Annotated in this window: 49 protein-coding genes (1 of these 49 running past the window's edge); 16 read left to right on the top strand and 33 right to left on the bottom strand. The window is 67.5% G+C overall.

Going from position 1 to position 57,671, the window contains the following annotated elements; translation table 11 throughout:
• On the top strand, nt 1–14 hold the 3' portion of the coding sequence (locus ACV229_RS07890; RefSeq protein ID WP_448082553.1) for a LysR substrate-binding domain-containing protein. 895 nt of this gene lie to the left of the window's left edge; 14 of the gene's 909 nt are visible here — the last part of the coding sequence; its start codon lies off the left edge, out of view; the stop codon is at nt 12–14.
• 15 nt (nt 15–29) lie between these two features.
• Here the strand turns inward: ACV229_RS07890 and ACV229_RS07885 are convergent, their stop codons facing one another.
• From ACV229_RS07885 to ACV229_RS07845, 9 genes are all read right to left on the bottom strand, one after another.
• Complete coding sequence (locus tag ACV229_RS07885; protein ID WP_448082552.1) at nt 30–314, bottom strand: helix-turn-helix domain-containing protein; 285 nt, start codon at nt 312–314, stop codon at nt 30–32.
• 16 nt (nt 315–330) lie between these two features.
• Complete coding sequence (locus ACV229_RS07880; RefSeq protein WP_448082551.1) at nt 331–1,644, bottom strand: type II toxin-antitoxin system HipA family toxin; 1,314 nt, start codon at nt 1,642–1,644, stop codon at nt 331–333.
• A 120-nt stretch (nt 1,645–1,764) separates the two neighbouring features.
• A complete protein-coding gene (locus ACV229_RS07875) occupies nt 1,765–1,959 on the bottom strand; it encodes a YqaE/Pmp3 family membrane protein (RefSeq protein ID WP_448082550.1) in 195 nt (64 codons plus the stop codon).
• A 174-nt stretch (nt 1,960–2,133) separates the two neighbouring features.
• Nucleotides 2,134–3,333: a porin gene (locus ACV229_RS07870; protein WP_448082549.1), complete on the bottom strand. Its 1,200-nt coding sequence runs from the start codon at nt 3,331–3,333 to the stop codon at nt 2,134–2,136.
• A gap of 78 nt (nt 3,334–3,411) precedes the next feature.
• The gene (locus ACV229_RS07865) at nt 3,412–3,867 is read right to left on the bottom strand and encodes a TIGR00725 family protein (RefSeq protein ID WP_448082697.1); all 456 of its coding nucleotides are present in this window, start codon (nt 3,865–3,867) and stop codon (nt 3,412–3,414) included.
• Between the two features lie 70 nt (nt 3,868–3,937).
• On the bottom strand, nt 3,938–4,768 hold the full coding sequence (locus ACV229_RS07860; protein ID WP_448082548.1) for an ABC transporter permease: 831 nt from the start codon (nt 4,766–4,768) through the stop codon (nt 3,938–3,940).
• Between the two features lie 10 nt (nt 4,769–4,778).
• A complete protein-coding gene (locus tag ACV229_RS07855; protein ID WP_448082696.1) occupies nt 4,779–5,867 on the bottom strand; it encodes an extracellular solute-binding protein in 1,089 nt (362 codons plus the stop codon).
• Nucleotides 5,868–5,903: 36 nt separating this feature from the next.
• On the bottom strand, nt 5,904–6,935 hold the full coding sequence (locus tag ACV229_RS07850; RefSeq protein WP_448082547.1) for an ABC transporter ATP-binding protein: 1,032 nt from the start codon (nt 6,933–6,935) through the stop codon (nt 5,904–5,906).
• Between the two features lie 7 nt (nt 6,936–6,942).
• Entirely contained in the window at nt 6,943–7,794 is an 852-nt protein-coding gene (locus tag ACV229_RS07845) for an ABC transporter permease (protein ID WP_448082546.1), read from the bottom strand.
• Between the two features lie 163 nt (nt 7,795–7,957).
• Between ACV229_RS07845 and ACV229_RS07840 the strand changes: the two genes are divergently transcribed.
• Entirely contained in the window at nt 7,958–8,854 is an 897-nt protein-coding gene (locus ACV229_RS07840; RefSeq protein WP_448082545.1) for a LysR substrate-binding domain-containing protein, read from the top strand.
• Nucleotides 8,855–9,202: 348 nt separating this feature from the next.
• On the opposite strand, the gene ACV229_RS07835 is transcribed toward ACV229_RS07840, so the two are convergent.
• Nucleotides 9,203–10,873 carry an alkaline phosphatase family protein gene (locus ACV229_RS07835; protein ID WP_448082544.1) on the bottom strand — a complete coding sequence of 557 codons (1,671 nt, stop codon included), beginning with the start codon at nt 10,871–10,873 and terminating at the stop codon, nt 9,203–9,205.
• A gap of 336 nt (nt 10,874–11,209) precedes the next feature.
• Between ACV229_RS07835 and ACV229_RS07830 the strand changes: the two genes are divergently transcribed.
• Complete coding sequence (locus ACV229_RS07830; protein ID WP_448079237.1) at nt 11,210–11,428, top strand: hypothetical protein; 219 nt, start codon at nt 11,210–11,212, stop codon at nt 11,426–11,428.
• 70 nt (nt 11,429–11,498) lie between these two features.
• Here ACV229_RS07830 and ACV229_RS07825 read toward each other — a convergent pair whose 3' ends face one another.
• From ACV229_RS07825 to ACV229_RS07810, 4 genes are all read right to left on the bottom strand, one after another.
• A complete protein-coding gene (locus ACV229_RS07825) occupies nt 11,499–15,326 on the bottom strand; it encodes a DUF748 domain-containing protein (RefSeq protein ID WP_448082543.1) in 3,828 nt (1,275 codons plus the stop codon).
• A gap of 147 nt (nt 15,327–15,473) precedes the next feature.
• On the bottom strand, nt 15,474–16,910 hold the full coding sequence (locus ACV229_RS07820; protein WP_448082542.1) for a DUF1254 domain-containing protein: 1,437 nt from the start codon (nt 16,908–16,910) through the stop codon (nt 15,474–15,476).
• Between the two features lie 356 nt (nt 16,911–17,266).
• Nucleotides 17,267–17,554 carry a DUF1330 domain-containing protein gene (locus ACV229_RS07815; protein ID WP_448082541.1) on the bottom strand — a complete coding sequence of 96 codons (288 nt, stop codon included), beginning with the start codon at nt 17,552–17,554 and terminating at the stop codon, nt 17,267–17,269.
• Nucleotides 17,555–17,632: 78 nt separating this feature from the next.
• Nucleotides 17,633–17,827 (bottom strand): hypothetical protein, encoded by a 195-nt coding sequence (locus tag ACV229_RS07810; RefSeq protein WP_448082540.1) that lies wholly within the window; start codon nt 17,825–17,827, stop codon nt 17,633–17,635.
• Nucleotides 17,828–17,887: 60 nt separating this feature from the next.
• Between ACV229_RS07810 and ACV229_RS07805 the strand changes: the two genes are divergently transcribed.
• Entirely contained in the window at nt 17,888–20,464 is a 2,577-nt protein-coding gene (locus ACV229_RS07805; protein WP_448082539.1) for a heavy metal translocating P-type ATPase, read from the top strand.
• Between the two features lie 267 nt (nt 20,465–20,731).
• On the opposite strand, the gene ACV229_RS07800 is transcribed toward ACV229_RS07805, so the two are convergent.
• The 3 genes from ACV229_RS07800 to ACV229_RS07790 form a co-directional block, all read right to left on the bottom strand.
• Complete coding sequence (locus tag ACV229_RS07800; protein ID WP_448082538.1) at nt 20,732–21,211, bottom strand: GNAT family N-acetyltransferase; 480 nt, start codon at nt 21,209–21,211, stop codon at nt 20,732–20,734.
• Nucleotides 21,212–21,352: 141 nt separating this feature from the next.
• Nucleotides 21,353–21,508 carry a hypothetical protein gene (locus tag ACV229_RS07795; protein ID WP_448082537.1) on the bottom strand — a complete coding sequence of 52 codons (156 nt, stop codon included), beginning with the start codon at nt 21,506–21,508 and terminating at the stop codon, nt 21,353–21,355.
• A 176-nt stretch (nt 21,509–21,684) separates the two neighbouring features.
• Nucleotides 21,685–23,028: a flagellar hook-length control protein FliK gene (locus ACV229_RS07790; RefSeq protein ID WP_448082536.1), complete on the bottom strand. Its 1,344-nt coding sequence runs from the start codon at nt 23,026–23,028 to the stop codon at nt 21,685–21,687.
• Nucleotides 23,029–23,512: 484 nt separating this feature from the next.
• On the opposite strand from ACV229_RS07790, the gene ACV229_RS07785 reads away from it, so the two are divergent.
• Nucleotides 23,513–24,622, top strand: coding sequence for an AGE family epimerase/isomerase (locus ACV229_RS07785; protein ID WP_448082535.1), 1,110 nt, complete (start codon nt 23,513–23,515; stop codon nt 24,620–24,622).
• On the opposite strand, the gene ACV229_RS07780 is transcribed toward ACV229_RS07785, so the two are convergent.
• Nucleotides 24,595–26,223, bottom strand: a complete 1,629-nt coding sequence (locus ACV229_RS07780) for a methyl-accepting chemotaxis protein (RefSeq protein WP_448082534.1) — start codon at nt 26,221–26,223, stop codon at nt 24,595–24,597. The two genes, ACV229_RS07785 and ACV229_RS07780, sit on opposite strands and share 28 nt — an antisense overlap.
• A gap of 402 nt (nt 26,224–26,625) precedes the next feature.
• On the opposite strand from ACV229_RS07780, the gene ACV229_RS07775 reads away from it, so the two are divergent.
• Entirely contained in the window at nt 26,626–27,069 is a 444-nt protein-coding gene (locus tag ACV229_RS07775; RefSeq protein WP_010090127.1) for a PaaI family thioesterase, read from the top strand.
• 73 nt (nt 27,070–27,142) lie between these two features.
• Here ACV229_RS07775 and ACV229_RS07770 read toward each other — a convergent pair whose 3' ends face one another.
• From ACV229_RS07770 to prpB, 7 genes are all read right to left on the bottom strand, one after another.
• Nucleotides 27,143–28,210 carry a CaiB/BaiF CoA transferase family protein gene (locus ACV229_RS07770; RefSeq protein WP_448082533.1) on the bottom strand — a complete coding sequence of 356 codons (1,068 nt, stop codon included), beginning with the start codon at nt 28,208–28,210 and terminating at the stop codon, nt 27,143–27,145.
• 228 nt (nt 28,211–28,438) lie between these two features.
• Nucleotides 28,439–29,236, bottom strand: coding sequence for a hypothetical protein (locus ACV229_RS07765; protein WP_448082532.1), 798 nt, complete (start codon nt 29,234–29,236; stop codon nt 28,439–28,441).
• A gap of 244 nt (nt 29,237–29,480) precedes the next feature.
• Nucleotides 29,481–29,930 (bottom strand): response regulator transcription factor, encoded by a 450-nt coding sequence (locus tag ACV229_RS07760; protein ID WP_448082531.1) that lies wholly within the window; start codon nt 29,928–29,930, stop codon nt 29,481–29,483.
• 407 nt (nt 29,931–30,337) lie between these two features.
• Nucleotides 30,338–31,528: a 2-methylaconitate cis-trans isomerase PrpF gene (gene prpF / locus ACV229_RS07755; RefSeq protein WP_448082530.1), complete on the bottom strand. Its 1,191-nt coding sequence runs from the start codon at nt 31,526–31,528 to the stop codon at nt 30,338–30,340.
• Between the two features lie 24 nt (nt 31,529–31,552).
• The gene (gene acnD / locus ACV229_RS07750) at nt 31,553–34,150 is read right to left on the bottom strand and encodes a Fe/S-dependent 2-methylisocitrate dehydratase AcnD (protein WP_448082695.1); all 2,598 of its coding nucleotides are present in this window, start codon (nt 34,148–34,150) and stop codon (nt 31,553–31,555) included.
• Between the two features lie 82 nt (nt 34,151–34,232).
• Nucleotides 34,233–35,405 (bottom strand): bifunctional 2-methylcitrate synthase/citrate synthase, encoded by a 1,173-nt coding sequence (gene prpC, locus ACV229_RS07745; protein ID WP_448082529.1) that lies wholly within the window; start codon nt 35,403–35,405, stop codon nt 34,233–34,235.
• A gap of 97 nt (nt 35,406–35,502) precedes the next feature.
• Complete coding sequence (prpB, locus tag ACV229_RS07740; RefSeq protein ID WP_448082528.1) at nt 35,503–36,396, bottom strand: methylisocitrate lyase; 894 nt, start codon at nt 36,394–36,396, stop codon at nt 35,503–35,505.
• A gap of 172 nt (nt 36,397–36,568) precedes the next feature.
• Here prpB and prpR point away from each other — a divergent pair, with 172 nt between their 5' ends.
• Nucleotides 36,569–38,569, top strand: coding sequence for a propionate catabolism operon regulatory protein PrpR (gene prpR, locus ACV229_RS07735; RefSeq protein ID WP_448082527.1), 2,001 nt, complete (start codon nt 36,569–36,571; stop codon nt 38,567–38,569).
• Nucleotides 38,570–38,585: 16 nt separating this feature from the next.
• Here the strand turns inward: prpR and ACV229_RS07730 are convergent, their stop codons facing one another.
• Nucleotides 38,586–39,227 (bottom strand): CGNR zinc finger domain-containing protein, encoded by a 642-nt coding sequence (locus ACV229_RS07730; protein ID WP_448082694.1) that lies wholly within the window; start codon nt 39,225–39,227, stop codon nt 38,586–38,588.
• A gap of 109 nt (nt 39,228–39,336) precedes the next feature.
• Here ACV229_RS07730 and ACV229_RS07725 point away from each other — a divergent pair, with 109 nt between their 5' ends.
• Nucleotides 39,337–39,720, top strand: coding sequence for a VOC family protein (locus tag ACV229_RS07725; protein ID WP_448082526.1), 384 nt, complete (start codon nt 39,337–39,339; stop codon nt 39,718–39,720).
• Nucleotides 39,721–39,934: 214 nt separating this feature from the next.
• Here ACV229_RS07725 and ACV229_RS07720 read toward each other — a convergent pair whose 3' ends face one another.
• Nucleotides 39,935–40,783: an ureidoglycolate lyase gene (locus ACV229_RS07720; RefSeq protein ID WP_448082525.1), complete on the bottom strand. Its 849-nt coding sequence runs from the start codon at nt 40,781–40,783 to the stop codon at nt 39,935–39,937.
• A gap of 573 nt (nt 40,784–41,356) precedes the next feature.
• Here ACV229_RS07720 and ACV229_RS07715 point away from each other — a divergent pair.
• Nucleotides 41,357–42,178, top strand: a complete 822-nt coding sequence (locus ACV229_RS07715; RefSeq protein WP_448082524.1) for an IclR family transcriptional regulator — start codon at nt 41,357–41,359, stop codon at nt 42,176–42,178.
• Between the two features lie 204 nt (nt 42,179–42,382).
• Entirely contained in the window at nt 42,383–42,934 is a 552-nt protein-coding gene (locus tag ACV229_RS07710) for a hypothetical protein (RefSeq protein WP_448082523.1), read from the top strand.
• A 526-nt stretch (nt 42,935–43,460) separates the two neighbouring features.
• On the opposite strand, the gene ACV229_RS07705 is transcribed toward ACV229_RS07710, so the two are convergent.
• The 5 genes from ACV229_RS07705 to ACV229_RS07685 all read right to left on the bottom strand — a co-directional run bounded on the left by ACV229_RS07705 (nt 43,461) and on the right by ACV229_RS07685 (nt 49,322).
• Nucleotides 43,461–45,833 (bottom strand): GNAT family N-acetyltransferase, encoded by a 2,373-nt coding sequence (locus ACV229_RS07705; RefSeq protein WP_448082522.1) that lies wholly within the window; start codon nt 45,831–45,833, stop codon nt 43,461–43,463.
• Nucleotides 45,834–46,441: 608 nt separating this feature from the next.
• Nucleotides 46,442–46,732, bottom strand: coding sequence for an H-NS histone family protein (locus ACV229_RS07700; RefSeq protein WP_448082521.1), 291 nt, complete (start codon nt 46,730–46,732; stop codon nt 46,442–46,444).
• A 104-nt stretch (nt 46,733–46,836) separates the two neighbouring features.
• Nucleotides 46,837–47,121, bottom strand: coding sequence for a hypothetical protein (locus ACV229_RS07695; RefSeq protein WP_448082520.1), 285 nt, complete (start codon nt 47,119–47,121; stop codon nt 46,837–46,839).
• Between the two features lie 61 nt (nt 47,122–47,182).
• Nucleotides 47,183–47,710, bottom strand: a complete 528-nt coding sequence (locus ACV229_RS07690; RefSeq protein WP_448082519.1) for a BON domain-containing protein — start codon at nt 47,708–47,710, stop codon at nt 47,183–47,185.
• 133 nt (nt 47,711–47,843) lie between these two features.
• Nucleotides 47,844–49,322 (bottom strand): sigma-54 interaction domain-containing protein, encoded by a 1,479-nt coding sequence (locus ACV229_RS07685; RefSeq protein WP_448082518.1) that lies wholly within the window; start codon nt 49,320–49,322, stop codon nt 47,844–47,846.
• A 321-nt stretch (nt 49,323–49,643) separates the two neighbouring features.
• Between ACV229_RS07685 and ACV229_RS07680 the strand changes: the two genes are divergently transcribed.
• Complete coding sequence (locus tag ACV229_RS07680; RefSeq protein ID WP_448082517.1) at nt 49,644–51,047, top strand: GntP family permease; 1,404 nt, start codon at nt 49,644–49,646, stop codon at nt 51,045–51,047.
• Nucleotides 51,048–51,162: 115 nt separating this feature from the next.
• On the opposite strand, the gene ACV229_RS07675 is transcribed toward ACV229_RS07680, so the two are convergent.
• On the bottom strand, nt 51,163–52,251 hold the full coding sequence (locus ACV229_RS07675) for a porin (RefSeq protein WP_448082516.1): 1,089 nt from the start codon (nt 52,249–52,251) through the stop codon (nt 51,163–51,165).
• Between the two features lie 341 nt (nt 52,252–52,592).
• Between ACV229_RS07675 and ACV229_RS07670 the strand changes: the two genes are divergently transcribed.
• The 5 genes from ACV229_RS07670 to ACV229_RS07650 are packed head-to-tail and all read left to right on the top strand — an operon-like array spanning nt 52,593 to nt 57,642.
• Nucleotides 52,593–53,144: a bacteriohemerythrin gene (locus ACV229_RS07670; RefSeq protein ID WP_448082515.1), complete on the top strand. Its 552-nt coding sequence runs from the start codon at nt 52,593–52,595 to the stop codon at nt 53,142–53,144.
• Nucleotides 53,145–53,178: 34 nt separating this feature from the next.
• Nucleotides 53,179–54,162: a PDR/VanB family oxidoreductase gene (locus tag ACV229_RS07665; protein ID WP_448082693.1), complete on the top strand. Its 984-nt coding sequence runs from the start codon at nt 53,179–53,181 to the stop codon at nt 54,160–54,162.
• Between the two features lie 45 nt (nt 54,163–54,207).
• A complete protein-coding gene (locus ACV229_RS07660; protein WP_448082514.1) occupies nt 54,208–55,509 on the top strand; it encodes a Rieske 2Fe-2S domain-containing protein in 1,302 nt (433 codons plus the stop codon).
• A 25-nt stretch (nt 55,510–55,534) separates the two neighbouring features.
• Complete coding sequence (locus ACV229_RS07655) at nt 55,535–56,803, top strand: Rieske 2Fe-2S domain-containing protein (RefSeq protein ID WP_448082513.1); 1,269 nt, start codon at nt 55,535–55,537, stop codon at nt 56,801–56,803.
• Nucleotides 56,804–56,853: 50 nt separating this feature from the next.
• Entirely contained in the window at nt 56,854–57,642 is a 789-nt protein-coding gene (locus ACV229_RS07650) for an SDR family NAD(P)-dependent oxidoreductase (RefSeq protein WP_448082512.1), read from the top strand.
• The last annotated feature ends 29 nt before the right edge of the window (nt 57,643–57,671 follow it).

The following is a 57,671-nucleotide window of genomic DNA, read 5'->3' as shown; positions in this document are numbered from 1 at the left end:
CGATTACGGTGTGACGAGGGCAGCGGCCTCTATGGTGACTCGCGCACGACCCCGAGCTTCAGCCCCAGCATGCCGAAGATCCGATTCATCGTCTGCACCGTGCCATCGCTGCGCCCCTGCTCGATATCCTGAATCGTTTTTGTGGATACGCCCGCGAGCTTCGCCATTTCCGCGCTCGTCAGCCGCATCGTGCGCTTGAGATGGCGCACGGATTCCTGCAGTGTCCATTCGGGATGCGAAATGACATCCTCGATCGCCTTCCGCCGAAGTGCCAGTTGATCCGGAAGCGACAGCGTGTTGTAGCGCTTGTCCATGGTGTCGTCGGCCGTATCAGAGTGCGGCCATTTCGTCGGCAAGCCGTGCAATGCCCGGCCGCAGATGCGCGTGCACATCGGCTTCCAGCCCGAAATCCGCACCATGGTCGGCCACGTTCCGCAGACGTGGCGCCATGTCGCGCAGCCGTGCCGCCAACGCGCCGCGATCGAGTGCACGATGGGTTTCGCCGGGCTGCGGCTCGCTCGCCCGGACGACCGTGTCGAGCACGCGCGTCCAATCCGGGCTGCCGCCGTCATTGTCTTGCCAGCGAATGCGTCTGGCGATGCCGTCAGGATGCAAGTACATCGGCGCGAAATCGTATAGCGGCGTAAGCGCGACGCGACCGTCGAAATCGCGCTGCAAGGCAGTATTTCGGGCGTGATTGTCCTTGTTGCCCAGTGCCAGATTCGCGACGTCGCGGCATAGATATTCGCTCACCTCGGCTTGCGGATCCGTGCATTCGCGCACGAGATGCCAGCACACCTCATCGTGAGTCGGCACGACGCCGAAACCGGCCTTGCCGGTCAATGACGCGATACTTTCCTGAGCGAGCCGGGCAACCCCCGACACACAGCGCACACGGTCGAAACGCGGGATAAAGAGGGATCGGCCGCGCAGCGTCAACGGCGCATGCACACGCAGGCCGAGAAATTGCGCGAGCGCCATGTATGGCGCCTCGTGGCGCAGAATCTGCGCAAGACGCTCATTCGTGCCGCGTCCGAACTTCACGACGTAATGCGCCATCGCTCGCTCGTCGGGCAGAGTGTGATCCAGGTAGAGGAGGCCGTCGTCGGCCCGAGTCAGCAGCAGCTTGGGCCATTCGCCCTGCACACCGGACGACCCGGCCACAAAGAAACCGTGTGCGGCAAGGTACTCGCTGAACGCATCGCCGCGCGTCGCAATCTCGTCATCCGTGAAACCTTGCAGCGGCCCACGCCGCTCGGCCAGCCACTGCGCGGCCTCTTTTACGCGAAGATTGCCGATCGAATTTCCAGCCCCTGCCAGCAACAATGGCCAGTCGGCGCCCTCTTCCGCCGTTTCCGGCAACCCGAGCCGGCGAAGCAGCTCAAGACGACCGAAACCCTGCGGCAACAAGTCGATCAGGAATACCGGCCAATGCGGCTGATCCAGCGGCTCGAGGCCGACCGGAAAGCGACAGGTCATCGCGTAAGCGTCCCTGGCTGACTGGTGTTCGACGGCCCATTCGATGTCGTATCCCGTATACGTGCGGCTACGCCAGCCCTCCCCGGTTTGCCCGAGCAGACTGACGACACCGACGTCGCGCCAGATGCCGTTGGCGTGGAGTTGAATGGTGCAAGACTGGTTCATTTCGGCAGAAATCTATACAAATCATGGCAATCTATCTGCATGAATTATATAGAATTCTTCCGAAATAGGATGACAGCAGAAAAGACGCCGGGAAATGCGCAGTTGCCAATCCGGTCCCGCTCAGCGGCGGCCGCCCAGCGCTTCCTCGATCTTGCGATCGGTCTTGTACTGGCTCAGCGCATAAACCGACCAGATCGCGGCCGGGATCCAGCCGATCAGCGTCAGTTGCAAGATCAGGCAGATGATCCCGGCGAACGGACGGCCGATCGTGAAGAACTGCAGCCACGGGACCAGCAAAGCGAGTATCAGGCGCATCGAAAACCTCTTGGTGCGTTGTTGAAGGAGCGTGCGCGGTCAATATGGCGCTGCGCCCCGTAGAAATCAAGCGCGCGCAGCGCCACCGCTCCCCTTCACCCGCTCGTCAAAAAAAACGGCCGTCGCATCGCACGACGGCCGTATCAAAGCGCTGGAGAAAATCCCGCGTTGCGATCAGAACGTATGCCGCACGCCAACCCGCACGAGCGTCTGCGTATTGCCCGCCGACGAAATGCCGTTACCGACGTCCCCGACCGACGCCGTCGCGTTGACGACGTTGCCGTACGGATCGAGCGTCTTGCCGCTCGCCTTCTGGTAGCCGACGAGACCGTACAGCGCGGTCCGCTTCGACAGGTAGTAGTACGTCGCCAGATTCGCCTGGTGATACTTCGGCGCCGCTTGCCCGTCGACCGAACTGCCGCGCGTGAAGTCGTACCCGGCCGCGACGCGCAGCGACGGCGACGCCTGCCACGACACGGTGCCGCCGACCGAGTTGTAGGTCGCGGTGCCGGCGAACGTCGAGAACGCACCGGCACGGTACTGCGTGTTGCTGTACGACAGGCCGAGCGTCACCGCGCCGATCTGGTAGGTCGACGCGGCCGCGACGATCTGCATGCTCTTCGACGACGCGAAGCCTTCGTTGATCGACGACGCGAACGTGCCGTCGTACGCGCCGGTCCATGCGCCGCCGTTCGCGCCGAATGCATTCGTCGCATACAGGTACGCGGCCCCGATCGCGAACGGCCCGTTCACGTACTGCCCGCCGACGCTCCACGTATTCTGGTTCTTCGCGCTGCCCGGCTGGCCGCCGAAGCCGTACAGCGCACCGAACGTGAAGCCGCCGAATTTCGGGCTCACGTACTTGACCGAGTTGTTCTCGCGCGATTGATTGTCGATGTTGTCGAGATCGCCCGGATGCGCGCCCATGCCGGTCAGGAACGAGCCGGGGCCGATCGTGCCGACGAAATCGACGATCGGATCGTACTGACGACCCATCGTCAACGTGCCGTAGCGCGTGCTCGACAGCCCCATCCACGCCTGGCGGCCGAACATCCGGCCACCCTGGCCGAGCTGCCCCGTGCCGATGTTGAAGCCGTTCTCGAGCTGGAATACCGCCGCGAGCCCGCCGCCGAGGTCTTCCTTGCCCTTCAGCCCCCAGCGGCTGCCGGACCACGTGCCGCTCGCGAAGCTGTAGCTCGATGCGCCGCGATACGCGACCGGCGAACCCAGCGAACCCTTGCTCGTCGCGACCCGCTGGTTGCTCGTGTACCCCAACCCTGCATCGACGATCCCGTAGAGCGTGACGGTGCTTTGCGCGTGCGCGACGGTGCAGAGACCGCCGGCGACGCACAATGCGAATGTGATCTTCTTCATGTAGAGGATTCCTATTTATTCAATCGATACAACCTGATACCACCCGATACGACACATCCCGTCAGGCGGGATGCCGACCTACGCCGACTCGGACAGCCATCGCGCGGCATGCGCGACGAGCGGGTCCGCTTCGTCGAAGCATTCGACGCCCGCTACCTGCGGCGCGTCGCAAATCGTGTACACAGGCTTGCCCCATTGCAGCCCGAGCGCGATTTCGGACAGCGTGCCGAGGCCGCCGCCGACCGCGATCAGGCACAGCGACGCGCGCGCGATCAGCGCGTTGCGCGTGATGCCGAGCCCGGTCGGCAACGCAACGCTCAGATAGGGATTCGCGTCCCGCGCGTCGTCCTCGGGCAGCAGCCCGATCGCGCATCCGCCTGCCGCATGCGCGCCGCGCGCGGCGGCCTCCATCACGCCCTGCTTGCCGCCGCCGACGAGCACGACGCCCGCCGCCGCGAGTCCGTGCGCGATCCGTTCGGCGACGTATAGCTGTTCGTCCGTCGCATCGCGCGGCCCGATCACGCCGACCGGCATCCGGTGCCGGCGCGCGCCGCGCTGCCGTTGCGCGAGCTGCTCGAGCGCGTCACGCGCTTTTTCCGACCATTCAATGACGCCGTTGCCGTACAAGGCCTTCCCCCAGTGCAAGAACGCAGGTGCAGAGCGCCGTCAGCACGATCGACAGCACGGCTGCCTGCGAGAAATCGGTTTGCCCGTCCGACAGCTTCAGGTACATCAGCAGCGGCAGGATGTTGATCTGTGTGCCGGCGAGCGCGAGCGCCGTGCCGTACGTGCCGAGCGCAATCGCGCTGACGAGGCACCACGCCGACGCGACCGACGGCCACAATTCGCGCCACGCGACGTCGAACCACGCACGCCACGGGTGCGCGCCGAGCGTCAGCGCGGCCTCGAGCGGGCGCCGGTCGAGATTCGCGAGCGCCGGATAGAGGATCAGCGCGACGCGCGGGATCAGGTAGTACGCGTAGGCGACGGCGAGCCCCGGCATCGTGTAGATCGCCCCGCCCACGACGGTCGGGTCCGCGCCGAGCGACGCGAGCAGCGTCGTCACGAAACCGGCGCGGCCGAACGCGAGGATGAACCCGTATGCGATCACGAGACCGGAGAACGCGAGCGGCACGCCGAGCAGCGCGAGCGACCAGCGCCGGCGCGCGGGCGGCTGCCCGGCCAGCGCATACGCGAGCGGCACGCCGACGCCGACGGACAGCGTGCCGGCGCAGACCGCGAGCGCCAGCGAACGCACGATCGCGTCGGCGACGAGCGGATCGCCGAACACCGCTGCGAACGCACGGCCGCCGTCGGTGAACGCCGCGCCGACGAGCGCGGCGAGCGGCAGCGCGAAGCACACCGCGAACAGCGCGGCGGCCGGCACCGCGCCGTAGCGGCGCATCGCGCCGCGCTCCAGGGACGAAACCCGCATCACGCGCCCCTTACTTGCCGAGTGTCGCCTGCGACCAGAGCTGGTCGACTTCGGCCTTGCGCGCCGCGGCCTTCGCGACGTCGAGCGGATGCACCTGCGGCGCGTTCGGCAGCTTCGCGGCAACGTCCTGCGCGACCGGCGTGCCGGGCACCGCCGGACGCACGTAGCCCTGCGCGAACAACGCCTGCCCGACGTCGCTCATCACGAGGTTGAGCCACAGTTGCGCAGCGGCCGGATTCGGGCCGTTCTTCACGAGGCTCATCGCGTACGGCGCCGATACGCTGCCGTCCTGCGGAATCACGACCTCCGCCGCGTCGCCCATGCCGTCCGTGTATTTCGCCTTGAGACCATCGTTCTCGTAGCCGATCAGGATCGGGATCTCGCCTTTCACGAACTTCGCGTACGGCGTCGTGCCCTCGACGCGCAGCACGTTGCCGGCGTTCTTCAGCTTGCCGAAGAATTCCGCGCCGGGCTTCGGATTGTCGACGCCGCCGCCGAACGCGTACGCGGCCGCGAATACGGCAACCTGTCCCTGCCCGGTCGAGCGCGGATCGAGATAGACGACCGCATTGCGATACTCGGGCTTCAGCAGGTCGGACCAGCGCTGCGGCACGTTCTTCACGAGCTTCTTGTTGACGAGGAACGCGATGTTCAGCGAGTGCACCGCGAACCAGCGGGCATCAGGCGCGCGAAACACCGTCGGCAGCTTGTCGAAATTGAGCGGCTTGAACGGCGCGACGACGTCCTTGCCCGCCGCGTCGAGCGCCGACGCCGCGAAGTAGTACGCGGTATCGGCCTGCGGCCGGCGTCGCGACTTGTCGAGCGCGACGACCGTCGCCGCCGAGCCGATGTCGTTGTACGTGATCTCGACCTTCGGATAGCGCTTGCGGAATTCGGCGAACAGCGCCTTCCAGTTCGCCCATTCCGGCCCCGTGTCGAACGACACGACGAGCCCTTCGTCGGCGGCCTTCTCGTACAGCGCATCCTCGCCGGGATACAGCGGCGCGGCATGGGCGAGCGCCGGCGCGAGCGTCGCGAGCGCGCAGAGCGCCAGCAAGCGGCGGCGCATCGCATGAAGGAAGTGGCGGCGTGCAGACATCATGAATCTCCGTTGAATGAATGGGGTCGCCCGCGCTTATGCGACAGGCAGCACGAGCAGGTGGCGCGGCTCGATCGCGATGCAGCGCGCGGGCAGTTCGCGCCCTTCGCCCAGCAGCGCGTCGGTGCCCCCCGCCGGCACGAAGTCGAAACGCTGCGTCGCGCCGAAATAGCGCACCTCGCCGACCCGGCCGTCGATGCGGTTCACCGCATACGCGGGCGGATCGGGCAGCACGTGTTCGGGCCGCACCAGCACGTCGACCGTGTCGCCCGGCCGGTGCGCACCCGTCTCCGCGCACAGCGTCGTGAAGCGCACGTCGACTGCGCCATGCGCGAGCACACGGCCGCGCAGCACCGTCGAATGACCGACGAAGCGGGCGACCTGCGCGGACGCCGGACGCTCGTACAGTTCGCGCGGCGCGCCGGCCTGCAGCACGCGTCCGCCGTCGACGATCGCGACGCGGTCGGCCATGCTGAGCGCCTCGTCCTGGTCGTGCGTGACGAGCAGCGTCGTCGCGCCGCACGCGCGCTGCAGCGCGCGGATCTCGTCGCGCAACTGATGACGAATGCCGGCGTCGAGCGCCGCGAGCGGTTCGTCGAGCAGCAGCAGCTTCGGTTCGACCACGAGCGCGCGGGCGAGCGCGACGCGCTGCTGCTGGCCGCCGGACAGCATCGCCGGGCTGCGGTCCGCCTGCGCCGCCAGGCCGACGCGCTCGAGCATCTCGAGCGCGCGGCGGCGCCGCGGCACGGCCGCGATCCCGCGCATCTTCAGCCCATAGCCGACGTTGTCGGCGACCGACAGGTTCGGGAACAACGCGTAGTGCTGGAACACCATCCCGACCTCGCGCCGCCACACCGGCACGCCGGCCATGTCGGCGCCGCCGATCGCGATGCGGCCGCGATAGCCGTCGAGCAGGCCGGCGGCCAGCCGCAGCAGCGTCGACTTGCCGGAGCCGCTTCTGCCCATCACGGCGAGCAGTTCGCCCTGCGTCGCGGACAGCGTGACCGCATCGACGCCGTGACGGGCGCCCGGATACTGGAACGTGATGTTTTCGAAATCGAGACTCATGACGGTTTCACTTCAAGCGTTGCACGGTGCCGACGGACGCGAGCGTCGCGAGCACGGCGAGGACGAGCAGCACGACGGTCGCCGCGCAGGCCATCCCCGACGCGCCGTAGAACGCCTGCAGCAGCACGATCGGGTAGTTGCGATAGCGGAAGCCCGCGATCAGGTTCGAGATCTGGAATTCGCCGATCGACAGCGCGGCCACCATCACGAGCCCGGAAAACAGGCTGTGCCGCAGGTTGGGCAGCACGATCGTGAAGAACTGGCGCAGCGGCGTCGCGCCGAGCGTCGCGGCGCACGCCTCGAGATGCGCGAGGCCCAGATGGCGCAGGTCGCTCAGCAGCGTCTGCAGCAGATACGGCAGCGTCAGCACCGCATGCGCGGCGATCATCAGCGGCAGCGTGCCGAGCCACGGCAGCGTGTCGCCGCTGAAGATCGCGATGTAGCCGAAGCCGAGCGTCAGCGCCGGCACCGCAATCGGCATCAGCATCACGATGCGCGTCGCGACGCCGCGGCCGGCCACTGCCCGGTGATGCAGCGCATACGCGAGCGGCAGCCCGAGCACCGCGTTGATCGCACAGCACGCCAGCGCGACGATGAAGCTCACGCCGAACGCGCGGGTGAAGCTGCGGTTCGCCGCGAGATCCGCGAACCAGTGCCCCGTGAAGCCCGTCGGCAGCAGCGTGTTCGTCCACGACTGGCCGACCGAGCCGACCAGCAGCAGCGCGATCGGCAGTACGAGGTAGAGACCGAACACGGCGACGAGCGCCTGAAGCAGCAGGCGGCCCGCAATCGCGCTCGGTCGTTTGTTACGACGAGTCGGAACACCAACGGCGACGGCCGGGGCGGATGACGGATGCATGGGAAAGCTCGCTGACGGAAACCGGAATGTGCCGCGCAACGCCCGCCGGACGGGGCCGGCGCGGGTTGTCGTGACAGACGCAGTGTGCGGATCCGACATGGCATCGTCATGAAAAAAACGTACAACCCCCGCATCGATCTGTGCGCGCAAGGAATAGCTCACCATGAAGCACCTGTTTCCGAACGTCGCGGAGCTGCACGCATTCGTGAGTTCCGCGAAGTATCTGAACTTCTCGTACGCAGCCCGCGAGCTCGGCCTGACGCCGAGCGCGGTCAGCCGCCAGATCGCGAATCTCGAGGCGCTGTTCGGCGTCAAGCTGTTCGTGCGCGAAGGGCGCAATCTGGTGCTGACACGGGCCGGACAGGTCTATCACGCACGGGTGGCCGGCCCGCTGCGCGAAATCGGCAACGCGTCGATCGAATTGCTGAGCGCCCGCGAGAACAGCGACCTGCTGACGATCGCGAGCGTGCCGACTTTCACGACGAAATGGCTCGTGCCGCGGCTCGCGCGCTTTCTCGCCGGCGCGCCGGACGTCACGCTGAGCTTTCGCCGCCATCTCGCGCACGGCGACGTGTTCCCGTTCGGGCTCGACGCGGCCATTCGCTACGGCGACGGCGCATGGGAAGGTGTCCGAAGCGACTATCTCGACGGACGAACCTTCGTGCCGGTATGCTCCGCGGAATTTGCCGCGCGGCACGCGTTGCGCGCGCCCGGCGACGCGGCGCTCGCGCCGCGGCTCGTGCACGAACAGGCGGAGATCGCGTGGTCGGTCTGGGCGGAGCGCCATCGTGCAGCGCAGATGAACGCGCTCGCGGGGCCGCGCTTCGAGCAGTATTCGGTGCTGATCCAGGCGGCGCAAGCCGGGCTCGGGCTCGCGCTCGTGCCGCGCTTCCTGATCGCCGACAATCTCGCGGCCGGCACGCTCGTCGAGCCGCTCGACGCGCCCGTCGACGTCGACGCGCAGGGGCATTACCTGTGCTACGCGCCGGAGCGCCTGGAGACGAGCGCCGCGTTGCGGCGCTTCAGGGAATGGATGCTGGACGAATGTTCGAAAGGGTGAGGCGGGGCCGGCATCGCCACTCGAAATAACGACGATCCGAAAGTCCAGGCAAGCGGCGCGCGACTGTGCGACTGTGCGACTGTGCGACTGTGCGACTGTGCGACTGTGCGACTGTGCGACTACGCGACTACGCGACTACGCGACTACGCGACTACGCGACTACGCGACTACGCGACTACGCGACTACGCGACTACGCGACTACGCGACTACGCCGTGAAGATGATGCCGGTGCTGTTCGCGAAGTAACCGCAGCGCCACTCATCGCCCGCAAAAAAAGCGCGGCGCCGTCGACCGCCCGGCGCCGCGCAGTACGCCTGCCGCGCGCGGGCGGCAGGCGGCTTTCCCGGTCAGTGATCGATGCCGAGTGCCGGCAGCACATGCGTGTGCTCGGCGACGACCGCATGCAGCAGGTCCGGATCCGCGCCGAGCAGGCCGAGGATCGTCGGCGCAACCTGCTTGGTGCCGACATAGTCGTTGACCGTGCGCGCGCGATGGATGCCCGGGTACGACACGAGCAGGCCGAGGTGGTTGTCATCCGGCGCGTTGCCGCCGTGCTCCTCGTCCTTCTTCGTGCTCGACGTATAGATCACGCCCGGGTTCGGCTGCACGATGATGTCCGGCGTGCGGCCGTTCGCCGGATCGCCAAAGCGCTCGGCCAGCGCCGCGCCGTACAGGATGTACGCCTGCGGGCCGTCCGCGCAGATCCCCGTCGCGGTGCAGCTGAGGTTCGCCTTCAGCGTCGTGACGACGGCCGTGCGCTGGCTGCGATCGCGCAGCCAGATCAGGCCGACGTCGTCGGTCTGCACGAAGCCCGTGTCGACGAGGCCCGTGCCGTCGTTCAGGTTGCCCGACGTGGTGGCGTTCTGGCCGAACTTGCCGTTCGGGTCGAGGTAGCTCTTCGATTCGAGCAGCGCCGTCAGCGTGTCGCCGTTCTTCACGAGCTTCGTGTGATCGGTCGGCGACTGGCCATGCTTCGCCGTGACGATCACGGCCGTCGAGCTATAGAGGTTGTGCTGCTTCAGTTCGTTGACGATCCGGCCGATCGAGTTGTCGATATACGTGATCGCGTTCGCGACCTGCCCGTTCGGCGTGAAGCTCGCATCCATGTAGCCGCCGCCCTTCACGACCGGCGCCTTCTGCGCGACGCTCAGCGTCTGGAAGTCCGCACCGAACAGCGTCGGCACCGGCGCGCTCTTGCCGGTCGAATCCAGGCCGTCGATCTGGTTGATCAGCGCATTCACGTGCAGGTTGTCGAAAATTGCGGTGTGCGAATAGACGTCCGTATAGTCCGTGCCCGTCGTCGCGTCGATCGAGTTGATCTCGGTGCGCATCAGATCGTCGACGCCCTTGCCCGACGGACCGTTCAGCCAGTCATAGCCCCATGCGTGCTTGTCGGCCCACGCGGTGTGCGCGTTCGGGATCGCGGCCTTCACGGCCTCGAACACGGTGTTCGTCTTCACGTAGTTGTGCGGATAGACCGGCACGCACTTGCCGCCGACGAGCGCGTTCGGGATCGCCTGCGGGTTGAACGCACCGCCGCCATTGAGGTTCACGAGCTTGCCGCCGTTCATCGCGTCGATGCCGGTCGTTTCGTCGAACACTACGTTCCAGCCCTGCTTGCCCGAGCACGTCGTGTCCGACGGCGCGTAAAGGTTGCGGTCGTACGACACGTCGTAGAACAGGCCGGCCGTCTTCGGCGAGCCGCCCGTCACGAGCGCTGCGAGGCCCGGGAACGAATCCGAGAGGCCCGGCGTATGCGCGTTCGTGTAGGTCACGCCGTTTTGCGCGAGCGTCGCCACGTTCGGGCACGTGTTCGCGCCGATGCAGCGCGCGAGGTCCTGCTCGTGCAGGCCGTCGATGCTGAGCAGCAGCACGTGCTTCACGACACGGCGGCCGTGCTCGCCGTCGTTCCCCTGCTTGTTCTCGTCCTGCTGCGCGTAGACACCTGCGCTCGCAAGCGCCAGCGCGCCCGCCACCACCATTGCCATCTTCCGCTGCTTACCGAAGAACGAAATCATCACCCCACCTCATCGATTGACGTTGAACTGCGAGTCCTGCGAACAGGCGCGTCAATATCGCCGAGCCGTGCGGCGGTCCCGTGAAGCGAGGCTTTCTGTTTTCTGTCAAACGTAACCAATCGCAAGTGACATCAGACGGTCGCAATGCGGTGGCCGCAGCGCTGCCTGCCTTGTGTGCAGCAGCGCACCGAACAGGCGCATGCGCGGCATTCGCGCACACACATACGCATGCACACGCAACGGCTGCACCGACACGCGGCATTCATCGTTTTTTTTCAGCTTGGCGCTTGACTATTGGCGTGTGATAAAGGGTTTTCCCTGACCCGGAGCACGAGAATGTCGACCCTGGAAGCCTTCCGGTTCGTGCTGGACGACGCACGCACGCCTGAAATCATTCGCCATCACGTCGTCGACGCGTTGCAGTACGCGCTGCGCAACTACGGCCAGGTCTTCACGGCCAAGGAAGTGGAATGGCTGACGCAGTGGGACGATCCGCGCCTGCCGCTCGCGGCGAGGAAGGAACTGGAGAAGCGCGAGCCCGTGCCCGCGCGCTGAACGTTCCGCTGCCGCGCCCGAACGGACGCGGCAGCGGAAGTGGAGGTGGAAGTGGAAGGGCTACGCGGGATTACTTCAGGCCGAAGTCGACGCGCGTCGTCGCGCCCTTGTCCTCGATGCCCTTCGCGTCGAGCTTCGGCGCGACGATGAACATCCGGCTCGAATCGATCTTCCCGTCGAGGTACTCACGCACCGACTGCGCACGGTCCTGCGCGAGCGCGCGCAGGCTGCCTTCGTCGACCGGCGCGTGCTCGGCCAGCGCCTTCTTCATGTCGTCGTCCGGCAGCGTCTTCTGCAGGCCGACCAGGTTGCGCGGCTTCTTGAAGTCGGCAGCCTTGTACGCGCGCGTGAGGTACGTGTGGTATTCGGCCGGCTCGACCTTCACCGAGCGCGGATCGACGCTCTCGCCCTGCCCGACGACGTCCTTCAGCTTCTGCTGCCGGACGAGCCGGTCGACATATTCGTCGCGCAGCCCCGGCGTGTCCTTGTCCGGATCGACGCGGCCGATCAGGTCGAGGCGGATCGACGACTTCTCGGTCAGCATCTTCACGACGGTATCGAGCTTCTTCTGCTGCGCGTCGCTCAGGTCGGACGAGCCCGGCGCGAACTCGACGTAGCCGAGCTCCTCGCCGCCGCTGCCGAACGCGTGCGCGAGCAGCGTGAACGGCGACGTGACCGCCTTCGCGACCAGGTTCAGCACCGCGCGCCAGATCAGCCCGCCGACGCTGAACTCCGGATTCGACAGCGAACCGGACACCGGCAGGTTCACGTCGATCTCGCCGCGCGAGTTCTTCAGCAGCGAGATCGCGAGCTTCACCGGCAGCTTCGTCGCGGTGTCGTTGTCGACGTGGTCGCCGAAGGTCAGCTGGTCGATGAAGATGTGGTTGTTCGCCGACAGCTGGTCGTTCGCGAGCTGGTAGTGCAGGTCGACGTTGAGCTTGCCCTTCGTGATCGGATAGCCCGCGTACTTCGCCGAATACGGCGTCAGGTTCGTCAGCTCGATGTCGTGCGCAGCCGCGGTCAGGTCGAGCGCCGGCTTCTCGATCAGCGGATTGACCGTGCCCTTGATCGAGATCGGACCGTTGGCCGCGAGGTTCGCGGTCACGTCGACCGGCGCGGACGTGGTCGAGTCCGTGCCGAACGCGCCGACCGTGCCCTTGATCGCGACGAGGTTCGCCGTGTAGTTCGGCTTGATGAAGTTGTCCGTGTAGTTCACGCGGCCGTTCTGCAGCACGAGCTCGCCGAAATGCAGCCGCACCGGGTTCTGCGGCGGCTGCGCGGCCTTGACGATCGCCGGCGCCGATGCGGGCGCCGGCGCGGACGCCTGCTGCACGACAGCGGCCGACGCGGCCTGGGGAGCTTGGGCAGCGGCCGGCGCCGACGCACCCTGCGGCGACAGCGGCACCGGCTCGCCCTTGCTCGTATCGCGCGTCAGCGACTGCGCGGGGCCGGTTTCCTTCGCGACGATGTCCTTCAGGTTCAGCCGCCCTTGCGAGTCGAGCAGCACGCGGCCGTAGAAGTTCGAGAACGTCACGCGCGCGGCGTCGACGTCGGTGCCCTTCTCGTCGTAGGTCGCCTTCAGGTTCGACAGCGCGAGCGAGCTCCATCCCGCGAACGGGCCGGACGTCACCTTGTCGAGCATCCGCACGTCGACGAGCGCCGCGTCGCCGCGATACGACGCGCGCATTGCGTCCTTCACCTGCGCGAACATCAGGTTGCCGTTCGCGTTGAGCAGCGCGCTCGCGATCGTCGCGTTCAGCGCACTGCCGAAATACGGCTCGAACGCGGCCGCGTCGAGGCGATTGCCGTTGATCTTCAGGCCGAGCTTCAGCGGCTGCGCGGTGACGTCGCCGGACACGTTCAGCGACCCCTTGCGGTTCAACGTCGCCTGCAGCTTCACCGGAAGCGGCTTCGTCAGGTCGTCGCTGAGTTTCTCCACCGACAGCTGCAGCGGCTTGATCGCGAGCTTCACCGGGCGCGGCGTCGACAGATCCGTGTAGTTCGCCGTCGCGTCCTTCACGTTCAGCGCGTCGATCTGGTAGTGCCACGACGGTGCGGCGGCCGCGGCCTTGCGCGCGACCGTGCGCGCGGGCAGCGCCTTCTGCGCGGGGCCCGCGAGCGCCGCGAGATCGATCTGGCCATCTTTCAGGCGCGTCACGTCGACCGCGAGTCCGCTCACGTCGACGCTCGCGATCTGCGCGGTGCGCGCGGCGACATCGACCTTCGCGATCTTCGCCTGCGCGTCGGGCAGCACGATCGCCGGCGCCTTCGCGTCCGGCGTCGCGATCTTCAGCGACTTCAGGCTGACCTCGCTGTCCGCGACCTGCGCGTCGAGCGGCGTCTTGCCCCAGTCGGCCTTCGCGTTGACCGTCGCGCCGAGCGTGCCGTCGAGCACGCGCGCGCGCGTCGCTTCGCCGAGGTACGGCTGCAGCGCGGGCAGCGCGAGCGCATCGACCGTCAGCTTCGCGTCGGCCTGCTTATCCGCCAGGCTGAACGCGCCTTCGGCCTTCACGTCGCCGCCGCGCGACAGCGTCGTCGACAGCGTGTACCTGGCCGGCGTCTTGCCCTGCACCGTCAAGCCGTCGAGCGTGGCCGCCAGTTGCGTGAGCGACATCGTGGTCGGCGTCGCGGGCACGCGGTCGTCGACGTTGATCGTGCCGCCGTCGATCGCGAAGTGGCGGATCGTCAGGTCGAGCGGCTGCGCTTTCGCTTCGGCCGCCGCATTGGCCTTCACTTCGGCCTTCGCTTCGCTCGCCGCTGCCGGCACGGCCACGCCGGATGCCGCGGGCGCACCCGATGCGGCCTTCGGCTCCGCCGCCGTCTTCGGCTCCGCCGGCTGCGCGGCGAGCTTCTCGACGTTCAGCACGCCCTGCCGGTCGCGCGCGAGATCGACGACCGGCTGGTCGAGGCGGATCTCGTCGAAATGCATCACATTGCGCAGCGGCTCGAGGCTGGCCGCCGCGACGTGCACGCCGCGCGCGGCGAACAGCGGCTCGGACGCCGCGCTCGTCACCTTCGCGTCGTTCAGGTCGACGGTGCCGGACACGCGCAGCGCCGGTTCCGCGCCGCTCATCACGAAGTTGACTGTCAGGTTGCTGCTGAGCAGGCCGCTCTGCACCGCGACTGGCAGCTTCGCCGGCACGTACGACATCAGCTTCGGCACATCGAGCCGGTCGAACTTCAGTTCGATGTCCGATTCGCGCGACTGCGCGAACGGCTTGGTCTTGCCGTCGAGCGCGATCGGGCTGCCGTCGAAGCGCGCGCGCAGCTTCGGCTCGACGAAGATGTCCGTCTTCGACGGCAGCGTCGCGATGTACGGGATGCCGAGCGTCCAGTTGTCGACGACGTGCTTCTCGTTCAGCAGGCGATCGTCGAAGTCGATCCGGCCGTCGTTGATCTGGATGTTCGACACCGAGAAATAGGTCGGCTTGCTTTCCGGCTTCGACGGCTTCGAGAACTTCTCGATCAGGTCGGTGAAGTTGAAGCGCTGCGCGTCGTAGCGGACGATCCGGAAGCGCGGCGAGTCGAGGCGGACCTCGTTGATGATCGGTGCGCCGCGAAACAGCGACGTCCACGACGGCCGCACGATGAGCTTGCCGATGTCGATGAAGTCGCCCTGCCCGCCGTGCTCGCCGAGATGGATGCCGTCGGCCTCGAGGTTCAGCGTGTAAGGATTCAGCGCGATGCGCTGGATCGTCGCGGGGCGGTCGAGCTGCTGGCTCAGCTGCTGCTCCGCAATGTGGCGGATCAGCGGCGGCGCGGCGAAGAACCCGAGCAGTCCGAATAAAACGAGGAAGGTCAGCACGCCGAGGCCGATGCGCCGGGTCCGGCGCGCGCGCACGACGCCGCCGAGGGCGTGAAGAGTCGAGTTTACGGTTTCTTTGTCTTGGCTTGCCATGCTCGATAGCCTGGGAACGACGGCCGTGCGATCCGGAACTCCGGTTCGCACGGTCCGACTATCTCGAAAGTATAGGCTGAGGGAATGACGGAACGCTGATTGGGCGCCGCCGCGTTCGCCCTTCGGACAGCCGCGGCGGCGGCGCGTTCACTTGCGCACGACGACGGGCGGCATCCACGAGCCGTCGCTCGCCTGCGGCTTCGGCGCGTACAGCCGCAACGCGAGCGCGAAATCCGCGCGCGGCGCCGGCAGCCAGTTCGCCGCATGCGCGCCGCCCGGCGACGCGGCCGACACGACGACGTCGATCGAGCCGTCGCGGTTGCGCCGCAGCCGGTCGCGGTCGCCGAGCGAACGGCGCGCGGCGCCGACGTCCGGCAGCGCGCCGTCCGTCGTGTACGGCGTGAGCGTCCAGAATGCGCGCACCGGCGGCAGCGCGCCCGGCGCGAAATGCAGCGTGTAGCGGTTCGCGCCGTTCAGCGGATGGCCGTCGCTGTCGACGCGCACGACCGCGAGCGTCTCGTCGTCGCGCGTCGCGGTGCCGAACTGGGTGTAGGCCGCATACGCGCGCAGCGCGTAATCCTGGCCGTACTTGCCGGCCGTATCGCCGATCCAGCTCCAGCCGTTCGCGTTCAGCAGGTTCGGCGGCGGCGCCGCGAGGCGCGCCCGCGCTTCGGCGACGCCGGCCGTCGCGGCCATGAGGCGGTCGCCCGTCCACAGCACGGGGTAGCCGGCCGACACGCCGATGTCGTCGAGCAGTTGTTGCGCGTGCGCGTCGTCGGCGGGCGCCGGGTTGTCCTGCAGCGCCTGCGCGAAGCGCGTGAAATACGCCTTCGGGGCGAGCGCGGCGACCTGCTCGGCCGGCGTGCCGCCGCTCGCCGCCTCGGCGGGCGCACTGCCGGCATGAACCGCGACGGACGCGCCGCGCGCGGCGCCCGTATACACCGACAGCGGCACCACGCGGATCCCGCGCTGCAGTTTCTTGACGACGGTGAGATCGCGGCCGCCGCTCGTCTGCAGGCGCACCTCGAGCCACGCGTTGCGCGACGGCACGTCGACGCGCGTCACGCCCTTCGGCAGCGTGCCCTGCCAGTCCTTCGCGGCGAAGGCAATCGTTTGCGACCGCGCGCCGCCGCGCGGGCCTTGCGCGACCGCGCCTGACGACCACAGCACGTTGGTCCACATGTCGAGCGCGCGGGCGTCCCAGTAGCGGCCGCGGGTATCCGGCAGCGTCACGAGCACCGGCTCGGCGCCGACGTCGAGCCAGCCGGTCGAGTCGAGCGTATCGACGCCCGGCAGCGGCGGATTGACCGCGCCGACGGGCGGCAGGGCCTGCGCGTGGCGCAGCGTGTTGAGCGGTGCCTGACCCGGTTGCGCACCGTCGCCGCCCGTGGCGGCTTCCTTCGCGACGTCCATCAGCACGAGCGGATACGCATAGATATAGGAGTCGGCCACTTCGGCGCGCATCCAGCCGGTCTTGCGCTGGATCGCGTCCGGTTGAGACGCGCATCCGGCCAGGAGCGCCGCAATGGCGAGCGACGCGCACACGCGCCGCAGGGAAACAGTTCCTCGTGGATTTCTTGTCATTGATAGCTGGCCGTTTGTCATTCTTTAAAAATCAATGCGTTGCGCAACTCGCAAGCGGCAAGGCCGTGGCCAGGCACGATCGATCCCCACTGCCTGGACCTCGCCAGGCTGCCGGGTCGCGGCAGCGGGCATTGATGTCCGGCCGCTATCATAGCGCCTCAGGGGAACCCCCAATATGCCGAATAAAGGTCATCGCAGCGGTCGGGAAGATGAAAGGTTCGGCGCGATCGGGATGCGCGCGGATCGGCCGCGAACATCGCGCCGGCACCGCCGACGTGAAAACGCCCGGCTTCCTGACGGGGCCGGGCGTTCGCTTGTTCCAGATTCAGGCCCGCCGCGCGCGGGCCAAGCTTCGGTCACACACCTTCGACCAGCACCGCGCGATAGCGCGCACCCTTGAAGCGATGCTGGACGACGGTCTGGTATTCAGCGCCGTGATACCACGCGTGCGCCGCCTCCTTCGACGGAAACTCGACGATCACGACACCCTCCGGGCCTTCGCCCTCGAGCGTCTCCTGCGGGCCGTACGCGGCGAGCACCTTCACCGGATGGCCGGCAAGCGTCGGGCCGACATCTCTGAAGTAGGTGTCGAGTTCCTGCTGATCCTGCGTGCTTTCACGGGTGAAGACGATGTACGTCGCCATGCTTGCGCTCCTGATGCGGTTCGAGGGTAGCCCGGCCTGTCGCGTGACCGCCGGGCCGCGTAGGGTTGCCCCGGAAGCTTACAGGTGTTCGCTGAAAAGCGTTGCCACCCAGGCCAGCGCTACTCCGACCGGCTCCGACTTGCCGTACAGGTCGTCGTGCGGCCAGCCCTCGGCCACCGGCAGTTCCTGCTTCCTCGACGCGACACGGCCATGGATTTCCGGGCCATCCTGTGTATACAGCGTCACATCGTCGCGGCCGCTTGACCTTACCATTATGGGAATGTTGAAACTGGCGATGTATGCGGCTCGGGCCGCGCTTTTGGGGAACCCGACATGACAGAACCGCTCGCCTCGGTAACGGCCACGCTCGAACTCGACATCGACGGAATGACTTGCGCGTCGTGCGTCGCGCGGGTCGAGAAGGCGCTCGCCAAGGTGCCCGGCGTGACGCGCGCGTCCGTCAATCTGGCAACCGAACGGGCGACGGTCGATGCCGACGCCGATGTCACGGCTGCCCGGCTCGTCGAGGCGGTAATGCAAGCCGGTTACAGTGCAACGCCGGTTATCGATCCGGATCCGGCCGCCGGGGCCGCAGCCACCGCAGCCACCGCAGCCACCGCAGCCACCGCAGCCACCGCAGCCACCGCAGCCACCGCAGCCACCAATATTGAACTCGACATCGGCGGCATGACCTGCGCATCCTGCGCCGGCCGCGTCGAAAAGGCGCTCGCCGCCGTTCCCGGCGTCACCCACGCGTCGGTCAATCTCGCGACCGAACGCGCGTCGGTGCAGGGCGCCTCCGCGATCGATCCGGCCACGCTGGTCGCCGCCGTCACGACCGCCGGCTATCAAGCGTCGCTTGCCGCCGCCCCGCAAACGGGCGCCGCTGCCGCTGCAACCGGCGCGGCCGCCGGCGCCGCCGTACCGTCGCCCGACGACCGCAAGCGCCGCGAAGCGATCCGCGAACGCAACCTGGTCATCGCCGCCGCGCTGCTGAGCGCGCCGCTCGTCGCGCCGATGTTCGTCGCGCCGTTCGGCGTCGAGGCGATGCTGAACGGCTGGCTCCAGCTCGTGCTCGCGTCGATCGTCCAGTTCGGCTTCGGCGCCCGCTTCTATCGCGCGGCGTGGCACGCGGTCAAGGCGCGCGCCGGCAACATGGACCTCCTCGTCGCGCTCGGCACGTCCGCCGCGTACGGCCTGAGCCTGTGGATGCTGCTGCGCGACCCCGCGCATCCGGGCCACCTGTATTTCGAGGCGTCGGCCGTCATCGTCACGCTGGTGCGCTTCGGCAAGTGGCTCGAGGCGCGCGCGAAGCGCCAGACCACCGAAGCGATCCGCGCGCTGAACGCGTTGCGGCCCGACCGTGCGCGGATCGTCGAGCATGGCGTCGAGCGCGATGTGCCGCTCGCGCAGGTGCGCGTCGGCACGACCGTCAGCATCCGGCCCGGCGAACGCGTGCCGGTGGACGGCCGGATCGTCGCGGGCCGTTCGCACATCGACGAATCGCTGATCACCGGCGAAAGCCTGCCCGTCGCGAAGGACGGCGGCGATCCGGTGACGGCCGGGTCGATCAACGGCGAAGGCGCGCTCGTCGTCGAGACCACTGCGATCGGCGCGGAGACGACGCTCGCGCGGATCATCCGCCTCGTCGAATCCGCGCAGGCGGAGAAAGCGCCGATCCAGCGGCTCGTCGATCGCGTCAGCGCGGTGTTCGTGCCGGCGATCCTCGGCATCGCGGCGCTGACGCTGATCGGCTGGCTGATCGCCGGCGCGGGCGCGGAAACCGCGATCCTCAACGCGGTCGCGGTGCTCGTGATCGCGTGCCCGTGCGCGCTCGGCCTCGCGACGCCGGCCGCGATCATGGCCGGCACCGGCGTCGCGGCGCGCCACGGCGTGCTGATCAAGGACGCGCAGGCGCTGGAACTCGCGCAGCGCGCGACCGTGATCGCATTCGACAAGACCGGCACGCTGACGGAAGGCAAGCCGTCCGTGACCGCGTTCGACGCGATCGGCGTGCCGCGCGACGAAGCGCTCGCGCTCGCCGCGGCGGTGCAGCGTCACAGCGACCACCCGCTCGCGCGCGCCGTCGTCGCCGCGCATCACGCGGACGTCGCTGCGCACGGCGGCGCGACGGCGGCGCCCGTCGCGACCGACGCGCGCGCGGTCGCCGGACGCGGCGTCGAGGCACGTGTCGACGGCCGGCTGCTGGCGCTCGGCAGCACGCGCTGGCGCGACGAACTGGGCATCGCGGTGCCGCCCGCAATCGACGCGCGCGCGGCCGAGCTCGAGCGCGCGGGCAACACGATCTCGTGGCTGATGCGCGCCGACGCGCAGCACACGCCGATTGCGCTGATCGCGTTCGGCGACACCGTGAAGCCGGGCGCCCGCGACGCGATCGCGGCGCTCGCCGCGCGCGGCGTCGCGAGCGCGCTGGTGACCGGCGACAACCGCGGCAGCGCGGCGGCGGTCGCGGCGTCGCTCGGCATCGACGAGGTCCACGCACAGGTGCTGCCGGACGACAAGGCGCGCGTCGTCGCGGAACTGAAGCGTACGCACGGCGGCATCGTCGCGATGGTCGGCGACGGGATCAACGACGCGCCCGCGCTTGCCGCAGCCGACGTCGGCATCGCGATGGCGACCGGCACCGACGTCGCGATGCACACCGCCGGCATCACGCTGATGCGCGGCGATCCGGCGCTCGTCGCCGACGCGATCGACATCTCGAAGCGCACGTACCGCAAGATCCAGCAGAACCTGTTCTGGGCGTTCGTCTACAACCTGATCGGCGTGCCGCTCGCGGCACTCGGCTGGCTGGACCCGGTGATCGCAGGCGCGGCGATGGCGTTCTCCAGCGTGAGCGTCGTCACGAACGCGCTGCTGCTGCGGCGCTGGAAAGGACACGCACGGTGAGCGGCAGGCCGGATGCCGGCGCGCGCCGACGCTAGCGGCAAGCCGCGCGCAGTCTCGCGCTCGACGATGCGCGTGCGGCAGCGGCGCGACCGCTCAAGCGCGCGGATCGCGGGATCACGGCCGGATGGAGGGAATAAAGGAAAGAAAGGCCGGGCGCGGTGGCGACTGCCTGTTGCACGCCAACGCAGGACTTGCGCTGTGCTCGGGCCTGACTGCATGCGCTCGCCGGTTCGTTTCGCGCAGGCGGACGGATTCCGGCAGCGGGTGCTAATCGAGGACGACGGGCTTGATCAGCGTCGTCGTGATCGGCACGAAGCCGGACGCGCGATAGAGCGCCCGCGCGGCCGCATTGTGGTTGAACACCGACAGCCCGATCTCGGCGACGCCGTGCCGGCGCGCGTCGGCCTCGAGCGCATCGAGCACACGCGTCGCCCAGCCCTGGCGGCGCCGGGCCGGCACGATTTCGAGGTCGTAGATGAACAGCGTGCGATTCGGGCCTTCGGTCACGATCGCGTACCAGAGATCGCCGATCGGATCGCCGCTGGCGTCATCGACGAGTGACACGAGTGTCTGGCCGGCGGTCAGCAGGCCGTCCGGCAGCAGCGTGTCGAAGCAGGCCCGGGCGCGCGCGGCGGCTTCGTCGGAAGCGTTCTGCCCGGATGACACGAGGTCGCGCGCGTAGCCGTCGATGGCCCGCGTGCGGTACGCGCGAAATTCGCCGGCCGTCATCGGCCGCATCTGCAACATGACCCGGTCGCCGTGTGAGGGAACGGATTTCCAGTGTAGCGGGACGGCCGCGCGTGCGCGCAGCGAGGCGGCGGAAATGCGGATGCACGGCATGCGCCGCGCGGGCGGATCAACGGATCAACGGATCAACGGATCAACGGATCAACGACGGTACAGGCAAATCGGCACGAGGTGCGACCGGCGCACGCGCTCGGCTTCGGCACGGCGTGCGGCGTACGAGTATTCCGCATCGAGCGGCATGTGCGGCGAAACGAACAGGTCGTCGATCTTTTGCAGCAGGGCGAGGATGAAGCTCATCTGAGACTCCTGACAGAGTGGACTAGGGTTTTCCCGTAGATGAATGCCATTCTAAGGGTTTTCCCTAGATTCTGCCAGTGCGCCGCAGCAATTTGCCGCAACCGATGCGCCAGCCACTGCGTAGCAGATGCTCGGATTGCCGCTACGACGCGGCTTTTCAGGTGGGGTCGGAACGCCTAGCGGCCGCGTCGAACGTGCTTCACGCTCGGTGTCTGGCGGTTCATGCTGCGCGCGAGACGGTCGACCTGCGCAAGCAGCGCCTCGTTGTGCTGTTCGAGCGTCATCAGCGTTGCCTGCTGGTTCGAGAGATCGGCGACCAGACGGTCGTTCCGCTGCTGCTGCGCGATGGCGTCCCGTTTCAGTCCGGCAATCTGGATCGTCTGCAGCACCAGCGCGACCAGCCCCGCCAGCACGACGACAGCCAGCGCGAGCAACAGGCGGTTCACGCGGCGCATTTCGCGATCGGCCGCGCGTGTCAGCGCGGCCGTTTCCGTCTGCAATGCGGCGATGCGGTCCGACAGCGGGCGCACAAGCGCGTCGGCGTCGAGCGATGGGGAAACGCCGGGCGGTTCGGTACGGTCCGATGACGGTTTCGTAACGAACGCGGCCGCCGATGCGACCGGTTGCGGTGCCGGCGACGCAGCGGGCGTGGCCGGCTGCGCGGAATCGCCAGCGCTCGCGACGTCCTGCTCGGCGGACTTCGACGCCGCGTGCGAGCCGGTCGGCACGACAGGCGCGGCCGGATCGATCGATTGCGATGCCGCGTTGGCAGCGCGCGGCTTGTCGTTGTCCCGCGCGGCTTCGGTCGATGCTGCGCCGACGGCTGCGACATCGGTCGCCGTGGACACGACCGGTGCGGTTTCGCTCCGCGCAGTTTCAGCCTGTGCGGCCTCGTTCTGCCCGGCCTCGGTCTTCGCGGCTTTGGTCTGTGCGGCTTTGGTTCCTGCGCCTTCGGGCTTCACGCCTTCCGGCTTCACTCGTTCTGTCTGGGTGACTTCGGATTGCGCGCCTTCGATCTGTGCGTGGCCGGTCTGCTGCGCGCCTCCGATCGGTGCGCCTTCGATCTGCTCGGTTTCGATCTGCTCGGTTTCGGTCTGCTCGGCTTCGGTCCGCGCGGCCTTGATCGGTGCAGCGTCGATCGGCGCCTGCCCGGCCGGCGTAATCCCTGCCGCCAATTCGACCGCCCGGCCATCGGCCTCGGACCCGCCCCCCGCTTTCTCCATCACAAGATCAACGGCAACCACGCCTTCCCTGTCCGCCCCCGCCAGCGCCGCAGACGTGCCCGCTTCGACCGCGATGCCTGTCGCACCAGCCTCCGCCGCCGGCACATCAAAGCCGTCAAGCGTCGTCTGCCCGTCGCCGTGCGCGTCGGCGACCGTCACGGCTTCGGCCGCCGGCACCTCCCGCGCCGTGCCCGGCACACGTTCGCGGACCTCGATCACCGGATCGCCGAACAGGTCGAGCGTGCGCTCGTCGCGCTGCGCGTCGGCCGCCTGCGCGTCGTCACCCGGCTGCGCCACCGCGTGCGCGGGCGCACGATCGGCCGCTGCGGCGGTGCGTCGACGGGATTTGGAGGGGGAACGGCTGGAACGGGAGCGAGGCGTAGCGACAGATTCGGTCATGGAGATCGGGATGCGGCAGGCCCCGCAACCGCGGGACCAGAACGTCGAACGGAATCAGTGACCGCGCATTGTCGCATGACCGGTCGCCTATTCAACGCCTGGCTGGCCATTCCCGTCGTCGAAGCGCGTAATGACGAACTGCGAGCGAACTGCGGGCAAACTACGGCCGAACAGCGGCCGAGCCGCGGCCCGGCAACGCACGCGGCTTGTTGCGGATCGCCCGATATTCGCAGCCGGGTTGAGCCGCATCAAGCGCGCCACGTTGCCGGGCATCGGAATTCTTTCCTTTATGTTGTGCCGGCTCGGAATGTTTTATCCTTGGCCCCGGCCGCGCGCATCCGACGCGCGCCGACACGAATCGATTCACGCGCCCAACCCCGACATGTCCGTCTCCGACTCCGCTTCCGCCCAGGCCGCCCAATTGCGCCACCATTTCGCGCACGTCGTCTTGCCGATCTGGCGGGGTTCCGGGTTCGACCGCGCAACGCAACTGCCGTTCGAAGCCGTCGATCAGGCAACCCACGCGCCGCTGCCGGTCGCGCGCTATCGCGCGATGGCGTGCGCGCGCCAGCTGTTCGTGTTTGCGCAAGCGGGCGACGCCGACCATGCGGCGACGCTGTTCGACGCACTGTGTCGGCGCTTTCGCGATGCGCGCCACGGCGGCTGGCACTACAGCATCGACGCCGCCGGCGCGCCGCTCGACACGACGAAGGACCTGTACACGCATGCGTTCATCGTGTTCGCCTGCGCCGCCCATTACGCGGCATCGGGCGAGCGCGCCGCGCGCACGGTCGCCGAAGAGACCGCCGCGCTGATCCAGGACCGCTTCGCGCCGCGGCGCGGTGAAGCGCTGCTCGATGCCGCGCGCCACGCCGACTTCTCGTCATCGGGAAGCGGCCCGCTGCAGAATCCGCTGATGCACCTGACCGAAGCGTGGCTCGCCGCGGCCGACGCGTTCGGCGACACCGCGTTCGACGATGCGCTCGCGCGCACCGCGCTGGCGGTCGAGCGCACGTTCGTCGACACGGCGACCGGCTGCATCGCCGAATTGCCGCTCGGCGCAGCCGACAACCGCTTCGAGCCGGGGCACCAGTTCGAATGGTTCTATCTGGTCGATGCGGCCGGCGCGCGCGTCGCGCAAACGGGATTGCGCGACGCGCTCGCGCGGGCATTCGAGTTCGCCGAACGGCACGGCGTCGATGCGCAGACGGGCGCCGTCAGCGCCGCGCTCGACGCGCAGGGCGCGTGCCTCGACGGCACGCAGCGGATCTGGGCGCAGACCGAGTATCTGCGCGCGCTCGCGACGCACGGCGGCACGCCGGCGTCCGCGCCGCTCGCGGCGCAGATCGCGCGCTTCGCCGCGCGCTTCCTGCATCCGCGCGGCTGGTTCGAGTGCAAGACGGCCGATGGGCAGGTGTCGCGCGCCGACATGCCGTCGACGACACCCTACCACCTCGCGACCGCTTACGCGGCGCTGCCCGCCGACGCGTAATCGTCGGCGGCGAACGACGGCGCCGCGCGTTCGCCATGCTCGCCGCGCACGGCGCGCGCGTTGCCGAGCTCGAACACCGACACCGCCTGCATCAGGTGCGCGGTCTGGTCGTTCAGCGACGCGGCCGCCGCCGCGACTTCCTCCACAAGCGCCGCATTCTGCTGGGTCAGCTGGTCCATCTGCGTGACGGCCTGATTGACCTGCTCGATCCCGACGCTCTGCTCGACCGATGCGGCCGTGATCTCGGCCATCGTCTGCACGACGCGCGAGATCGACGTCGACACCGTCCGCATCGCGTCGCCCGCACGCTCGACGAGCGCCGCGCCGCCGTTGATCTGTGCGACCGAATCCTCGATCAGCGTCTTGATCTCCTTCGCCGACTGCGCGCTGCGCTGCGCGAGCGAACGCACCTCGCCCGCGACGACCGCGAAGCCGCGGCCCTGTTCGCCCGCGCGCGCCGCCTCGACCGCTGCGTTCAGCGCGAGGATGTTGGTCTGGAATGCGATCCCGTCGATCACCGAGATGATTTCCGCGATGCGGCCGGAGCTCTGCGCGATCCCGCGCATTTTCTCGATCACGCTGTCGACGACTCCGCCGCCGTGGCTCGTCGCCTGCAGCGCCTCGTCGGCCAGCACGCTCGCCGCGCGGGCGCTGTCGGTGTTCTGGCGCACGGTTGCAGTCAGTTCCTCCATGCTCGCGGCGGTTTCCTCGAGCGACGCGGCCTGCGTGCCGGTGCGCTCGGACAGGTCGGCGTTGCCGCTCGCGATCTCGCCGGCGCCGAGGTGGATCGCGTCGGACGCGTGGCGCACGGTGCGCACGGTCTCCACGAGGCTCGCCTGCATCGTCGCGAGCCCGCGCAGCATCCGGTCGATCTCGAACACGCCGCCCGCGCGCACCGCTTCGTCGAGCCGGCCCTGCGCGATCCGCTCGAAGTGACGGCCAGCCTCGTCGAGCGGCGCGACGACCGCGCGCCGCGCGGCCGCGTAGATCGCCGCGCTGCTCGCGAGCATCGCGGCCAGCAGCACGATGCCGACCCACTTGAACCAGCTCATGCCCGCGTCGATCGTGCCGAGCGCGGCGCGGCTCGACGCGCTGCCGTAGTCGACGAAGCGATGCAGTTCGGCGAGGTACGCGTCCTGGATGCCTTGTGTCGGCTGGTCGAGAAATGCCTGGATGTTGTCGGCGTCGAGGAACTGCACGAGTTCCGCGAGCGCCGCATGGATCGCCTTGTAGCGTTCGGCGAGCGCCGCGATGCGCGCGCGGTTCGCATCGTCGACCGGCTGCGCGGCGGTCAGCGCGGTGAACGCCTTGTCCGCTTCGGCGAGCGAGTCGCTCGCATGGCGGATGATGTCTTCCGGCTTCGGGCCGCCGCGCACCATCCGCGTGCCGGCGCGCGACAGGTTGATGCGCGCGTCGAGCAGGCGCTCGGTCGCCTGGTTCGCGGCGCCGACCTGCGCGATCGCGACGCTCGACAGGTCGTCGACGCCGCTGCGCGTCGTCGTGAACGACCAGAAGCCGAGCGCTTCGACGGCGAGCAGGAAGAGGCAGAACACGGTCAACACGCCGAGCAGACCCGACGCGAGCTTGATTTTGCTGAACATGGAAATTCCTGGAGAGCGACGATGAGGCAATGCCTCGTCGTTAGCGGCATTTCTCGGGAAGACTTTAGGGACGCCCGGTCAGGGACGCCCGGTTAGGGACGCCCGGTTAGGGACGCCCGGTTAGGGACGCCCGGTCAGGGACGCCCGGTCAGGACAGCCTGTCAGTACGGCCGGCCAGGAAGCCCGGTCAGGGACGGCGGTCAGGGACGCACGATCAGGCCCGTCAGGCAGACCGGTCAGGCGCCGCTGAATCGCCTGCAAATGAGCATGAATGCACGCGGTCGACGCAATAATCGCGTCGCCGGATACCGCCGATCGCAAGAAACGCGGACGAATTTCCTTGCTTATCCGCGCCCCCCTTCCTAGAGTTCAGCGCAAGCGGCACTCATTGTGGGGAAGTCGATGACGGACATCGTGGATCACGCCCGCGGCGCATTGCGGGCGCAACCGTTCAGCATGCTGCTCGGCACGGAGCTGATGCATATCGGCGAGCACGAGGTGTCGCTGTGCCTGCCCGTGCGCGACGAATTGCGGCAGCAGCACGGCTACGTACACGGGGGCGTCATCAGCTACCTCGCCGACAACGCGCTGACGTTCGCGGGCGCGCTCGCGCTCGGGCCGCGCGTGATCACGGCCGAATACAAGATCAACTATCTGCGGCCGGCGGTGAACGGCACGCTCGTCGCGCGCGCGAAGCTCGTCTACGCGGGGCGGCAGCAGGCGACCTGCCAGTGTCACGTGTTCGTCATCGACGGCGATCACGAGCGGCTCGTCGCGATCGCGCAAGGGACGATCAACCGCGTCGGCGACGGCAAGGTTCCCGGCGCGCCGGAGGAAGCGGCGTAGGGCCTGTTCACGCGCAAGCGGACTTGCGCCGGCCCCCAGAAGGACGCTGCGCAATGAGCGCCGCGGACCTGCGCTAGCACCCGTCCGGACTTTCGCCGGCCAGCGGCGCAAAGCGCGGCGCGACGCCCGCGCGCACTGTGCCGTCCGCCTCGGTGCGATAGATCCCGCGAGCGACGTTATGCGGATGCTTGGCCGCATCGGCCACGCTCAGCACCGGCGCGAAGCATGCGTCGGTGCCTTCCAGCAGCGCGCGCCAGTGCGCGGACGGCTGTTGCGCGAACACGTCCGCGAAACGCGCCTTCAGCGCCGGCCAGCGCGCGCGGTCGTACTGGGACGCCGGATCGACGTCGGTGAGGCCGAGGCGTTCGACCAGCAGCGCATAGAACGGCGGTTCGAGCGCGCCGATCGTCACGCATGCGCCGTCCGCGCAGCGGTAGACGTCGTAGAACGGCGCGTCGTGAAAGAGGCTCGGCTGCGCGCCATCGAGCTGGCCGTTCGCGCGCGCCCACAACGCGAGCATGCCGAGCATCGCGACGATGTCGACGATCGCGCCGTCGACCACCCGCCCCGGCCCGCCCGCGCGCACGTCGAACAGCGCGCAGGCGATCCCGAACGCGAGCCCGAGCGCGCCGCCCGCATCGCCGACGACGGTCGGCGGCAGGCCGGGCTTGTCGCCGTCCGTGCCGCGCGGCGCGGACAGCGACAGCAGCCCCGTCAGCGCGACGTAGTTCAGGTCGTGCCCGGCGGCGGCCGCGAGCGGGCCTGTCTGGCCCCAGCCGGTCATCCGGCCGTACACGAGCCGCGGGTTATGCGGTGCGCAGTCCGCCGGCCCAAGCCCGAGGCGCTCCATCACGCCGGGCCGCAGCCCTTCGATCAGCGCGTCGGCGCGTGCGATCAGCGCGAGCGCGTCGTCGCGCCCGGCCGGCGATTTCAGGTCGAGCGGCACGACCGTCTTGCCCTCGCGCAGCAGGTCGCCGTCGCGGCTTTGCAGCGCGTCTGGCGCGCTCGTGCGGCCGGCCGGACGCGCGATCAGCGTGACCCGCGCGCCCATCCCGGCGAGGATCCAGCCCGCGAGCGGGCCGGGGCCGAGACCTTCGAATTCGACGACGTGGACGCCGGCGAGCGGCGCATTGAGTGACATATCGACCTCGCTGGAACGTAATCAGGATGGGCAATCGGACATGCCGGACGCCGCGGAAAACGACAGCCGCGCCGCACGGGCGAAAGAGCGAAAGGGCCGGCGTGATTCCGCCGGCCCTTTCGTTCAGGGTATCACCCACGACTGGTCGCGATACAGCTGGTTCGCAGTAGAAACATCGGAAAGGTCGATCTCGACGACCGGCTTGTCACCCTTCCGTACCCCGACGCGTTACGGCGTTCTCCATTGCCCTCCTTCGTAAACACGTGCCGTCGAGTTGGTGGTCGTGAGGTCGACTTCGATGCTGCGCGACCGCGCCTTCGAGAAAATGGTCGACGTCTCGATGTTCTGCTCGAACCAGACGAGCACCCTCTCGATCGGGGTGAACGACGCCTCGCCCGACACCAGGACTTCAGGCGCCGCGTAGATCGGCGTGCTGATGGTTTCGCCGCCGACACCGGTGCTCAGCTGGCAGATGCCGGGATGGATTTCGCCGTAGTCGTTCAACATGTTGATCGCAGTCACCTCGCCGCCCGTCGAAGGGGGGCCGAACTGGCCGAGCTTGTCGAGCGTGATGATCTCCCCGATGCCGATCGCGACCTTCTTGGTCGACGCCTTCACCGTGACGCCGTCCTGATACCGGTTGGCCCCGAAGATCTGGTAGATCGGCGTCCAGGAAAACTCGTTGTCTTCCAGGTACTCGAAGGACGCGCGCCAGACGACGTTGTACGCAGCATCTCCCACCTTCTTCGCAAAACACAGGTTGTAGCCGCCTTGCTTCAGCGTCTTGTAGTCCTTCGGTCCGATCCCGATGTCGACGGTCTTCGTGGCAGCCGCCATGGTGACCTGGAACGACTGGACGAGTGCGTCGAATTCCGCGGCGGCGAACGTCACCTCCTGCACCACGAATTTCGCCGACTTCCCGCCGGGATCGATGTGCGTGCACACGACCTTCTGGCCTTGGGCGTCATGCGAGCCCTGATAGACGTAGTACGTGTGTGACGACGTGAGCCCCTCGGTGGTAGTCATTTTCGAGATCGCAATCGTCTCCCCGACCTTTTTCTTGAATTCCCCCTCGCCCTGCGCAAAGGATTCCCAGGGTCCTTTCCCCTTCGGCCAACGGCAAACTTTCAGAATGCTCATTTTCAGGCTCCTCTAGGTGCTCGCCGAAAAGGAGACGACTTACGCCGGGCGAGCTTCGCGCGTAAAACGAATCTTTTGAATTCATTCGTGAATTTCGCGATTGCGAACATGTAAAAAGCATGGAATCAGACTAGGTTTCTTCCGACGAATTGGCCATGCCACATTTCGCGTATTGAGCGGCAAGCCATGCAGTCAGCTGGCGCGTCGATTGGAGTTCGAATTTGCGCAGCAAATGCTCGCGGTGCTTGTCGACGGTGCGGGGACTGATTTGAAGTTCGCGCGCGATTCGTTTGCTGCTGTATCCCTGACACAGCAACCACAGTACGCGGATTTCGGCTTTGCCCAACCGGCTGCCGACCACGTCGAGCCGATCCAGCCAGTCGGGCTCATCGGGAAGATCGAGGCACGGCAATGCGGTGACGGAAGGAATGCGGGTTTTCTGCTTGACGCGGCTCGCGTGACGACGAGCGGTATCCAGTCCGATCCCGAGACGCGCGGCAATTGCCTTGTTGCTGAGCCCGAGGCGCAGCAGATCCATGACTTCCTTTTCTCGCGGCGTGAGCGCGGGATCCGAATCCATCGGTCCGGTCGTATGCGATTTGCGGCGGGAGAGAAGCGGTCAGGGAGATGCGATACAGTTGGCGATGCTTTTGCGTGACTGGAACGACGAATAACGATGTCACCAGTCACGCAGGAAGATACATTGATTTTCAGAGTACGACGAGACAGGTCAAATTGACGTGACGAGCAGAAGGACCGATATCGGGCAAGATGGTTAGATTGCGCATGGAAACGTTTTTTTGCGTAATTGTAATTTCCATTAATTGCCGGATTTCCGGCACTTGCTCAGGCTCCGTGCCTTTCGGTCGGATGGCGTTCGCGACGCCCCCCTCCAAACGAAAAATCCCTGCTCGGCGGGGTCCGCTTCGCAGGGATCGGGCTAACAGTGGCGCGGCGGCCCGGGCCGTTCGCACCGGTCGTGCCGCGTCAGAACGCATCCCCCGGCACGCGCACCCAGCCTTCCATCAGCACGCGCGCGCTGCGGCTCATGATCGCCTTCGTGACGGTCCACTCGCCGTTGTCCAGCTTCGCTTCCGCGCCCACGCGCAGCGTGCCCGACGGATGCCCGAAGCGCACGGCCTGGCGCTCGCCGCCACCCGCCGCGAGGTTCACGAGCGTGCCCGGAATCGCCGCGGCCGTGCCGATCGCGACGGCCGCCGTGCCCATCATCGCGTGATGCAGCTTGCCCATCGACATCGCGCGCACCAGCAGGTCGACGTCGGCCGCCTTGACGCGCTTGCCGCTCGACGCAACGTAGTCGGCCGGCCTCGCGACGAACGCGATCTTCGGCGTGTGCTGCCGCGTCGCGATCTCGTCGAGCGTGTCGATCAGCCCCATCCGCAGCGCGCCGTGCGCGCGGATCGTCTCGAACTTCTCGAGCGCCTTCGGGTCGCCGTTGATCGCATCCTGCAGCTCGGTGCCCGTGTAGCCGATCGCCTCGGCCTCGACGAAGATCGTCGGGATGCCCGCGTTGATCATCGTCGCCTTCAGCGTGCCGACGCCCGGCACCGCGAGATCGTCGACGAGGTTGCCGGTCGGGAACATCGAGCCGCCCGCGCCGTCTTCCTCGGCGGCCGGGTCCATGAATTCGAGCTGCACTTCCGCGGCCGGGAACGTCACGCCGTCCAGTTCGAAGTCGCCGGTTTCCTGCACAGCGCCGTTCGTGATCGGCACATGGGCAATGATCGTCTTGCCGATGTTCGCCTGCCAGATCCGCACGGTCGCCACGCCGTCGCGCGGCACGCGCGCCGAATCGACGAGGCCGCCGCTGATCGCGAACGGGCCGACCGCCGCCGACAGGTTGCCGCAGTTGCCGGTCCAGTCGACGAACGCCTTGTCGATCGACACCTGGCCGAACAGGTAGTCGACGTCGTGGCCGGGCCGCGCGCTCTTCGACACGATCACCGTCTTGCTCGTGCTCGACGTCGCGCCGCCCATCCCGTCGATCTGCTTGCCGTACGGATCGGGGCTGCCGATCACGCGCAGCAGCAGCGCGTCGCGCGCGGCGCCCGGCGCCTGCGCGGCCTCGGGCAGGTCCTGCAGGCGGAAGAACACGCCCTTGCTGGTGCCGCCGCGCAGGTAGGTCGCGGGAATCCTGATTTGAGAAATGTGAGCCATGTGTGTGTTCTCAATGTGCCCCGGTCAAGCCGCCGCCTGCGACGATTCGAGGAAGTCCTGCGCGAAGCGCTGCAGCACGCCGCCCGCGTCGTAAATCGACACTTCCTCGGCCGTATCGAGCCGGCATGTGACGCTCACCTCGACGCGCTCGCCGTTCTTGCGGTGGATCACGAGCGTCAGGTCGGCGCGCGGCGTGCGCTTGCCGATCACGTCGAACGTCTCGGTACCGTCGATGCCGAGCGTCGTCCGGTTCGTGCCCGGCTTGAACTCGAGCGGCAGCACGCCCATCCCGATCAGGTTCGTCCGGTGGATCCGCTCGAAGCCTTCGGCGACGATCGCCTCGACGCCCGCGAGCCGCACGCCCTTCGCGGCCCAATCGCGCGACGAGCCCTGGCCGTAGTCGGCGCCGGCGACGACGATCAGCGGCTGCTTGCGATTCATGTACGTCTCGATCGCTTCCCACATCCGCATCACGTTGCCTTCCGGCTCGACGCGCGCGAGCGAGCCCTTCTTCACCGCGCCGTCGACGACCGCCATCTCGTTGATCAGCGTCGGGTTCGCGAACGTCGCGCGCTGCGCGGTCAGGTGGTCTCCCCGGTGCGTCGCGTACGAGTTGAAGTCTCCTTCCGGCAGGCCCATCTTCGCGAGGTATTCGCCGGCGGCACTGTTCGCGAGGATCGCGTTCGACGGCGACAGGTGGTCGGTCGTGATGTTGTCGCCGAGCACCGCGAGCGGACGCATCCCTTGCAGCGTGCGCTCGCCGGCCAATGCGCCTTCCCAGTACGGCGGACGGCGGATGTACGTGCTCTGTGCACGCCAGTCGTACAGCGGCGCCGCGCGCTCGCCGGCGTCGGCGCTACGTGCGAACATCGGCTCGTAGACCTTGCGGAACTGCTCGGGCTTCACGCTCGACGCGACGATCGCATCGATCTCCTCGTCGGTCGGCCAGATGTCCTTCAGCGTGACGGGCTTGCCGTCCTGGTCGTGGCCGAGCACGTCCTTCTCGATGTCGAAGCGGATCGTGCCCGCGATCGCATACGCGACGACGAGCGGCGGCGACGCGAGGAACGCCTGTTTCGCATACGGATGGATGCGACCGTCGAAGTTGCGGTTGCCGGACAGCACGGCCGTCGCGTACAGGTCGCGATCGACGATTTCCTGCTGGATCTTCGGATCGAGCGCGCCGGACATCCCGTTGCAGGTCGTGCACGCGAACGCGACGATGCCGAAGCCGAGCTTCTCCAGCTCCGGCAGCAGGTTCGCTTCCTGCAGATAGAGCTCGACCGCCTTCGAGCCGGGCGCGAGCGAGCTCTTCACCCACGGCTTGCGCACGAGGCCGCGCGCGTTCGCGTTGCGCGCGAGCAGCGCCGCGGCGATCACGTTGCGCGGGTTGCTGGTGTTCGTGCAGCTCGTGATCGCGGCGATGATCACCGCGCCGTCGGGCATCTCGCCCGCTTTCTCTTCCCACTGGCCGGCGATTCCGCGCGCGGCGAGATCCGACGTCGGCAGCCGCTTGTGCGGATTCGACGGGCCGGCCATGTTGCGCACGACGCCCGACAGGTCGAACGTCAGCGTGCGCTCGTATTGCGCGTGGTGCAGCGTGTCGGCCCACAGGCCCGCCTGCTTCGCGTAGGTCTCGACGAGCTTCACCTGCTCGTCGCTGCGGCCCGTCAGGCGCAGGTAGTCGATCGTCTGGCCGTCGATGAAGAACATCGCGGCCGTCGCGCCATATTCGGGCGCCATGTTCGAGATCGTCGCGCGGTCGCCGAGCGTGAGGCTCGCCGCGCCTTCGCCGCGGAACTCCAGGTACGCGCCGACCACTTTCTCCTTGCGCAGGAATTCGGTCAGCGCGAGCACGACGTCGGTCGCGGTGATGCCCGGCTGGCGCTTGCCGGTCAGCTCGACGCCGACGATATCGGGCAGGCGCATCCACGACGCGCGGCCGAGCATCACGTTCTCGGCTTCCAGGCCGCCGACGCCGACCGCGATCACGCCGAGCGCGTCGACGTGCGGCGTATGGCTGTCGGTGCCGACGCAGGTATCCGGATACGCGACGCCATCGTGCGCCTGGATCACCGGCGACATCTTCTCCAGGTTGATCTGGTGCATGATGCCGTTGCCGGGCGGGATCACGTCGACGTTCTCGAATGCCTTCTTCGTCCACTCGATGAAGTGGAAGCGGTCCTCGTTGCGGCGATCCTCGATCGCGCGGTTCTTCGCGAACGCGTCCGGATCGAAGCCGCCGCACTCGACGGCGAGCGAGTGGTCGACGATCAGCTGCACGGGCACGACCGGATTCACCTTCGCCGGGTCGCCGCCGCGCTCCGCGATCGCGTCGCGCAGGCCGGCGAGATCGACGAGCGCCGTCTGGCCGAGGATGTCATGGCACACGACGCGCGCCGGGAACCACGGGAAATCGCGTTCGCGCTTGCGCTCGATGATCTGTTTCAGCGAATCGGCGAGGATCGCCGGATCGCAGCGGCGCACGAGGTTCTCGGCGAGCACGCGCGACGTGTACGGCAGCGTGTCGTACGCGCCGGGCGCGATCGCTTCGACCGCGGCGCGCGCGTCGAAGTAATCCAGCGACGTGCCGGGCAGGGGTTTGCGGTAGGCGGTATTCATCATGTGGGGCAACCTGGATAGGACGTTCAGCGCGCGGCGGCCGTGCATCCGACATGCATCGGCCGCCGCGCGCTGCTTGCGATCAGCGCTTCTCGATCGGCACGAACTGCAGGTCTTCCGGACCCGTGTAGTTCGCGCTCGGGCGGATGATCTTGTTGTCGACGCGCTGCTCGATGATGTGCGCGCTCCAGCCGGACGTGCGCGAGATCACGAACAGCGGCGTGAACATCGCGGTCGGCACGCCCATCATGTGATACGACACCGCGCTGAACCAGTCGAGGTTCGGGAACATCTTCTTCGCGTCCCACATCACCGACTCGAGGCGCTCGGCGATGTTGTACAGCTTCAGGTCGCCCGCTTCCTTCGACAGCTTGTGCGCGACGCCCTTGATCACCTTGTTGCGCGGATCGGAGATCGTGTAGACGGGGTGGCCGAAGCCGATCACGACTTCCTTGTTCTCGACGCGGCGGCGGATGTCCGCTTCGGCGTCGTCCGGCGAGCTGTAGCGGCTCTGGACTTCATACGCGACCTCGTTCGCGCCGCCGTGCTTCGGCCCGCGCAGCGCGCCGATCGCGCCGGTGATCGCCGAGTAGATGTCCGAGCCCGTGCCCGCGATCACGCGGCCCGTGAACGTCGACGCGTTGAACTCGTGCTCCGCGTACAGGATCAGCGACGTGTGCATCGCGTCGACCCACGACTTCGACGGCGCCTTGCCGTGCAGCAGGTGCAGGAAGTGGCCGCCGATCGAGTCGTCGTCGGTTTCGGTCTCGATGCGCTTGCCGTTGTGCGAGAAGTGATACCAGTACAGCAGCATCGAGCCCAGCGACGCCATCAGGCGGTCGGCGATGTCGCGCGCGCCGGGCAGGTTGTGGTCGTCCTTCTCCGGCAGCACGGTGCCGAGCACCGACACGCCCGTGCGCATCACGTCCATCGGGTGCGCGGACGCCGGAATCTGCTCGAGCGCGGCCTTCAGCGCGCTCGGCAGGCCGCGCATCGCGCGCAGCTTCGCCTTGTACGCGGCGAGTTCGGTCAGGTTCGGCAGCCGCTCGTGCACGAGCAGGTGCGCGATTTCCTCGAACTCGCACGACTCCGCGACGTCGAGGATGTCGTAGCCGCGATAGTGCAGGTCGTTGCCGGTCTTGCCGACCGTGCAGAGCGCCGTGTTGCCGGCCGTCACGCCCGACAGCGCGACCGACTTCTTCGGCTTGAACGCGCCTGCGGCGGCCGGTGCTGCTGCGTCTTTCGTCTCGCTCATGTTTCCGTTCTCCAGTATTCAGATGTCGACCGGACCTGGCGCTTCAGCGCCTCGTCCGGTTCCATGCAAAGCTTCCAGATTCGTATGTCGGGCCGCGTTACTTCTTGCCCTGCGCGAACAGCTCGTCCAGCTTCTGCTCGTAGGCGTGATAGCCAAGGTAGTCGTACAGCTCGGCGCGCGTCTGCATCGTCGGCACGGCCGCCTTCTGCGTGCCGTCACGGCGCAGCGTCTCGTAGAAATTCAGCGCGGCCTTGTTCATCGCGCGATACGCGCCGCAGCAGTACAGCGCGATGTCGACGTTCGCCTCGCGCAGCTCGTCGAGCGTGAACAGCGGCGTCGAGCCGAACTCGGTCAGGTTCGCGAGAATCGGCACCTTCACCGCGGCCTTGAAGCGGCGGTAGTCGTCGAGCGTCTTCATCGCTTCCGGGAAGATCATGTCCGCGCCGGCTTCGACGTATGCGACCGCGCGCTCGATCGCCGAGTCGATCCCTTCGGCCGCGGCCGCGTCGGTGCGGGCCATGATCACGAACTGGTCGTCGGTGCGCGCGTCGACCGCCGACTTGATGCGGTCGACCATCTCGTCGGTCGGCACGCACTCCTTGCCCGGACGGTGGCCGCAGCGCTTCTGGCCGACCTGGTCCTCGATGTGCACGGCCGCGACGCCGGCCTTGATGAACGAGCGGACCGTGCGCGCGATGTTGAACGCGCCGCCCCAGCCCGTATCGATGTCGACGAGCAGCGGCAGGTCGGTCGCGTTGGTGATCCGGTTCGCGTCGATCAGCACGTCTTCCATCGTGCTGATGCCGAGGTCGGGGATGCCGAGCGAATTCGCGGCGACGCCGCCGCCCGACAGGTACACGGCCTTGAAGCCGACGGCCTGGGCCATCTTGGCCGCGTACGCGGTAATTGCGCCGACCACCTGCAGCGGCTGCTCGGCCGCGACTGCCGCGCGGAATTTCGCGCCGGCGCTTTGAAGATGCGTGTTGCTCATGAACGGCCTCCTGAGGGAATGCACGTTGGAACAGCAAGGATCGGGCCAGCTCGCGCGTCGCCGCTAACCCACTGATTCTTAAGCAACCGGCCGCATGCCGGACAGGCCTGACGATTTCAATTTGGAAATCTCATGTTCCAAAAATGAAATCCCGCGCGCATAATCGGTCGCCATGGACCTCTCCTCGATCAAGCCCGTCGGCCCGGCCGACCGCGCGGTGCGGCCGCGCATCTGGGCGATGGGCATCAGCCGTCTGCGGGACCTCTTTCGCGAGATCGCCGGCGAATTCGACGAACGCGCCGATGTGCGCATCGTGTCACGCGCTTATGAGGAGGCGCTCAACGCGATCGCCGAGGCCGGCGCCGCGCGGCCCGACGTGATCGTCGCGGCGGGCTCGAACGGCGGCTTCCTGAAGACGCGCGCGCAAGTACCGGTCGTGGTCGTCACGCCGACCGGCTTCGACGTGATGCAGGCGCTCGCGCGCGCCCGGCGCGACGCGTCGCGGATCGCGCTCGTCAGCGTCGGCGAGACGCCGCCCGAGGTGCGCCGCTTCGTCGCCGCGTACGGCCTCGACGTCGAGTTTGCGTCATATCAGTCCGCTCAGGAAGCGGAAACGTGCGTGCACGAATTGCGCGACCGCGGCATCGAGACAATCGTCGGTCCCGGCCTCGTCACCGACCTGGCCGCGAGCGCGGGCATGGGCGCCGTGTTCCTGTATTCGCACGCGTCGGTGCGCAAGGCGGTCGATACCGCGCTCGAAGTCGCGTATGCGACGCACGCCGAGGCACTGCGCCGCCAGCGCCTCGACACCCTGCTCCAGCACCTGCGCGACGGCGTGGTCGCGCTCGACGCGCGCGGCCGCGTCGAGGCGATCAACGAGCGGCTCGCGTTCGCGCTCGGGGTCGAACCCGCGGCGGCCGTCGGGCGCGCGCTCGTCGACCTGACGCCGGAGCTGCGCACGCTGCGCGGCGACGACGGCGACGCGCTCGCGACCGTGCGTGGCGTGCGCTACGTCGTGCACCGCGGCCCGCTCGTCGATCGCGGCGTGCTGTCGGGCAGCGTGCTGACGTTCCAGGAATCGCGCGCGGTCGAACGGCTCGATCGCGCGCTGCGCTCGCAGCCGAACACGCAGCAGTTCGCGGCGCGCTACACGCTCGACGACGTGGTCGGCGCGTCGGCGCCGATGGCGCGCGTGCGCGATCTCGTGCGCCGCTACGCGAAATCCGACGCGACGGTGCTCGTGCTCGGCGAAAGCGGCACCGGCAAGGAAATGATCGCGCAGAGCCTGCACGCGCTGTCTGCGCGGCGCAGCTATCCGTTCGTCGCGATCAACTGCGGCGCGTTTCCGGAAGCGCTGCTCGAAAGCGAGCTGTTCGGCTACGAGGAAGGCGCGTTCACCGGCGCGCGGCGCGGCGGCAAGACGGGCCTGTTCGAAGCCGCACACCGCGGCACGCTGTTCCTCGACGAGATCGGCGAGATGCCGCCGTCGCTGCAGAGCCGCTTGCTGCGCGTGCTGCAGGAGCGCGAGGTGATCCGGCTCGGGTCGACGGAGCCGATCCGCATCGACGTGCGCGTGATCGCCGCAACGCACCGGCCGCTGCTCGCGGCCGTCGAGGACGGCACGTTCCGCGCGGATCTCTATTACCGGCTCAACATCCTGAACGTCGGGCTGGCGCCGCTGCGCGAGCGCCCGGCCGACATCCCCGCGCTCGCGGCCGCGCTGCTGGTGCAGGCCGCGCGGCGCGAGCCGCGGCTCGCCGACAGCCTGCGCGATGGCGGCAACGCGGCGCGCGTGCTCGACGCGGTGCAGCCGATCCTGACGCGCTACCAGTGGCCCGGCAACGTGCGGGAACTGCAGAACGTGATCGAGCGGATTGCCGTGGAACTGGCGGAGGAAGCCGGTGACGACGTGCAGGCCGGCACGGGCGGCGTGCTCGATCCGGACGCGTTGCAGGCGATCGCGCCGGAGCTGTTCGGGGCGCCGAATAGGACTGCGGCAACTGCGGCGGCCGCGGACCCGGACGACGCGCAAACGCTGCAGGCGCGCCGCCGGCGCGCGGAAGCGGACGAGATCCGCGCGGCGCTCGATGCCTGCGGCGGCGATCGCGACCGTGCATGCGCGATGCTCGGCATCAGCAAGACCACGCTATGGCGGAAGCTGTCCGCGAAGTAGCCGCGCGGTGCGGGCGTCAGTCCGCCTTGTGGTAGTGACGATAGGCCTTCGCGCGATTGCCGCACGACGACATCGAGCACCAGCGGCGGCTGCCGTTCTTGCTGTCGTCGACGAACAGCCACTGGCACGCGTCGTTCGCACACCGCTTGACCTTCGCGAGACGCGCGCCGCCGAGCAGGTCGATCGCCGACCACAACACCGGGCTCAGCAGCCCGCCGAGCGTCGCGGCGTCGCGCCCGACCTGCCAAGCATACTGGTCGCGCGTGCGCGCCAGCGCGACACGCGGCGCCGCTTCCGCGAGATAGCCGCGCAAAGTCTCGACGTCCCGCGCCGGCGGCTCCTGCCGTTCCGCCTGCACGAAGTAGAGGCGATACAACGTCTCCCGCAGCGCCAGCGCGCTGTCCAGCCAAGCCTGTCCGTCGTCCCTGCACGCCGCGCGGCAGGCATCGGCCAGCCCGGCCGGAATGCCGGCGTGCTCGCGGCACCAGGCCAGCAGGTCGTCGATCGTGCCGAGCGTTTCCGTCGGCGTCTCGCTCCCGCGCCAGTACAGCGTGTTCGCAAAATCGATGCTCAGTGCTTCCGGCGGCGCCGGAACCAGGAAGTCCGCCGCGGCGGAAATGTGCGTGTCGCTCATGTCGGGATCGTATCTAACCACCATACCGGTTGACAAGCGCTGGGGCCTTTCCTAGCATAACCAGCATGGTGGTTAAGACTCGCTTGCCGTACTTGCCGTACTGACACCCACGCAGTCACAAGGAGCCATCGTCATGATCGATCACCTTTCCCTCGGCGTTGCGCAGATCGACCGCAGCCGCGCGTTCTATGACAGCACGCTCGGCGCGCTCGGCTACAAGCGGCTGGTCGGCGACGCATCGTCGCTCGGCTACGGCACCGCCGAGCCCGTTCTGTGGCTCATGCATACGCCGCGCCCCGTCATTGCCGATCCGGAATCGGGGCTGCACGTGTCGTTCAAGGCGTCGTCGCCGGTGGAAGTCGATGCGTTCTACCGGGCCGCGCTCGAGCACGGCGGCGTCGACAACGGCGGGCCCGGCAGACGCGAGCATTACGGCCCCGGGTATTACGCGGCATTCGTCACGGATCCCGACGGGTATCGGCTGGAAGCGCACTGCGAGCTGGACAACATCGTGTGAGGGTGTGACGCGTTGGCCGGTTCGGCCGGGAACGCAGTTGCGCGCGGATCGCCCCGGATCCGGAATCTGCGCGGTTGACGGCCGAAGCCGTCATTCGAACGGGATGATGTCGTGCGGCAGATGCACGGCGTGCGCCGCGACCATCACGATTGCGGCGCGCGCCGACCGTCACGCCAGTGCGGCCGAGCGCGCGCCTGGTACTGCGCGCTCGGCGTTACTGCGCGCCGCGCGTGCGCTGCAGCTGCTGGCCGAGCCCTTCGATCCCGAGGCGCACCGTCTGCCCCGGCTTCAGGAACACCGGCGCCGGCTTGATGCCCATGCCGACGCCCGGCGGCGTGCCGGTGGTGATCACGTCGCCCGGCTGCAGGCTCATGCAGCGCGACAGGTACGCGACGAGCTGCGCGACCGTGAACACCATCGTGCGCGTGTTGCCGTTCTGATAGCGGTGGCCATCGACCTCGAGCCACAGGTCGAGCTGCTGCGGGTCGGGCACTTCGTCGCGCGTGACGAGCCACGGGCCGATCGGGCCGAACGAGTCGAAGCCCTTGCCCTTGTCCCACTGGCCGCCGCGCTCGATCTGCCATTCGCGCTCGGACACGTCGTTGACGACGCAATAGCCCGCGACGTAATCGAGCGCGCGCGTCTCGTCGACGTCCTTGCACGGCGCGCCGATCACGACGCCCAGTTCGACCTCCCAGTCGGTCTTCACCGAGTTCTTCGGAATGTCGATCCCGTCGTTCGGCCCGCAGATCGAACTCGTCCACTTGCCGAACACGACCGGCTCGGTCGGCACCGGCATGCCGGCCTCGGCCGCATGGTCCGCATAGTTCAGCCCGATCCCGATGAACTTGCCGACCCGGCCGACGCACGGGCCGATGCGCGGCTCGCCGGGCACGAGCGGCAGCGTCGTGGGATCGATCGCGCGCAGCCGCGCAAGACCGCCGTCGGACAGCGTGTCGCCGGCAAGATCCGGCACGTGTGCCGACAGGTCGCGAATCCGGCCTTCCGCGTCGAGGATGCCGGGTTTTTCCTGGCCGGACGGGCCATAGCGAAGCAGTTTCATCGAGCTCAACCTCTCATTTCGAATGTGACAGGATAGCGGCGCGATGCCGCTGCTGCAGCCGCGCGCCGGATTCAATCGTCAATCGTCGATCATCGATCGCACGCGGCCGCGTCGCCGCTTGCCCGCCAGACTTTTTACCACCGGCGGCGCACCGTGAAATGACGCTCGACGGATACCGACTATTGCAGCACATGCTGGTCTTGCAGTGCAGCAGCGTGGCAGTGCAGCAGCGCGGCGGCTGCGCGGGCCTGACCGCCGAATGCCACGGATGTCCGGCACCGGCGACGAACGCGTCACGTTCCCGTCACGACGACACCCCACACTGCCGCGCCATCCCGCCCCGCATCTGGCCCGCAGATTTCGCAAACGTTTGTCATCGGAAATGAAAGTTATCCGTTCCTATTTGGTAACGATCTGTAAGAAGGCGCGACATTGCACACTGATAGTTTGTTGTTAAGCTCGACTGCGGCGGATTCGCCGACACGTACGGGCTTTACACAAGGGCGTTGCAAAGCCGGCAAGTGCGCGTCGTCGGCAGATCGCCAGCATTTCACCGACTACGATACCAACACGATGCAAACGACCCATGCCCGGTTCTCCGGCAATGACGCCCTAGGAGACCATGCCGGAATCGACCGCTACCGCGCGCCCGCGCTCGACAAGGGGCTCGATATTCTCGAGCTGCTGTCGGAACAGAAGGAAGGTCTCACCCGCACCGAAATCACCAAGGAACTCGGCCGCAACGCGAGCGAAATCTACCGGATGCTGGAACGGCTGGTCGCGCGCCGCTACGTGATGCGCTCGACGGGCGGCGACCGCTATACGCTCAGCCTCAAGCTGTTTGCGCTCGCCCACCGGCATCCGCCGATGAACCGCTTCATCGGCGAGGCGCTGCCGCAAATGCAGCGCTTCGCCGATGCAGCCGAGCAATCGTGCCACCTGACCGTCTACGATCACGGCAATCTGCTCGTGATCGCGCAGGTCGACGGGCCCGGCCCGTGGGGCGTGTCGGTCCGGCTCGGCTCGCGTGTCGGGCTCGCCGATACCGCGTCCGGACGCGTGATGCTGGCCTTCCAGGCAGCCGACCAGCGTGCGCACATGCTGTCCGAGCATCGCAAGGTCAAGGGCGAAGCACCGCTGAACGAGCATGAACTCGCGCAGGCGTGCCACGCGATCCGCGAGACCCGATTCCTGCGCCAGGAAAGCCGCCAGGCCTTCGGCGTGACCGACCTGAGCGCACCGATTCTCGGCCCGTCCGGCCATGCGATCGCGGTCCTGACCTGCCCGTACATGCGCCGCATCGACGCGCATGAGGCGCCGTCCGCCGACGTGGTGGTCGAGCGCCTGCAACGTACGGCCGCCATGCTGTCGATGTGCCGCACCGACGTGGACTGACACGCGCATCGCAACGAGACCGGGCCGCGACGGGCGGCCCGCCTGCCGCCCGCCTGCATCGGCCCGTCGCGCGGCCTATGTGCGTCCGCCAAACGCTGCACATGGCTCGCGCGGCGCCACCCGATCGCTGCGCTCGCGACGCTACGCTAAAATAGCGGCCCTCTCAAACACTGCGATGGCCGGTCCGGCTGGCTGTCGTACCCGATGGATGTCATGGCCAAACTTCTGACCGATCTCGAATTCCAGCGTTTCTCCGAACTTCAGCAGAAGCAGGCAAGCTTCACGATCACGCCCGAAGAGGCAGACGAGCTGCGCGACATCGTCGCGCGCGCGCAGAAGAAGCGCGACGACCGCGCCGCCGCGATGCAGGCGATCGAAAACTACATCGAACAATTCGCGATTACGCCCGACGAGCTCTTCTCGCCCGACCAGATCGGCGACGCGGCCCGCACGTACGGCCTCATCACGGCGACCAAGAAGGAACGCACGCTGCCGCCGACGATCACGTTCAACGGCAAGCCGTATCAATGGACCAAGACGCTCCCGGACGACGTCCGCGGCGCGCTGTTCGACGCGTTCACGTCCGGCGAATCCGTCAAGCGCTTCATCGCGATGCCGAAGGATGCGGCCCGCTGCGCGCTGACGATCGCCCGTCTCGAGCGCGAAACGGGCGGCGCTTATGCCGATGCGCACCTTGCCGAACTCGCGATCTCGCGCGATCAGGTGAACGACGCGGCGACGAAACTGGCCGCCTGAGCGCATCGCGCGGCTTGCGCGCAGGTCGCGCAGGCCGGCGCCGCAGCCACCGGGAGCCGCGCGGAAACGGGCTCCCGAAAAACCTCACCTCAACTCCCGTCACGCCTCTCCACGACGTCCCGCAGAAGCTCACCTCGCGCTCCCGGACACACTCACCGGAAGCTCCCGCAAGGGCTCACCGACGCTTCCCGCAGACACTCACCGGTTTCTCCCGCAGAGGCTCACCAATGCTTCCTGCAAAGGCTCACTGGCGGCTCCCGTAGATGCTCACTGGCCGCTCCCGGGAACGCTCACCGCCAGCTCCTGTAACAGCTCACTGCCAGCTCCCGTAAAAGCTCACCCGGTGCCCTCGGAGAGGCGCACTCGTGGCTCCCGAAAAGGCTCACCTTCGACGCGATTGCGATACGGCGGCGTTGTTGTTTGCTTCCGCACGCGTCGCTTCGCCCGCTCTGGATCGGCAAGCGCTATCGGTATCGGTATCGGTATGCCAAGCATCGCGGCCCGCCTGCGCCGCACGCGATGCGCGTCATGCATCAGGGGTTGGTTGCAGCTTCATCCTGAAGCCGACGACACCGGGTTCCTCCGTCGCCGTGACCTCGAAGCCGCACGCCCTCGCCAGTGAAATCATCGCCGTATTCTCACGCAGCGCTTCGCCGACCATCCACGCTGTGCCGCGCGATCGCGCGTATTCGATGATGCGCGCCATCAGTAGCCGCCCGAGCCCTTTGCCCTTCTGATCGGGCCGGACGGCAATCGCAAATTCAGTGGTTTCGTTGTCGGGATCGGTCACCGCACGCACCGCCGCGAGGGTCTGCGCACTGCCGGTTCCGTCGCCGACGGACGCGATGAACGCCATCTCGCGGTCGTAGTCGATCTGCGTCATGCGCGCCAGTTGCGAATGATCGAAACTGCGTACTGCGCCGAAGAAACGCATCCGCAGATCCTCCGGCGTCATCGCGCCGAGCAATGCGTTGTGGGCCGCTTCGTCCTCCGGGCGGATCGGCCTGAGCGTCATCGTCTCGCCGTGCCATGCGAGCGTATGCTCCAGATGGCGCGGATACGGCATGATCGCAAGCCGGCTGCGTCCGGCCGCCAGCGTGATCCGAGGCGAGATCACCCGCACCCGGTCGGCCAGTATGCGCAATGTGACCGACATCGTGACCACCTCGCGCACGTCGCACACGACCTGCGACAGCGCCGTGAACGCGCCGAGCGCCGGCTCGACCGGCGCGCGGCGCGCGTACGGCGAGCGCTCCATCACCGCACGCGCAAGCACGGTATTCAGCGGCGGCAGTCCGTAGACGACGAACGGCGCCGACACACCGTCCGCCGGCGGCACCGCATAACGGAACACCGGACCGAAATTCGGGTCGTCGTGCATGTCGACCGTCACGTCGACGATCGCCGTCTCGGCCGGTTCGTCGGCGCCGCGTTCGCCTTGCAGACCGAAATGAGACAACCACTGCGTGGCCGGCGCCCCGGTCAGTTCGCGCTGCCCCGCGTCCAGCAGCCGGCGCGCCTCCGCCTGCGCGGACGCGACACAGGCAGCCGGCTGAAGCGGCGTGCCTTCGGGCGTCTGCATCAGCAGTTCGCGGCCGAGGTTGTAGTCGACGAGGCGTGCGTACGCGCGCGCGAGCCGCTGCGGCGTCGTGTGCACGGGAATGCCGTTCGCATGCAGCGCGTCACGTGTCGCCGCATCGACCGCGCCGAAGAAGCACGCGAGGATGCCGCGATGCGCGTGCTGGCGCGACTCGATCAGCGTGCGCGCGACCGCGTCGGCAGGCGCGCTGTGCGACGTCGAATGCACGACGAACAGCGTGCCGGTTTGCGGAAACGGCGCGAGCGCCCCGATCACCGCGCCGAAGTGCTCGGGACGCGCGTCGTCGCCGAGCGTCAGCGGATTGCCGGGGGCATCGAGATGCGGCAACGCGTTCGACACCGCAGCCGTCGCCGCCACAGGCCAATCGGCCAGCACGTCACGCTCCTCCGACACCGCATCGACCGCCAGTTTCGCGACGCCCGCGTCGCTCGTCACGAGCGTCGCGGCGCCGCGCGCCGTCACGCGCCCGACGCCGAGCGTCTCGATCTCGTCGAGCAGATCGTCGAGCGCGTCGACGCGCACCATCCCCGCGCGCTGGAACGCCGCCGTATACAGCGCGTCGCCCGGGTCGGCACGGCCGGTGCGCAGTGCGAGCACCGGCTTGTTGCGCGCAGCCGCGCGCGCCGCCGACATGAATTTGCGCGCGGCGCACACGGTATCGAGTTCGAGCAGGATCGCACGCGTGCCGGGATCGCTGGCGAGGTAATCGAGTACGTCGCCGGCATCGACGTCGGCTTCGTCCCCGAGCGCAACCACATGCGAGAAGCCGAGCCCGCGCGCGTGCGCCCACCCGAGCACGGCATTCGTCAGCGCATTCGACTGCGACACCCACGCGACGCCGCCCGAGCGAACCGTATACGCCGGCGCGCCGAAATGCGCGTGTCGCGCGGGCGACAGCACGCCGAGGCTGCCCGGCCCGACGATACGGAGGACGAATGGCTTCGCGGCCTTGAGCGTGCGCTCGAGCGCCATGCGATCCGCGTCCGTACGCGCTTCGCCGACAATCACCGCGACGCGCGCGCCGAGGCCGCCGAGCTTGCGCACGATGCCGGGCCACGTCGCGGGCGGCGTGCAGATCACCGCGACCGACGGCGGCGCGGGCAACCGGTCGACGTCCGCCACGACCTTGTACCCGTCGAGCGTGTCGTATTTCGGATTGACCGGCCACACGGGGCCCTGGAACGCGCCATCGAGCACGCGCGACCACACCATCGCGCCAATGCTGCCCGCGCGCGGCGACGCGCCGATGACCGCGACGGATTTGGGCTGGAACAGTGCATCGAGATGGCGAACGGTCACATCGGCTCCATACGGTAACGAAAGACGGCGGGATTCGAACCGGGCCCGGCAGGCAGCGTTCCGGGCGACGCGAATCCAAAGCATAGGCGAAGCGCCCGCGGCTGCCTATATGCCGAACGGACAGCTACCCGACGCGAGTCAAGCCGCGCAACATGCAATTACCTGCGGCCGCCCCGTCGCGGCGGCACGAACGCATGCATCCGTTGGCGCCAGTCGCGACCGGAACGGTGCTTGCAACAATCCGGTGCATCACGCGCATCCGGCAAAGGTGAGGATTTACGGGAGCGAAGGTGAGAACGTTCGGGAATTGCGCGCGGGAATGCGCGAACAGGCGAAAGGTGATGGAAACATCCATCGCGCATGCACCGCGCAAATCGCGGGCTGGCATGCGCATGCAACGCGCAATTGCGCCGCTGTTTACAGGAAATCGCCGTGATATGCGGATAAATCGCGGCGATTTGCCGAAATGGCACGCGGCGATCGTGAGGCGCCGTTCGACGGTTCGACGGCTTCAAACGATCCGCGATCGCACAAAAACAAAACGGTGCGACGGCCGCATGGCCGCTCGCACCGTCAGTCAGCGCACGAAAGGTGAGGTTTTTCGGGAATCAGTCCTTGATCAGGAAACGCGCCCGGTTCTTGCCGAGCCATGCCGGCGCACGGCCTCGTCCGCTCCAGGTTTCACCGGTCTTCGGATTCCGATATTTGGGCGGCAACGGACGTTTGGTCTTGACGGCGGCGCCATGCGAACGGAAACCAAGCTCCTCCGGCGTGATGTCGAATTCCTCGATCTTCGCCCGGATCGACGCGATCGCATCGGTAATCGCCTTTTCGCGTTCCTTATCGATCTTCTGCTGAAGCTTTTCGAGTTGCGCTGTCAGTTGCCTGTAGGTCGCCATATGGATGGGATTCCCTGAATGTTATCTATGAAAAATAGGTGACGCGAAGCAAATAGAAAAGTGCCTGGTCCGATTCGGGGTTTTCTCGGCCTGTGATTACGGAATCAATACGGACTTTTCTTCTTGCATGCAAAGAGAAGGCTCCGCACGCCGCCGTCTTCCGACTGCTTGAGCACGTCGAATTCACCATTGCAGGTGGCGCGCGCGTTGTCCGTGCAATTGCTCCACGAATTGCCGGTGCATTGCACCAGCGTGGTCGGGCGCCCGTCCGAAGTAAACAGCGGGGCACTGCCGCCGCAGCCTCCGAGCCCGGCCAACAGAGCGATCAACCCGGCCTGTCTGCACCACGATCCAGGCCGTCGACAGACCGACGCAAGCATGTGTTTCATTGTTCTTTCCGTCAACCCTTTTTTGAATGTCGCGAGTATGCCACGCGCCGGTGCGTCCGCGTCAATCCGGCATGCGATCAGGCCGCGCGCGCGTCTTGTACGGCAGCTTCCGGCGCGGATCGTCGGTGATGCGAACGAAGACCTGTTCCACGTCGGGCAGCGCCTCGAGTTCGCGCTGCAATGCTGCGCGATCGAACGACGTGTCCGCGCATCCTTCGACGTAGATGAAACGCCGCTGCACGGTGATCCACAGGCTCGTGCCGCCCAGCCCTGCGCTGCCGGCGAAATGCGCTTTCGCCGCATCGGCGATCGGCGCGTCGTACAGATAGGAATTCGGTTTCGTGCAACGGTGGGCCAGCCAGCAGGTCGTGCCGCGCTCGACGCGATAGTGCGCGTCGTCCTGCATCTCGGCCTTGGTCATCCACGGCCCGAGCGGCAGCGGGCATTCGGCGAAGTCCTGCGACAGCGCAACGAACGGATCGTTGTACCAGTTGCGCCGCGCCTGCGGCTCGCCGGCCGAATCGGTTTGCGCGAGCGCGGGCGCCGCGATCGTCACGGCCAGCCACCACGCGATGCAGGTTCGCTTCATCGTCACCTCCCGTTGATCCGAGCAAGCACTAAAGCACTTGCTCTGATCCCATGCTTCGCGGTCCCATGCTTCGCACTCCGGTGCGCCTGCCGCAACCTGCATTCGGCCGAGCCGGCACACGCGGCGCTGCAGTTCACAGCTCGATCCCCAGCGCCGCGAGCTTCTTGTAGAACGTCGCGCGGCCGATGCCGATACGCGCAGCCGCGTCCACCACCTTGCCGTTGCAGGCGGCGAGCGCGTCGGTCAGGAATTGACGCTCCCATGCCGCCATCGCGTCCGCATACGACACCGCACGCGCATCGGGTACCGCGCCGGCGTCGCGCTCCGTCCGCGGCACCGCCGACGCCTGCACCGGCGGCATGCCGTCGGACGACGCGCGCGACGGCCCAAGAAACGGCGCAAGCGCGCGGGCGTCGATCACCGATCGGTCCGACAGCATCAGTGCGCGTTCGAGCGTGTTGCGCAGTTCGCGCACGTTGCCGGGCCACGGATACGCGCACAGCATCCGCAGCGCGTCGTCGGTCAGTTCGCAGTGCGCGGCGCGTCCATGCTGGGCGGCCAGTTCCTCGAGGGTCGCGTAGACGAGCGCCGCGATGTCGGCCGCGCGCTCGCGCAGCGGCGGCGCGTGAATCGTCAGCACATTGAGCCGGTAATAGAGATCGGCGCGGAAGCGCCCGGCGGCGACGAGCGCCGGCAGGTCGGCCGACGTTGCCGCGATGATCCGCACGTCGGCGCGCCCGATGCGGTTCGAGCCGACCGGCTCGAACTCCTTGTCCTGCAGCACGCGCAGCAGCTTGCCCTGGAGCGGCAGCGGCATGTCGCCGATCTCGTCGAGGAACAGCGTGCCGCGGTCGGCCAGCTCGAACTTGCCGACCCGCCCCTTGCGGTCGGCGCCCGTATACGCACCGGGCGCCGCACCGAAGAATTCGGTCTCGAGCAGCGTGTCGGGAATCGCGGCGACGTTGACGGTCACGAGCGGCTGGAGCGCGCGCGCCGACGCCGCATGGATCGCATGTGCGAGCAGCTCCTTGCCGGTGCCGGTTTCGCCGAGCAGCAGCACCGGCGAATCGACCTGCGCGGCGCGGCGCGCCTGGCGCTTGGTCTCGAGGCTCGCCGCGCTCGTGCCGACGAAGCTCGCGAACGTGTACTTCGCGCGGCGCGCCTGCGCGAGCGAGCGCTGCGTCGCAATGAGCTGCTGCTGGAGCTGCACGTATCGGGAAAAGATCGGCGTAAGCGTCTTCAGCTCGTCGAACAGCGCAAAGCCGATCGCGCCGACCGTCTCGCCTGCGTCGTTCTTGAGCGGCAGGCGGGTCACGACGAGCGGCTCGCGGCCCGTCTCCATGATGTCGAGCAGGATCGGCTGCCCGGTCGACACGACCTCGCGCATCAGGCTGTGCGGGATCACCGCCTCGCAGTCGAGTCCGACCGCCTGCTGCGGATCGGCGAAACCGAAGCGCGCCGCGTAGCGCTCGTTCATCCATACGATCCGCGCGTCGCGGTCGACGATCAGCGTGCCCGCGCTCGACCCTTCAAAGGTCCGGAACAGCGATTCGGCGGCACGCCGCAGCAGGTCGCCGTAATCGACGGGCAATCGGGCCCAGTCGTTCATCATCGTGTCGTCGTCTCCGCGTATCGTTATCCGCTGTCTCCGGAACGAGACGAATTATCTCATTCCGGAGACAGCCGGCAAGACCTTGATCCGGCGCGTTCGCAGCGCCTTTCGACCCTGGCCGAACGGATAATCCGTCTCCCGCCGGAGACGTTTTCTGTAGAATCGACTGACGATTGGCCGGCGCGGGCCCGCCGGCCTCCGGCGGACCCGCGTCCGGCGGCGCAATCCGGCCGATGGCACGAAACCTGCACGAACCTGAGCCGGTCAGCGGCGCGGCTCGCCGCACGACCGAACAACAACCAAAGCCATTAGGAGACTCCCTTGTCTTTCGTGATCGTCCTCGCCGCGCTGGCGTTCCTGATGTTCGCCGCGTACCGCGGCTACAGCGTGATCCTGTTCGCGCCGATCGCCGCGCTCGGCGCCGTGCTCATGACCGATCCGGCCGCCGTCGCGCCGGTCTTCTCCGGCATCTTCATGGAGAAGATGGTCGGCTTCGTCAAACTGTACTTCCCGGTGTTCATGCTCGGCGCGGTATTCGGCAAGGTGATCGAGCTGTCCGGCTTCTCCGAATCGATCGTCCACGCGGCGATCCGCTACATCGGCCGCTCGCGCGCGAATGCGGTGATCGTCGCGGTGTGCGCGCTGCTCACCTATGGCGGCGTGTCGCTGTTCGTCGTCGTGTTCGCGGTCTATCCGTTCGCGGCCGAGCTGTACCGCCAGAGCAACATTCCGAAGCGGCTGATGCCCGGCGCGATCGCGCTCGGCGCGTTCTCGTTCACGATGGATTCGCTGCCCGGCACCCCGCAGATCCAGAACATCATCCCGACCACGTTCTTCAAGACGACCGCCTGGGCCGCACCCGTGCTCGGCACGATCGGCTCGGTGTTCATCGTGATCGTCGGCCTCACGTATCTGGAATGGCGCCGCCGCTCGGCGATGGCGAAGGGCGAAGGCTACGGCACGTCGCTCGTCAACGAGCCGGAACGCGTGCAGACGGACTCGCTGCCGAATCCGGTCCTCGCGATTGCGCCGCTCATCCTCGTCGGCGTCGCGAACTTCGCACTGACGAAGCTGATCCCGTCGTGGTACGGCACCGCGTCGTACACGGTCGCGCCCGACGTGCTGCCCGGCGTGCACACGCCGGTGACGACGTCGATCAAGACCGTCGTCGCGATCTGGTCGGTCGAGGCCGCGCTGCTGCTCGGCATCCTGCTCGTGATCGCCACCGCGTTCAAGCGCGTCGGCGAACGCTTCGCGGCCGGCTCGAAGGCGGCGGTCGGCGGCGCGCTGCTCGCCGCGATGAACACCGCGTCCGAATACGGCTTCGGCGGCGTGATCGCTGCGCTGCCGGGCTTCCTCGTCGTCGGCGATGCGCTGAAGAGCATTCCGAATCCGCTCGTCAACGCGGCCGTGTCGGTCAGCTCGCTCGCCGGCATCACCGGCTCGGCATCAGGCGGCATGAGCATCGCGCTCGCCGCGATGTCGGACCTGTTCATCAAGGGCGCGCAGGCGGCGAACATCCCGATGGACGTGCTGCACCGGGTCGTCGCGATGGCGAGCGGCGGCATGGACACGCTGCCGCACAACGGCGCGGTCATCACGCTGCTCGCGGTGACGGGCCTCACGCACCGCGAGTCGTATCGCGACATCTTCGCGGTCACCGTCATCAAGACGCTCGCGGTGTTCTTCGTGATCGCCGTGTACTACACGACGGGCCTCGTGTAACGGCTTGCGCCCGGGCGCTGGTTTCACTGCATTCACTGCAACACCAGCGCCCCGGCCTTGCCCGGCATTTCCGGGCACATCGGATGACGCGCTGCGCGGCGCGAAGCCCGCGCGATCAGAACATGTGGCGAATACCCACCAACGCGCCCGTCTGGTCCACGCCCGGTAACGGACTCGAAGCGGGCGGAATCACGCCGCCGTCGATCGTGAACGCCGCGTTGCGCTGATTGAACACATGCCCGGCGGTGACATAGACCGACGTGCTCTTCGAAAGAAAGTACATCGCGCGTGCGGCAATCACGGAGGCCCCCTGTGAACTGCCGCTCACGGATATATGGCCGAACTGCGCGTCGAGGGCGATTTGCGGAATGGGCAGATAGGTGCCGCCAATCCACCAGTAGTTGCTGGTCGCGTCGAACAGCGTCGGCGTCTGCGCCCCGTGATTGATTCGATGCAGAAAGCCGGCGCCCAACGTTGCCGAACCGAACTTCACGAAGCCGTCGATCACCGCACGCGTATCGGTTTGCGAGCTGCGGGGCAGCGGTGAGCCGGTGCCGCCGCCACCGTAGTTGCGGTCGATGGCCACCGCGCCGCCCCACGTCGTCGCGTCGTACGCGATCCGGGCAGACATCGACTTGCAGGCCCGGTAGTCCGTCGGCGACTGGCCGGCACACCCTCCGGCCTCTGCAGGATCCACCGCGTCACGCCCGAACGAATACGTGACCCCGACGGTCAGCCCGGACGACGTGAACGTATAGGCGACCGCGTTGTCGACCCGCGCCTGCGCGAGGTAGGGGTCCAGATCGCCGGCCGCATAGATATTCGGCCCCATGGTGTCGCCCGGCAACGCCCAGTAGATCTGCGAATACTGCCGGCCGAAGGTCAGCGTTCCCCACCGCGCCGACGACAGTCCGACATACGCCTGCCTGCCGAACAGGCGGCCGCCCTGGTTCAGCGTGCCCTGCGACGGAGCGAAACCCGACTCCAGCACGAAAACGGCGCTGAGACCGCCTCCGAGATCCTCTTTGCCGCGCAATCCCCATCGCGAGGGGATGGATGCCGTGAGCGTCGGCGTGCGCACGACACTGGACTTTTGCGGCCCGACATTCGTCACGTACTCGATGCCGGTATCGATGATCCCGTATAGCGCCACGCTGGATTGAGCCCGCACGGCGCCAGGCCCGCACGCCACCAGCAATGACAATCCGCACCCAACCACCGTACGCCACGAAGGCGCACATCCGGACAACTTCGACGTTGTACTCACTCAGCTCCTCCGATCCGATAAATGTCTGCCAAGGAAGATACTTATCAAACTTCTTCCTCGTCAATTGATTTCAAGTACCGGAATTTCCCTGAGTCCCTCCCGTTCGACACTGCGCCAGCACCGCCTTAAATTGGGTGTTTAACCCTATTTCAGCGTGATTCTACATACGTATAGCGTCGTCATCGTTTTCCCTACCTCGACATTCAGCGCGTCGTTATCTATCTTCCTCGGAAGACATATTGATCAACCGCCCTTGCCGGGCGATCGTGTATCGACAAATGAAAGAATCGGAAGACAACGGGACGACCTGCTCGTCCCCACCAGAGATGCCGATGACGGCCGTCGCGTTCCCCGACGCGGAACCGGCGGGCCGGACCGGCGTAAACGGGCCTGTATCGCGCGGCTTCGCGTGGGACGACGACTATGCGCTCGGCCATCTGTCGATGGACGACGCGCATCACGAGTTCGTCGACTGCGTCAACACGCTGCTCACGGTGGCGGACGAGCACCTCGAGCGCGCGCTCGAAGCCTTTGCCGACCATGCGCGCCGCCATTTCGGCGACGAGGACGACGCGATGCGCAGCACGGCCTATGAATCGGCCGGCTGCCATATCGACGAGCACGCGGCCGTGCTCCGATCGATCGACGAGGTTCGCGACGCACTGGCTGCGGGCAGACCCTCGGTCGTTCGCTCGTTTGCCCGCGCGCTTGCGGACTGGTTTCCCGAGCACGTGCGGGTGATGGATCTCGGCCTCTCCCGCTGGCTCGTTCAGCAGCAACTGGGCGCGGCCCCGGTGGTCATTCGGCGTCGTCCGCACCGTGCCGCCTGACACGCTCCTCTTTTATCCGGAAGTCACCATGGAAATGTCCAATCCCCCGATCGGCACGATATTGCAGGTCAACGTCGCCGCCAGGACGCAGCTCGCCGACGATATCTTCGGCTACGAACTCACGCCGTTGTCGGATACCCCGTTGCCGGACTTCGACGCCGGCGCGCACATCGATGTGCACCTGCCTGGCGGGCTCGTGCGCCAGTATTCGCTGTATGACCTGCCTGGCGAACGCTCGCGCTACCGCATCGGCGTGCTGCGCGATCCGCAGTCGCGCGGCGGATCCGTCGCATTTCACGACAACGTTCAGGTGGGCGACACGCTCACCATCAGCATCCCGCGCAATCACTTCGCGCTTCACGGCGGCCCCGACCGATCGATCCTGTTCGCGGGCGGCATCGGCATTACGCCGATCATCTGCATGGCTGAGCAACTGGCACGCGAGAACCGGCCCTTCGAAGCGCACTACTGTGGCCGCTCGCTGTCGCGCATGGCGCTCGTCGAACGCCTTCAGCAAACGGCATCCGGACGCGAATCGCACGTGCATGTGCACGTCGACGACGGCCCGGCCGCGCAGCAGCTCGATGCCCGGGCTGCGATAGGCGCGCCGTCGGCCGACAGGCATCTGTACGTATGCGGGCCGACCGGCTTCATGGATCACATCCTCCAGACTGCCCGCGAACTCGGCTGGGACGACGCGCATCTGCATCGTGAATATTTCGCGGCCGCGCCGATCGATTCGTCGGAGGACGGTGCGTTCGAAATCGAGATCCAGAGCAGCGGCGCAGTCATCGAGGTTGCGGCCGATCAAAGCGTCGCGCATGCGCTGCTGGATGCCGGCTTCGACCTTCCGCTGTCCTGCGAGCAGGGCGTCTGCGGCACCTGCATGACCCGGGTGCTGGCGGGCGTGCCGGACCACCGTGACCTTTATCTCACCGACGACGAACGCGCGCGCAACGACTGCTTCATGCCGTGCTGCTCGCGCGCCATGACTTCGCGACTGGTGCTCGATCTGTGACGCCGCCTTTCGCACACTGCCTGACACCGAATCAAGGAGATCCGCATGCTGACCAAGCAGGACAATGAATTGATGTGCCGAACCGGCACGGGCACCGCGATGGGCAACGCGATGCGCCGCTTCTGGCTGCCCGTGATCCAGTCGTCGGATATGCCGCAGCCGAATGGCGACCCGAAAACGATCGAGCTGCTCGGGCAGCGGTTCGTGGTCTGGCGTGACCAGCAAGGCCGGCCCGGGCTCTACGACGAGGGTTGCCTGCACCGGGGCGCGTCCATGCAACTTGCCCGCGCAGACGGCGACGGCCTGCGCTGCATCTATCACGGCTGGAAATTCGCGGTGGACGGGACGGTGCTCGAGACGCCGAACGTCCCCGATCCGAAGTTCAAGGACCGCATCAAGGGGCGGACCTACCCGGTGCGCGAGGCGGGCGGCCTGATCTGGGCCTACCTGGGTCCGCAGGGCAAGGAACCGCCGTTCCCGCACCGGGCGTTCATGGACCAGCCGGACTCGCATCGCATCAACGTGTGCGCGATCGTCAACTGCAACTTCGTCCAGGTGATCGAAGGGCTCGTCGACTCGTCGCATCTGACCGTGCTGCACAGTTCCGCGCTGGCCCGGACCAACGACTCCGATCTGGACTACGCGGGAAAGATCACGCACATGCAATTCGATGCCGCCCCGACGATCGAGGCGGACGAAACCGACTTCGGCTTTCACTACGTGGCGATCCGCCAGACCGGCGAACACCGCATTGCGCGCGTCACGTCGTTCATCGCGCCGTGCTTCATCGCCAACGCGAACGGCGACGTGTGGCTGGCCGCGGTCCCGATCAACGACGAGCGCTGCTATTTCTTCCATGTGTGGTGGGATGCGGAAAAGCCCGTCGGCGAAGAGCCGCTGCGCAGCGCGCAGCTCGCGTTCGTGGGCCTCGACGAGCCGACGCTCCGCAAATACGGCATGACGCTCGACACGTGCGACTCGCCGGCGGCGATGTCGTTCGTCAACGGCTATCGGCAGGATCGTCAGTCGCAACGCGACGGCCACTTCACCGGATTCGACAGCATCACGCAGGAAGACGCCGCATGCAGCATTTCGAGCGGCCCGATCCGCGACCGCTCGCTGGAAATGCTGTCGAGCGCAGACCTCGCGATCAGCCGCCTTCATCGCACGCTGCTCGCGTGTGCGCGGGCGGAACGGGATCAGCAGGACATCCCGGCACTGCACGCCGACGCGGGCGGTGCAATCGGCATATCGGGCGAGATCGGCCTGGACGACGACTGGCGGCAACTGGTTCCGCACCACCGGATCGTCTCGTCGGCCGGCGCCCGCACCCAACGCAACTCATAACCCCGCTTCAGACAGGAGTTCCGACATGTTGACTCAAAAGGATAACGAAATGCTGTGCCGCGTCGGTCCGGGTACGCCCGGCGGCGCATTGATGCGACGTTTCTGGCACCCCGTATGCACGTCGGCGCAATTGCCGGCCCCCGATTGCCCGCCGCTGCGCGTCCGTTTGCTGGGCGAGGACTACGTCGCGTTCCGGGACACCGAAGGGAACGTCGGTTTCCTGGAGGAACTGTGCATGCACCGCGGCGCATCGCTCGCGCTTGGCCGCGTCGAGGAAGGCGGCATCCGGTGCCTGTACCACGGCTGGAAGTTCAGCGCGTCGGGCGACGTGATGGAAACGCCGAACCATGCGGATCCCCGCTACGCCGCGCGCATGAAGGCGCCCGCCTTTCCCGTGCGCGAAGCCGGCGGCATCGTGTGGGCGTATGTCGGGCCGGCCGATCAGCTTCCGGCATTCTCGCGCTACGCGTTCATGGACGCGGAACCGGGCCACCGTGTCGTGCTGCGCGTCAACGTCGCCTGCAACTACTTGCAGCTGGTCGAAGGCGGCGAGGACAGCTCGCATGTCGGTGTCCTGCATACCAACATGGCGCGCCCCGGCTGGAAGGACAACGAGTTCCAGCCCAACCAGGACGTCGTCAATCCGGCAGCGCTGGCTTCCAACGACCTGGAACCGGTGCTGAAGATCGAGGACACGGCGTTCGGCTTCCACTATGTTGCGCTGCGCAAGACGAATGACGCGAACGTCCGCAACGCACGCGTGGTCCCGTTCATCGTTCCGTACGGCCGCATCATCCCTGCTCCGGCGTTCCAGTTCACTGTCCTCGAAGTGCCCGAGGACGATACGCACACGAGCACCTACATCGTCGTCCACGGCGACGTGCCGGTGACCGAAGACAAGATCGTCGAGCTGCTCGGGCTGAACGACCCGAAGTACTATGACCGCAAGAACTGCACGTTCACGGCAAGCTGGGCGGATTCGTTCGGCCAGAACCGCGAGCTGATGAAGGAGAACTGGACCGGGCTGCGCGGCGTCGAGGTCGAGGATGCGTCGATCGGGCTGTCCCAGGGGCCGCTCTACGACCGTTCGCGCGAGCATCTGGTGCCCGCCGACCAGGCAGTCGTCCGCGTGCGCCGCGTGCTGATGGATTCGGTCAGGCGCGTGATGGAGAACCGGCCGCCGCTCGCGCTCGGCCTCGATCTGCGCGGCGTGAGCGCCTGCGACCGGCAACTCGAAGACGGCGCGGCATGGCAAGACCTGTTGCCGTCGCATCGGCAAGCAGTGGCAGCCTGAGGAGGAACATCACGATGAACAGCAACACCCGAGACAACACACCGGACTACTTGTCGCTGCTGCGGCTCGACGGTCGCGGATTCGTGGTGCTGGGCGCCGGCCAGGGTATCGGCGAACAGGCCGTTCGCGCGCTCGCACAGGCCGGCGCTCGCGTACTGTGCGTCGATCGCGACGAGGCGCTCGCGCGGCAGATTGCAGAAGCCGTGGGCGGGATACCGTGCGTCGCGGACGCGACCGTTCGCGACGACATGCAGCGCGTGTTCGATACGGCCCGCCAGCACTTCGGCCGGATCCATGGTGTCGTCGACATCATCGGCATCGCGGGCATCAAGCCGCTGGCCGCCGTCGACGATACGTCGTGGGACCAGCAATTCGACATCGTCGTGCGCCATGCGTATCTCGCGATCCAGATCGGCGGCGAGATGATGAAGGCCGATGGCGGCGGCACCTTCGCATTCGTCGGCTCGATCGCCGGCGATCGGGCGGTGCCGAACGAGGTCGCCTATGCGGCCTCGAAGGCGGCATTGCATCACCTCGTGCGCTGCGCGGGTACCGAATATGCGCCCCATAACGTGCGCATCAACGCCGTGTCCCCGGGTTTCGTCCGCACGCCGCGGCTGAACCAGCGCCTGGACGAAGCCACGTGGACGGCCATCGGCAAAGCCATTCCGGTCGGGCGGGCCGCCACGCCCGCGGAAATCGCGGGCCACCTGCTGTTCCTGGCCTCCGACCTGAGCGCCCACATGACCGGCGAAATCGTCACCGTCGATGGCGGGCTCAGCGTCCTGGCCGCGGTTCCCCGCATCACATTCGCCCCGTCGGCCACGCCGACTCCGTGAGACCCGCAATGCATTCCTCCACTCAAAGC

It is taken from the genome of Burkholderia sp. MR1-5-21 (genome assembly GCF_053427715.1).
This window is presented reverse-complemented; position numbering and strand designations above follow the sequence as displayed.

Bases quoted from the DNA above. Each gene is read 5' to 3' on its own strand.
- ACV229_RS07865 (WP_448082697.1), bottom strand. From the start codon at position 3,867: ATGCCGGTCGGCGTGATCGGGCCGCGCGATGCGACGGACGAACAGCTA.
- ACV229_RS07835 (WP_448082544.1), bottom strand. From the start codon at position 10,873: ATGATTTCGTTCTTCGGTAAGCAGCGGAAGATGGCAATGGTGGTGGCG.
- ACV229_RS07840 (WP_448082545.1), top strand. From the start codon at position 7,958: ATGAAGCACCTGTTTCCGAACGTCGCGGAGCTGCACGCATTCGTGAGT.
- ACV229_RS07700 (WP_448082521.1), bottom strand. From the start codon at position 46,732: ATGGCGACCTACAGGCAACTGACAGCGCAACTCGAAAAGCTTCAGCAG.
- prpC (WP_448082529.1), bottom strand. From the start codon at position 35,405: ATGAGCGAGACGAAAGACGCAGCAGCACCGGCCGCCGCAGGCGCGTTC.
- ACV229_RS07785 (WP_448082535.1), top strand. From the start codon at position 23,513: ATGTCCGTCTCCGACTCCGCTTCCGCCCAGGCCGCCCAATTGCGCCAC.
- ACV229_RS07715 (WP_448082524.1), top strand. From the start codon at position 41,357: ATGCAAACGACCCATGCCCGGTTCTCCGGCAATGACGCCCTAGGAGAC.
- ACV229_RS07665 (WP_448082693.1), top strand. From the start codon at position 53,179: ATGTCCAATCCCCCGATCGGCACGATATTGCAGGTCAACGTCGCCGCC.
- ACV229_RS07880 (WP_448082551.1), bottom strand. From the start codon at position 1,644: ATGAACCAGTCTTGCACCATTCAACTCCACGCCAACGGCATCTGGCGC.
- prpR (WP_448082527.1), top strand. From the start codon at position 36,569: ATGGACCTCTCCTCGATCAAGCCCGTCGGCCCGGCCGACCGCGCGGTG.
- ACV229_RS07730 (WP_448082694.1), bottom strand. From the start codon at position 39,227: ATGGTGGTTAGATACGATCCCGACATGAGCGACACGCACATTTCCGCC.
- ACV229_RS07655 (WP_448082513.1), top strand. From the start codon at position 55,535: ATGTTGACTCAAAAGGATAACGAAATGCTGTGCCGCGTCGGTCCGGGT.
- ACV229_RS07670 (WP_448082515.1), top strand. From the start codon at position 52,593: ATGAAAGAATCGGAAGACAACGGGACGACCTGCTCGTCCCCACCAGAG.
- ACV229_RS07810 (WP_448082540.1), bottom strand. From the start codon at position 17,827: ATGGTAAGGTCAAGCGGCCGCGACGATGTGACGCTGTATACACAGGAT.
- ACV229_RS07850 (WP_448082547.1), bottom strand. From the start codon at position 6,935: ATGAGTCTCGATTTCGAAAACATCACGTTCCAGTATCCGGGCGCCCGT.
- ACV229_RS07685 (WP_448082518.1), bottom strand. From the start codon at position 49,322: ATGATGAACGACTGGGCCCGATTGCCCGTCGATTACGGCGACCTGCTG.
- ACV229_RS07695 (WP_448082520.1), bottom strand. From the start codon at position 47,121: ATGAAACACATGCTTGCGTCGGTCTGTCGACGGCCTGGATCGTGGTGC.
- ACV229_RS07830 (WP_448079237.1), top strand. From the start codon at position 11,210: ATGTCGACCCTGGAAGCCTTCCGGTTCGTGCTGGACGACGCACGCACG.
- ACV229_RS07770 (WP_448082533.1), bottom strand. From the start codon at position 28,210: ATGTCACTCAATGCGCCGCTCGCCGGCGTCCACGTCGTCGAATTCGAA.
- ACV229_RS07845 (WP_448082546.1), bottom strand. From the start codon at position 7,794: ATGCATCCGTCATCCGCCCCGGCCGTCGCCGTTGGTGTTCCGACTCGT.
- ACV229_RS07760 (WP_448082531.1), bottom strand. From the start codon at position 29,930: ATGGATTCGGATCCCGCGCTCACGCCGCGAGAAAAGGAAGTCATGGAT.
- ACV229_RS07855 (WP_448082696.1), bottom strand. From the start codon at position 5,867: ATGTCTGCACGCCGCCACTTCCTTCATGCGATGCGCCGCCGCTTGCTG.
- ACV229_RS07765 (WP_448082532.1), bottom strand. From the start codon at position 29,236: ATGACTACCACCGAGGGGCTCACGTCGTCACACACGTACTACGTCTAT.
- acnD (WP_448082695.1), bottom strand. From the start codon at position 34,150: ATGAATACCGCCTACCGCAAACCCCTGCCCGGCACGTCGCTGGATTAC.
- ACV229_RS07720 (WP_448082525.1), bottom strand. From the start codon at position 40,783: ATGAAACTGCTTCGCTATGGCCCGTCCGGCCAGGAAAAACCCGGCATC.
- ACV229_RS07820 (WP_448082542.1), bottom strand. From the start codon at position 16,910: ATGACAAGAAATCCACGAGGAACTGTTTCCCTGCGGCGCGTGTGCGCG.
- ACV229_RS07885 (WP_448082552.1), bottom strand. From the start codon at position 314: ATGGACAAGCGCTACAACACGCTGTCGCTTCCGGATCAACTGGCACTT.
- ACV229_RS07825 (WP_448082543.1), bottom strand. From the start codon at position 15,326: ATGGCAAGCCAAGACAAAGAAACCGTAAACTCGACTCTTCACGCCCTC.
- ACV229_RS07815 (WP_448082541.1), bottom strand. From the start codon at position 17,554: ATGGCGACGTACATCGTCTTCACCCGTGAAAGCACGCAGGATCAGCAG.
- ACV229_RS07775 (WP_010090127.1), top strand. From the start codon at position 26,626: ATGACGGACATCGTGGATCACGCCCGCGGCGCATTGCGGGCGCAACCG.
- ACV229_RS07875 (WP_448082550.1), bottom strand. From the start codon at position 1,959: ATGCGCCTGATACTCGCTTTGCTGGTCCCGTGGCTGCAGTTCTTCACG.
- ACV229_RS07725 (WP_448082526.1), top strand. From the start codon at position 39,337: ATGATCGATCACCTTTCCCTCGGCGTTGCGCAGATCGACCGCAGCCGC.
- ACV229_RS07660 (WP_448082514.1), top strand. From the start codon at position 54,208: ATGCTGACCAAGCAGGACAATGAATTGATGTGCCGAACCGGCACGGGC.
- ACV229_RS07870 (WP_448082549.1), bottom strand. From the start codon at position 3,333: ATGAAGAAGATCACATTCGCATTGTGCGTCGCCGGCGGTCTCTGCACC.
- ACV229_RS07780 (WP_448082534.1), bottom strand. From the start codon at position 26,223: ATGTTCAGCAAAATCAAGCTCGCGTCGGGTCTGCTCGGCGTGTTGACC.
- prpB (WP_448082528.1), bottom strand. From the start codon at position 36,396: ATGAGCAACACGCATCTTCAAAGCGCCGGCGCGAAATTCCGCGCGGCA.
- ACV229_RS07860 (WP_448082548.1), bottom strand. From the start codon at position 4,768: ATGCGGGTTTCGTCCCTGGAGCGCGGCGCGATGCGCCGCTACGGCGCG.
- ACV229_RS07710 (WP_448082523.1), top strand. From the start codon at position 42,383: ATGGATGTCATGGCCAAACTTCTGACCGATCTCGAATTCCAGCGTTTC.
- ACV229_RS07805 (WP_448082539.1), top strand. From the start codon at position 17,888: ATGACAGAACCGCTCGCCTCGGTAACGGCCACGCTCGAACTCGACATC.
- ACV229_RS07690 (WP_448082519.1), bottom strand. From the start codon at position 47,710: ATGAAGCGAACCTGCATCGCGTGGTGGCTGGCCGTGACGATCGCGGCG.
- ACV229_RS07795 (WP_448082537.1), bottom strand. From the start codon at position 21,508: ATGAGCTTCATCCTCGCCCTGCTGCAAAAGATCGACGACCTGTTCGTT.
- ACV229_RS07800 (WP_448082538.1), bottom strand. From the start codon at position 21,211: ATGTTGCAGATGCGGCCGATGACGGCCGGCGAATTTCGCGCGTACCGC.
- prpF (WP_448082530.1), bottom strand. From the start codon at position 31,528: ATGGCTCACATTTCTCAAATCAGGATTCCCGCGACCTACCTGCGCGGC.